Here is a 57,671-nt window from a genome sequence, read left to right as displayed (position 1 = left end):
CCCAGCGCCAGCCCCAGCCAGAAGGCGTGGGTATCCGGATAGAACAGCTCCAGCAGGCTGGCCCCCTGCTGACGTGAGGCACCGGCCACCACAAACAGCACCCAGGTGCGGGCCTGCAGCAGCAGGATCGCCCAGAAGCTCAGCGGCAGGCGCAGCTGGCCTTTATTATCGTAATCATCGGGGGAGTAATTCACGGCGGTACGGTTATTATCATCATCAAATATGTCAATTGCGGCAACAGTGCCATCTTGGGCACGTGTAAGGCTGCGATGGCCCTGTCATTTTTAGCAGGAGTTTTGCCACGCCGGCACCGTCATCATCAGCAACATTTATACGACATGGCCCCTCTCCATCGTGAGCATTGCTCCGGCGGCACCAGCAGGCGCTTCGGCACAGCCGGCGCGATCTTTCTCAGGGCTGAATCAGGGCATCCCGCGTAAGCGATCAATACTCGCGGTCTTCGATCAGCCGTTTGCCGAGCAGCATGCTGTCGACGGTTTCATACTCCAGCTTCTCGTAGAAGCCGACTACCGCATCGTTCTCTTCCCGCACCATCACGTGAATTTTCGGGCAACCGCGTGCGATCAGCTTCTTCTCCAGCCGGTTGATCAGCGCGTTGGCAAAGCCGCGCCCCTGATAGTCCGGATGCACGCCGAGATAGTAGGCAGACCCGCGATGGCCGTCGTAGCCACCCATCAGCGTGCCAACAATTTCGCCGCCGACCACCGCCACCAGAAACAGGTCGGGGTCGTGATTCAGCTTACGCTCAATATCCATTTCCGGATCGTTCCACGGCCGTAACAGATCGCAACGCTCCCAGAGCGTGATCACTTCTTCAATATCTTCCTGGCGGAAAGCGCGGATTTCCATGGAATTACCCTGACCTTAAGCACAATTTGCTGATTATCACGCATTATTTCACGCGTGCAACCCCTGTAACGCCGCCGGTGGCAAAAAAACCTTAATCCCTGAGGTATTACCTTGAAATAAAGCTTAAAAGTCTGAAACAGTTCCCGTCTCGCGGCGCACGGATTGTTACGCTATAACAGCTGCCATTAACGGATCCATTCGTACCTACTTACCGCCAACGCGCCATTCAGGATGCTGCTATGAAAATGATTTCCAGGCTGACGCCGCTGACCACCCGCCGCCAGCTGCTGCTTTCCGGGCTGGCGCTGGCGCTGTTCGGCCGCAACGCCAGCGCACGTGAGGAGGATGTCACCCTGCACGTCGGCCAGCCGCAGCGTAAAACGCCGGCCAGCCCGCCGCCGCGCCCGGCAGGCAGCAAAAAAATCGTGATGATCGACCCCGGCCACGGCGGTATTGACTCCGGGGCGGTCGGCCATGAAGGTTCGGAGGAAAAGCACGTGGTGCTGGAGATCGCCAACCACATCCGCCAGCGGCTGAGCAATCATCCGCGTATTGAGGTGCGGCTGACCCGTGAAACCGACCACTTTATCCCGCTGGGTGAACGGGTGGAGATCGCCCACCAGCACGGTGCCGACCTGTTTATGTCGGTCCACGCCGACGGCTTTACCAGCCCGACGGCCAACGGCGCGTCGGTGTTTGCCCTCTCCAACCGCGGCGCTAGCAGTACCATGGCGCGCTACCTGTCGCAGAAAGAGAACGCCGCCGATGAGATTGGCGGCGCGCAGGTGGCAGCTAAGGATCACTATCTGCAGCAGGTGCTGTTTGACCTGGTGCAGACCGACACCATTAAGAACAGCCTGATCCTCGGCAAACACGTGCTCGGCCAGATCCGTCCGGTACACCACCTGCACAGCCAGCACACCGAACAGGCGGCCTTCGCGGTGCTGAAGTCGCCGTCAATCCCCTCGGTGCTGGTGGAGACCTCGTTTATCACTAACCCGGCGGAGGAACGGCTGCTCGGCACCACCGCCTTCCGTCAGAAGATTGCCGCGGCGATCGCCGACGGTATCGTCAGCTTTTTTAATGAGTATGATGCCAGCCGCCGCACCGGCTGAGGTATAATCCGCGCGTCTCTCGCTATAAGGTCACTTCATGAACGCACCGGATATCGCCCAGGTTAAACAGTTTCTGCTCACGCTGCAGGATAATATTTGCCAGCAGCTGGCTCAGGCCGACGGCAGCGGCCGTTTTGAAGAGGACAGCTGGCAGCGTCCGGGCGGCGGCGGCGGGCGCAGCCGCGTGCTGCGTCAGGGAAGCCTGTTTGAGCAGGCCGGCGTCAACTTCTCGCACGTCTACGGCGAGTCGATGCCAGCGTCGGCGACCGCGCACCGTCCGGAGCTGGCGGGCCGCAGTTTTGAAGCGCTCGGCGTGTCGCTGGTGATCCACCCGGAAAACCCGTATGTACCGACCAGCCACGCCAACGTGCGCTTCTTTATCGCCGAAAAGCCGGGTGCCGATCCGGTGTGGTGGTTCGGCGGCGGCTTCGACCTGACGCCATTCTACGGCTTTGAACAGGATGCGGTGCACTGGCATCAGACCGCCTTCAATCTCTGTCAGCCGTTTGGCGACGACGTTTACCCTCGCTATAAAAAGTGGTGCGACGACTACTTTCTGCTCAGACACCGTAACGAGCAGCGCGGCATCGGCGGGCTGTTCTTCGATGACCTGAACACCCCGGATTTCGATACCAGCTTCGGCTTTATGCAGGCGGTGGGCAACGGCTTCCTCGACGCCTATCTGCCGATCGTCGAGCGGCGTAAAGCGCTGCCGTGGGGCGAGCGCGAGCGGCAGTTCCAGCTTTACCGCCGCGGCCGCTACGTTGAGTTCAACCTGGTGTGGGATCGCGGCACGCTGTTTGGCCTGCAGACCGGCGGGCGCACCGAGTCGATTCTGATGTCGATGCCGCCGCTGGTGCGCTGGGAGTATGACTATCAGCCGGAAGCGGGCAGCCCGGAAGCCGCCCTGTATAGCGACTTCCTGCCGGTAAAAAACTGGATTTAAGTCTGTTTCGCCATGAAAAACGATGAATTCCCCTCACCGCCGGTTGCGGCCGGCACGGTGAGGTAAATAAACGGCCGGGCGGGCCCCGGCCGTCGGCTTTACAGCGGGGAGGTTTGCGCTTCGACCACCGCCAGCGCCACCATATTGATGATGCGCCTGACCGAGGAGATCGGCGTCAGCACGTGGACCGGTTTGGCAATGCCCATCAGCACCGGGCCGACCGTCACGCCGTCCGAGCACGAGACGCGCAGCAGGTTGTAGCTGATGCGCGCCGCCTCGACGTTTGGCATGATCAGCAGGTTGGCCGAGCCTTTCAGCGGGCTGTCCGGCATCAGGTCGTGGCGGATGCTCTCCACCAGCGCCGCATCGCCGTGCATCTCACCGTCAATTTCCAGATCCGGCGCACGCGCCTTCACCAGCGCCAGCGTTTCACGCATCTTGCGCGCCGCCGGCGCGTTCGATGAACCAAAGCTGGAGTGCGACAGCAGCGCCACCTTCGGCTCAATCCCAAAGCGGCGCACGGTCTCCGCCGCCAGCAGCGTCAGCTCCGCCAGCTGTTCCGGCGTTGGGTCCTCATTGACGTAGGTATCGGCAATAAAGGTGTTGCCGCTCGGCAGCTCAAGCGCATTCATCGCCCCGGCCACCCCGGCCTGATTGCGGAAACCAAACAGCTTTTCAACGATCTCATAGTGCTGCCGGTAGTCGCCGACGGTGCCGCAGATCAGCGCATCCGCTTCGCCGCGATGGACCATAATCGCGCCGATCAGCGTCGGATTGCCGATCACCGCGCGCTGTGCCTCCTGCGGTGAGACGCCACGGCGTTTCATAATCTGGTAGTACTCATTCCAGTACTCTTTAAAACGCGGGTCGGATTCGTTGTTCACCACCTCCACGTCTTTCCCCAGCTCAAATTTCAGGCCAAGCTTCTGCATGCGCATCTCGATCACGCTCGGGCGGCCGATCAGGATCGGCTTCGCCAGCCCGAGGCTGACCAGCTCCTGGGTGGCATGCAGCACCCGCGCCTCTTCGCCCTCCGCCAGCACCACCCGCTTCGGATCCTTACGCGCCTGCGAGAACACCGGCTTCATAAACAGGTTGGTTTTGTAGACGAACTCGGTCAGCTTCTCGCGGTAGGCGTCAAAGTCCGCAATTGGCCGCCGCGCCACGCCGGAGTCCATCGCCGCCTTTGCCACCGCCGGGGCGATCTGTACGATCAGCCGTGGATCAAAGGGTTTCGGGATCAGGTACTCGGGGCCAAAGCTCAGCTCCTGATCGCCGTAAGCAGAGGCCACCACCTCGCTCTGTTCGGCCAGCGCCAGCTCGGCGATGGCGTGCACCGCCGCCAGCTTCATCTCTTCGTTAATCGCCGTGGCGCCCACGTCCAGCGCGCCGCGGAAGATAAACGGGAAACAGAGCACGTTGTTGACCTGATTCGGGAAGTCGGAACGGCCGGTACAGATAATCGCATCCGGGCGAACCGCCTTAGCCAGCGGCGGCAGGATCTCCGGTTCCGGGTTGGCCAGCGCAAGGATCAGCGGGTCGCGCGCCATTTTTTTCACCATCTCCGGGGTCATCACCCGCGGTCCGGAGCAGCCGAGGAAAATATCCGCCCCGTCGATCACCTCATCCAGCGTGCGCTTGCCGCTGTCCGCCACCGCGTAGGCCGCCTTGGTGCGCTCCATACTGGCCTCGCGCCCCTGGTAAATCACCCCTTTCGAATCGCAGACCACGATGTTGCGCGTCTGCATACCCAGCGCCACCAGCAGATTGAGGCAGGCTATCGCCGAGGCCCCGGCACCGGAGACCACCAGCCGCACATCGGCAATCTGTTTATTCACCACCCGCAGGCCGTTGAGCACCGCCGCGGTACAGATAATTGCCGTACCGTGCTGGTCGTCGTGAAATACCGGAATTTTCATTCGTTCGCGCAGCTTCTGCTCGATATAGAAGCATTCGGGCGCTTTGATATCTTCCAGATTGATGCCGCCAAAGGTTGGCTCCAGCGCCGCCACCACCTCAATCAGCCGGTCCGGGTCCAGCTCATCCACTTCAATATCAAACACGTCGATACCGGCAAACTTCTTAAACAGCACCCCTTTGCCTTCCATGACCGGTTTGCTGGCCAGCGCGCCGATATTACCGAGTCCGAGCACCGCGGTGCCGTTGGAGATCACCGCCACCAGATTGCCGCGCGCGGTGTACTTGTCCGCCGCCTGAGGATCGGCGGCGATCTCCAGGCAGGGTGCCGCCACGCCGGGGGAGTACGCAAGAGCCAGGTCTCGCTGGGTTGCCAGCGGCTTGGTGGGAGACACCTGGATTTTTCCCGGCACCGGATACTGGTGGAAATCAAGCGCGCTCTGTTTTAACTGGTCGTCCATTCGCAGTTCCTTTTCTTTGGCGAGGTTTGACCAGTCAGTATAGAGGGGCGATAACACGTAAAAACTTGAAGCAGTGCAAAAAAACGGCATTACCCCCTGTTACCGCACGTTACCATTAACCCCCAGGCATTCCACCTTCCCCGTCACGCGATTTTCCTCATCTGCTATGCTTTATGGTGGCTTCGTCGCCGATGTTGCTGAGATAACGCCGCGCCGCACGTGTTCTGGCCGGCACTGTTCAACAAAACAGGGTGACCGCCACGTGGCATGGTGGAGTGCTTTTGCCTCCCTGTAGCCGGTGCAAAGCACCATTGGGCTGACCCATTGCAACAATCAGAGAAAGCGTATTTCTATTGTGCTGCGCCTGTTGCACTGTGATCCCCCCACATTGTTTATCCCGAGACTGATGCGCTTTACAAGGAGCTTAAAACCGATGAACCAGTTAGACGCACTGAAACAATTCACCACCGTGGTGGCTGACAGTGGCGATATCGAATCGATTCGTAACTACCATCCTGAAGACGCGACCACTAACCCGTCGCTGATTCTCAAAGCTTCCGGTCTTGACTCCTACAAGCACCTGATTACCGATGCCATCGACTATGCCAAACGGCAGGGTGGCAGCAAAGAGACGCAGATCATCAACGCCAGCGATAAAGTCGCCATCAACCTCGGTATGGAGATCCTGAAAAGCGTACCCGGACGCGTCTCTACCGAGGTGGATGCGCGCCTCTCCTTTGACCGCGGCATGTGCGTGACCAAAGCCGAGAAGCTGGTGCGGATGTACGAAGAGAACGGCATTCCGCGCTCGCGCATTCTGATCAAGCTGGCCTCTACCTGGGAGGGGATCAAAGCGGCGGAGGAGCTGGAGAAGAACGGCATTCAGTGTAACCTGACGCTGCTGTTCTCAATGGCGCAGGCGCGCGCCTGCGCCGAAGCAGGCGTTTTCCTCATCTCGCCGTTTGTCGGCCGTATTTACGACTGGTACAACAGCCGCAAGCCGCTCGACCCGTATGTGGTGGATGAAGATCCGGGCGTGGTGTCGGTGCGTAACATTTACGAGTATTACAAACAGCACCGCTACAACACGGTGATCATGGGTGCCAGCTTCCGCAAGGTGGAGCAGATTCTGGCCCTGGCTGGCTGCGACCGCCTGACGATCTCCCCGGACCTGCTGAAAGAGCTGCAGGCCAGCAACGCGCCGGTTGAGCGTAAACTGACCCCGTCCACCAACGTGCTGAACCCGCCGAAAGCCCTGACGGAAGCCGAATTCCGCTGGCTGCACAATCAGGACCCGATGGCGGTGGAAAAACTTTCCGACGGCATCCGTAATTTCGCCAGCGACCAGCAGAAGCTGGAAGACGTGCTGGCCGCCCGGTTGTAACTCCCTCGATTTCACCTCCTCTTCGGGCGGGTCACCGACCTGCCCGACCCACACGTCATGGAGAACCTTATGTCTTCACGCAGAGAACTGGCCAACGCCATCCGCGCCTTAAGTATGGACGCGGTACAAAAAGCCAAATCCGGCCACCCGGGTGCCCCAATGGGCATGGCCGACATCGCCGAAGTGCTGTGGCGCGAATTCCTGCACCACAACCCGAACAACCCGGCATGGGCCGATCGTGACCGCTTTATCCTCTCTAACGGCCACGCCTCGATGCTGCTTTACAGCCTGCTGCACCTCAGCGGCTACGATCTGCCGATTAACGAGCTGAAAAACTTCCGCCAGCTGCACTCGAAAACGCCGGGCCACCCGGAGCTGGGCTATACGCCGGGCGTGGAAACCACCACCGGTCCGCTGGGCCAGGGGCTGGCTAACGCCGTCGGGCTGGCGATTGCCGAACGCACGCTGGCTGCGCAGTTTAACCGCCCGAATCATGAGATTGTCGATCACTTTACCTACGTGTTTATGGGTGACGGCTGCCTGATGGAGGGGATCTCCCACGAGGTCAGTTCGCTGGCCGGTACGCTGGGGCTGGGCAAGCTGATCGGCTTCTACGATCACAACGGCATCTCAATCGACGGTGAAACCGAGGGCTGGTTTACCGACGATACCGCGAAGCGCTTTGAAGCCTACCACTGGCACGTGGTGCACGAGATTGACGGCCACGATCCTGACGCCATCAGCCGCGCGATTAAAGAGGCGCAGAGCGTCACCGATAAACCGTCGCTGATTATCTGCCGTACGGTGATCGGCTTTGGTTCGCCGAACAAGGCCGGCAAAGAGGAGGCGCACGGCGCACCGCTGGGCGATGAGGAAGTGGCGCTGGCGCGTAAACAGCTGGGCTGGAACCACCCGCCGTTTGAGATCCCGAAAGAGATTTATCGTCAGTGGGATGCGAAAGAAGCCGGTGCCAAAGCCGAGCAGGCATGGCAGGAGAAGCTGAATGCCTATCGGGCCGCCCACCCCGAACTGGCCGCCGAGTACACCCGCCGCATGAACGGAGGCCTGCCGGAGAACTGGCAGCAGGAGACGCAAAAGTATATCGAACGGCTGCAGGCTAATCCGCAGAAAATCGCCAGTCGTAAGGCGTCGCAAAATGCGCTGGAAGCCTACGGCCCGCTGCTGCCGGAGCTGCTGGGCGGCTCCGCCGACCTGGCACCGAGCAACCTGACGCTCTGGTCGAAGTCGACCCCGATTAAAGAGGATCCGGCCGGTAACTATATTCACTACGGCGTACGTGAATTCGGCATGACCGCGATTGCCAACGGCCTCGCCCATCACGGCGGCTTTGTGCCCTACACCGCCACCTTCCTGATGTTTGTCGAATACGCCCGTAACGCGGTGCGCATGGCGGCGCTGATGAAGGCGCGGCAGATTATGGTCTATACCCACGACTCGATTGGTCTGGGGGAAGACGGGCCGACCCACCAGCCGGTGGAGCAGCTGGCCAGCCTGCGCGTTACGCCGAATATGAGCGTCTGGCGTCCGTGCGATCAGGTGGAAACGGCGGTAGCGTGGAAGCACGCGGTAGAGCGCCATCACGGACCAACCGCGCTGATCCTCTCCAGGCAGAACCTGGCGCAGCCGCCGCGCAGCGCGCAGCAGCTGGCCGATATCTCACGCGGCGCTTACGTGCTGCAGGAGAGCGACGGCACGCCGGAGGTGATCCTGATCGCCACCGGTTCCGAGGTGGAAATCACCCTTGGCGCGGCGGCGAAGCTGCAGGCCAGCGGCCATCGGGTGCGGGTGGTGTCGATGCCGTCCACCGACCTGTTTGACGCGCAGGATGCCGCCTATAAAGAGTCGGTGCTGCCGGCAGGCGTAAGCGCGCGGGTGGCGGTGGAGGCCGGTATTGCCGACTACTGGTATAAGTACGTCGGGCTGAACGGTGCGATCGTCGGCATGACCGGTTTTGGTGAATCAGCCCCGGCGGAAAAACTGTTCCCGGAATTTGGCTTTACGGTGGAGAATATCGTTAGCCACGCTGAAGCCCTGCTCAAACCGCACTAACCCTGTTAACCACCCGTTTCAGGCCCCCGTTCGCGGGGGCTTTTTTGTTACTGTCCCTGCGCCAGCATTTCAACCGTGCCCGCCGCCGCCGCCTCAGCGCGCTGCGTTACCCACAGCGTCGGCCAGCGTTCGCTACCGTTCCAGCCGTCACACAGGCTTTGTTGCGCGTACTCCGCCAGACGGAACTGATGGCCGTCGTACTGCCAGCGTGTGGCGACGCCGCAATCCCCCAGCCCACGGGTTTTACTGAAGGTCTGTAGCTCACCGCGGGCGGCATCAAATTCGGCGTTCACCAGCTCCAGCTGGCGGCCGGAAGCGCCGGAGGGCACAAAGGGCAGCGTCAGCGTCAGCAATCGGGCAATAAACGGCGGCTGACGGTTGACCTCAAAGGCGAGATAAATCAGGTTGTAAGCCCCCATTTCACAGCTGACCAACAGCAGGGCTTTATTATCACTGAGCGGGGCTACCTGGCTTTCGCGACGCAGCGGATCGAGCGAACAGAGGTCGTTATCCAGATGCCAGCTGGCGTAATCCAGCAGCTGGCGGCTTTCCCGGCCGCTCAGCGCGCGTGGCGGACGCGGCGCGGAGGAAATCTGTGGCACGTCGGGCGGCGGCGGAAGATCGCTGACGTCCCCCGCACCGGAAGCGACCCACGCGCTGCCACTCTTCACCCGCCCCTGCACTTCATCCATCAGCAGCAGCGCCGCCTTCAGTCCGTGCAGGGAGATCGCCGCCTGCGGGCGATACAGCAGCTGCAGGTTATCGGCATCCCGCACCTGCTGCAGAAACTCTTCAATGGCGATGGCATCAGCGGTGGACCAGTGGTGGGCGGTGACCTGCCAGTTTTTGAGATCGGGCTTCAGGCGCTTGCCGTCCAGCAGCAGATTGTCCTGCAACGTGCCGCCCGGCCGTTCACCGCTGTCGCGATTGCCATAATCAATGCTCAGCCGCGGCCGGTCATCCTCGCCGGCATCGCGCGTCAGCTGCATCACCAGGCCGTTACTGGCGGGGAAACTGCGCACTTCACAGGTGTTCAGGTTATTACAGGTGATTTGCCAGTCGGCGAAGATCTTCTGCAGCGGCTCCGCCTGCAGGCTGGCGATGCAGAACAGCGGTGCCAGGCCGAGCCAGACGCCACGCAAAGCCACGAGTTGTGCGATCCCTGAAGTGCTGAACATGGCGCGTATCACCTCCGGCGAGGGTAAACGCCCATCATCGCGGCAAGCGGCAGTGGCCTCAATCGGATTTATCGGACTGTGGGCCAGAGCGCAGAGCGCATCACACTCTTGCCCTCTCTTATCGATAACTGAACAATTACAGAGGCGGGTGCTGGCAGGCTGACAGGGTTACAGGCGTTAGCCCACCCGCCACCAGCGTAATTAAAAAGTTCAGAGGTGCAGCCAGCCTGCCAGCAGCGCATGCTGCAGCAGGGTGACGGTTTTGCCATCCTGAATACGGCCATCTTTAACCATCGCCCACGCCTGCGGAAAGGTCAGCTCCAGCACGTCGATATCCTCATCGTCGACGCCGCCGCCCGCGCTGGCGCGCTGCGCATCGCTGTATTCGGCGGCAAAGAAGTGGATAAGCTCGGTGACGCCGCCCGGCGACATATACAGCTCAAACAGTTTTTCCACCTCGCCCACCGCGTAGCCGGTCTCTTCAACTGCCTCTTTGCGGATACAGGTTTCGGGTGAGTCGTCGTCCAGCAGCCCGGCGCAGGCCTCAATCAGCATCCCGCTCGGATTACCGTTCACCCAGGTGGCAATGCGGAACTGGCGCGTCAGCACCACGCTGTTTTTTTCACGGTTGTAGAGCAGGATCGTCGCGCCGTTGCCGCGATCGTACACTTCGCGTTTATGACGCAGCGTGGCGCCATCTTTCGCCGTCAGATCGTAGGTGTAGTTACGCAGAACGAACCAGTTTTCAGAGAGGATTTTGTTTTTGATGAGGTCGATTCTGGCGGACATGAGGGGCTCCTGGCATTTTTCGGGAGCCTGTCATTTTAGACAGCTTGCTGCGGGAACGCTATCTGAAACAGACGGGGCAGTCGCCTGCCCCGTCTGACGCTGTAACGTCTTAGCGGTTCATCTCTTCGTCAGCCGCCGCGTGCTGCTCTTCGCTCAGCGAGTGGACACGCTTACGCACCGCGAACCAGCCAATCACCAGCATCACCGCCAGCAGCGGGATAGAGGCGATGGTGTAGGTGCCGTTCGGGTAGTCGAACGCCATCAGCACCAGTACGCTGACCAGGAACAGCAGGGTCAGCCACGAGGTAAACGGCGCGAAAGGCATTTTGAAGCTCACCTCTTCCGCTTTCCCCTCTTTAATTGCCTTACGCAGGCGCATCTGGCAGACCACGATAAACGCCCAGGAGGAGATAATCCCCAGCGCCGCCACGTTCAGCACAATCTCAAACACGCTGGAAGGCACGATATAGTTCAGGTAAACACCGATGATGTAAACGCCAACGGTGACCAGAATGCCGACATAGGGCACGTGCTGTTTGCTCATCTTCGACATGCTTTTTGGCGCAGAGCCGCCCATCGACATCGAACGCAGAATACGGCCGGTAACGTACAGGCCGGAGTTCAGGCTGGAGAGCGCGGCGCTGAGTACCACGATGTTCATGATGCTGCCCGCGTAAGGCACGCCCAGTTTAGTGAAGAAGGTAACAAACGGACTCTGACCGGCCTGGTAGGCATTCCACGGCAGCAGCAGCACCAGCAGCACCACAGAACCGACGTAGAACAGGCCGATACGCCAGATCACACTGTTGATCGCCTTCGGCAGCATGGTTTTCGGGTCTTTACACTCGCCGGCGGCGGTACCGACCATCTCGATTGAGGCGAACGCAAACACCACGCCCTGCACCAGCACCAGCGCCGGCAGCAGACCGTTCGGGAACATACCGCCGTTATCAGTGATCAGGTGGAAGCCGGTGGCGTTACCGTCCAGCGTTTTACCGCTGCCGAGGAACACCACGCCGACCACCAGGAAGATCACGATCGCCGCTACTTTGATTAGCGCGAACCAGAACTCCATTTCGGCGAACCACTTCACGCCGATCATGTTCATGGTGCCGACGATCGCCAGCGCGCCCAGCGCAAACACCCACTGCGGCACATCGCCAAACGCGCCCCAGTAGTGCATATAGAGCGCAACGGCGGTGATATCAACGATACCGGTCATCGCCCAGTTAACGAAGTACATCCAGCCGGCCACATAGGAGGCTTTTTCACCGAGGAATTCACGGGAGTAAGAGACAAAACTGCCGCTGGTTGGGCGGTGCAGCACCAGCTCACCCAGCGCGCGCAGAATAAAGAACGAGAAGATACCGCAGACTAAATAGACCAGCGCCAGCGCCGGACCGGCGGCCTGCAGACGGCCACCGGCACCAAGGAACAGGCCGGTACCGATGGCACCGCCGATCGCGATCATCTGCACGTGGCGATTGTCCATCGCCTTTTTATAGCCGGTATCGTGGGAGTTTAACCAACGTCTTTTCGCCGCACGGGTGTCCGCGCCGGCATTGTGATCTGCTTTCATATTTGACCCTATTGTCCTGTCCACAAGTGATGCGGTTACCTGTCCTGGGTAATCCTGTTTTTTTTATGTGCCATACAAACGTTTGCGTTGACTGCTGCAAGTCTGAACAATATGCCTGGTTTTATCGTCAGGACGATTTACAAATCCCAGGAAATTGCGGCGATGCATCCTAACCGTTCTGTGGAGGTGACGCAAAATATCCGCCGGGTAATTCGTGAGGTTTTGTGATTTTTGTCCGTTTACGCATAAAAAAACCGGCCACATATTGCGGCCGGACAGTGAAATCACTAAGGGACTACTACAGGGATAGGGGTACTGGACGGGATTAACACAAATTAACGATAGATTTCAGCGGTGCCGCTCCACAGGCTGGAATCACCGGGGGTGTCCGCGCTGACCACACGGTAGTGGCTGGCGCCGAGCGCATCGGCTTTCTTCGCCAGCTGATGGGTGGCGTCATCCAGAGTGCCTCTGACGCCAGAGACCTGCACGCTGCCGATGCTTTGCAGGCTAGTGGCCTGGCTGCCATTGACCTGGGTCGCTGCTAAAGTGGTAAACGAGGTGCCAGCCAGCAAAGTGGCCGCCAACAGTATCGGGAGTGTTTTTTTCATCTGGTGCTCCTCAGGGTGTTTGAACGTTACGGGATTGATTATTCACTTTTCAGTGAAAAGCAGCGTTCGGCGATGGTAAAAAGCGGTGCGAGTTTTGCCAGCAAACGTCAGCAATTGTGGTAAATCAGCATGGATGTAAGCAGATATTGCTCTGGTAACACCTGTCGGTGGCAGGTCAGCCGGTTCGGCGGCGTTACAGCACGTTCTGCCGCTCTGCGAGCGGCGTTAAGGTAAAAAACGCCCCCGTTTCAGCGAGGTGAATTTACACATTCTCCTCATTTTCTCCACGATTCGTGCTGCCGCTGCGTCTACAGTGTTATGCTGACGGAGTCTGTTGAATAAACTGATAAATTTGCTCCGCGATGAATGACCACCACGCCACATAAAAACGGCGGCTTTCTTTAGTAATTCTGACTATCAGCAGCGGAGCCTGATAATGGCCAACTTTTTTATCGATCGCCCGATATTTGCCTGGGTGCTGGCGATTCTGATGTGCCTGACCGGCGGGCTGGCAGTGATGTCTCTGCCGGTGGAACAGTACCCGGACCTCGCTCCGCCAAACGTACGAATTACCGCTAACTATCCCGGCGCCTCGGCGGAAACGCTGGAAAACACCGTGACTCAGGTCATTGAACAGAACATGACCGGCATCGACAACCTGATGTATATGTCGTCGCAGAGCAGTAATACCGGCCAGGCCACCATCACCCTGACCTTCACCGCCGGCACTAACCCCGACGAGGCGCGCCAGCAGGTGCAGAACCAGCTGCAGAGCGCGCTGCGCAAACTGCCGCAGGCCGTGCAGTCGCAGGGGGTGACGGTGAACAAGACCGGCGACAGCAATATCCTGATGGTGGCCTTTGTCTCCACCGACGGCAGCATGGATAAGCAGGATATTTCCGACTACGTCGCCAGTAATATTCAGGATCCGCTGAGCCGTATTGACGGCGTTGGCCAGGTGGACGCCTACGGTTCCCAGTACGCCATGCGCATCTGGCTCGATCCGAACAAGCTGATTAACTTCGCGCTGACCACCGCCGACGTGGTCAGCGCCATTGAGTCGCAGAACAGCCAGGTGGCGGTCGGCCAGCTCGGCGGCCTGCCCTCAGTCGACCGCCAGGCGCTGAACGCCACCGTCAACTCCCAGTCGCTGCTGCAGACCCCGCAGCAGTTCCGCGACATCACGCTTAAGGTCAATACCGATGGCTCGGTGGTAACCTTAGGCCAGGTGGCGCAGGTGGAGCTGGGGGCGGAGAAGTATGACTACCTCAGCCGCTACAACGGCCTGGCGGCCTCCGGCCTTGGCGTTAAGCTGGCCTCCGGCGCCAACGAGTTGCAGACCGATACGCTGGTGCGCGCACGCCTCGACGAGCTTTCCCGTTTCTTCCCGCACGGCCTGGAAGCCAAAATCGCCTTTGAGACCACGCCGTTTGTAAAAGCGTCGATCGAGGACGTGGTCAAAACCCTGTTTGAAGCGGTATTGCTGGTGTTCCTGGTGATGTACCTGTTCCTGCAGAACTTCCGCGCCACGCTGATCCCGACTATCGCCGTGCCGGTGGTGCTGCTCGGCACCTTCGGCGTGCTCTACACCTTTGGCTACAGCATCAACACCCTGACCATGTTCGCCATGGTGCTGGCGATCGGCCTGCTGGTGGATGACGCCATCGTGGTGGTGGAGAATGTCGAACGCATCATGAGCGAAGAGGGGCTGTCGCCGCGCGAAGCGACGCGCAAATCGATGGGGCAGATCCAGGGGGCGCTGGTCGGCATCGCGCTGGTGCTGTCGGCGGTGTTTGTGCCGATGGCCTTCTTTGGCGGCACCACCGGGGCGATCTACCGCCAGTTCTCCGTCACCATCGTCGCGGCGATGGTGCTGTCGGTGCTGGTGGCGATGATCCTCACCCCGGCGCTGTGCGCCACGCTGCTTAAACCGCTGGAAAAAGGGCAGCACCACGGCCGTCGCGGTTTCTTCGGCTGGTTTAACCGGGTGTTTAACCGCAACGCCGAACGCTACGAGCGCGGCATTGGCCGTATCATCGCCAGAGGCGGCCGCTGGCTGCTGCTCTATCTGGCGCTGATCGGCGTGATGGCCTTCCTGTTCCTGCGCCTGCCGACATCGTTCCTGCCGCTGGAAGATCGCGGTATTTTCACCACTCAGGTACAGCTGCCCCCGGGTTCCACGATGCAGCAGACGCTGAAGGTGGTGCAGGACGTGGAGCATTACTACCTGACCGAAGAGAAAAACAACGTGGTGTCGGTGTTCGCCACCGTCGGCTCCGGCCCCGGCGGCAACGGCCAGAACGTGGCGCGGCTGTTCGTGCGCCTGACCGACTGGAAAGCGCGCAGCAGCGAGCACGACTCCTCGTTCGCCATTATCGAACGCGCCACCACCGCCTTTAAAAAGATTAAAGAGGCGCGGGTGATCGCCAGCAGCCCTTCGGCGATTACCGGGCTGGGCAACTCAGCCGGGTTTGATATGGAGCTGCAGGATCACGGCGGGCTGGGCCACGACGCGCTGATGAGCGCGCGTGACACGCTGCTTGAAATGGCGCAGAACAATCCCTCGCTGACCCGCGTGCGCCACAACGGACTCGACGACAGCCCGCAGTTGCGCATCCATATCGACCAGCGCAAGGCGCAGACGCTGGGCGTGTCGCTGGACGACATCAACGACACGCTGCAAACCGGCTGGGGCTCGACCTATGTGAACGACTTCCTCGATCGCGGCCGGGTGAAGAAGGTCTATGTGCAGGCAGCGGCGAAGTACCGCATGCTGCCGGACGACATTAACCGCTGGTACGTGCGTAACGGCAGCGGCGAGATGGTGCCGTTCAGCGCCTTTGCCAGCTCGGGCTGGGAGACCGGCTCGCCGCGGCTGGAGCGTTACAACGGCTACTCATCGCTTGAGATCGTCGGCGAATCGGCGGCGGGGGTCAGCAACGGCGCGGCGATGGACGTTATGGAGGGGCTGGTCAGCAAGCTGCCCACCGGCATCGGCCTGCAGTGGACAGGCGCCTCGCTGCAGGAACGGATGACCGGCGCACAGGCCCCTGCCCTTTACGCGCTGTCGCTGCTGGTGGTATTCCTGTGCCTGGCGGCGCTCTATGAGAGCTGGTCTATTCCGTTCTCAGTGATGCTGGTGGTGCCGCTGGGGGTGATTGGCGCGCTGGTCGCCACCTGGCTGCGCGGGCTGGAGAACGACGTCTACTTCCAGGTGGGGCTGCTGACGGTAATCGGCCTGTCGGCCAAGAATGCCATTCTGATCGTCGAATTTGCCAACGAGCTGAACACCCGTGGTAACGACCTGGTGGAGTCGACGCTTGCTGCCTCACGCCAGCGCCTGCGGCCGATTCTGATGACCTCGCTGGCATTTATCTTCGGCGTGCTGCCGATGGCCACCAGCAGCGGTGCGGGTTCGGCCAGCCAGCACGCGGTGGGCACCGGGGTGATGGGCGGGATGATCTCCGCCACCGTGCTGGCGATTTTCTTTGTACCGCTGTTCTTTGTGCTGGTACGCAGGCGCTTCCCGCTGAAGACGAAACCTGGTACAAACACACCAGCCTGACCGGAAATGAAAAAGGCAGCCCGTTGGGGGCTGCCTTTCGTTGTACGGGTCACTGAAGATAAAGCAGGTGAATAACGTCGCCGCGCTTTTCTTAGCTGAAGCCAATTACTTGCGTAACATCGCTTCAATAAAGTCTTTCCAGTTCCCTAGTTCTAAATCAATCATAACGTCCTCACTTTTATTGTGGGGCCATGATAGTTGCTTTTTTGTGCAAAGAAAATACGGAAATTTCATTTGCTGCTATCGCTGAAACCATTTATGCCGGTTTATTGAACGATTTGTGGGGTGGCGCACATTCCGTTGCTGATGATTTCGCAGGGGATTATCCGGGTAAGCTTGCTGTCAATGGCTGGAGCGGATGCCATGGCCCATTGTCTGCCCCTGTTCAGCGAGCAGCCGAAGGATGCCAAACGCGGCGGGCGGTGGATTGGCTTCGTTGAGGGGATATCTGGCGACGTTTACCAGCCGGACTGTAGGATATCTGGTGGCGTTCAGCTGCCGCGTTGAGGATTACATGGAAGAGTTTACCGACCCCGCTACGGGGGCCGTAAAGGCATTACTTCAGGATGATCACTTTATCGTAGCCGCCGCTGTCGCTGTCGATGTGGGTTTTAGCATCCGGATGATCCTTGATCACCGCATCGACAACCAGTGCGAAATCATCGCAACGCGACAGTTTTTTACGGGTAATCACAATGCTGGACTGCGTCTCTTCAACCGTATGCGCGGCTGACTCTTTCAGATAGTTCATCGCTCCCTTCCTCCTGATACGGGTTCTCTACCCTGTGGATGTTGCGCTCGTTTTTGTGGTCATGCATTGAGCCAGATCCGAATATAGATGAATCCCACAAAAAACAGAAGGGTACGAAAGTCTGAGAATGGGCTTTGCCAGCATTAACGGCCACAGTTGCTTGTAGCCTGAGGGATGTGGTGCCATAGGAGAACATCTTACGGAGATGACATCAGGGAAATGGCATCGGTAAGCACCACTGTATATCAATGCCTGAGGGGCTTTGGGAGCAGGTTAACGCCTGCCCGACAGGGTGGTACTAAATGCGCGCAAGCTCATCATCGGAAAGGCCCGTAAGCTCCTGAACCGAAACCCGTGGCATCCCTGACAGAAGCAACCTCCCAGCAATTTCGAGTTTGCTTTCCAGGCGACCTTTCTGCTCACCAAGCAGGATCCCTTTCTCCAGACCTTTCTCCAGACCTTTCTCCAGACCTTTTTGTTCAAGTTGCTGTGCGATAGTCATCAGTTCTTCCTCATGCTGTGGCACTTTCTGCGCCAGTCCGCGTAAGAAGGCTTCGGCATCTTTTGCCTCACCTGCCTGAGTAATATAGTTTATCAACGTGACCAGCTGTTGTCCCGTAATATGACCCGCTATCAGGATCGTAGCCAGTCGGTCAAGCAGCTCAGCGAGATCGCGCTGATGGATATGCTTTTGAATCAAGGTCAGCGCAGCCATGCTGCGATGATTCATAATTTCATCATCAGGGATCACTGTCACATCAACAAGCGGAAAATCACCACTGTAGAGCCGACCAGCCAGCTGTGGGTCGTCGAATGCCTGCAGCCAGTTAGTTGAATGAGGATAGGGGCTGCGCTTACCGGTATAAAACAAAATCGGTATCACCAGTGGCAGCGCCCGATGGCCCGCTTCCAGATGACGCTGCATCGCCGCCACCGCGTAACGCATCATCCGAAATGCCATCATTTTGTCCGGCGTAGACTGATGCTCGATCAAAACGTGGATGTAGCCGTCGCCAGTGCGGGTCTTCAGGCTGTATAGCACGTCACTGTAGAAGGCGTGCAGGCTCCTCTCTACAAAACTGCCTGACTCAAGCTTAAGCGAACTGAGATCGCAAACAGCCCGGTATTCTGCCGGCAAATGCAGCTCGATAAACTCACGCGCCGTTTCCGGGTGGGTGAGAAAAGCTTTGAAGGTAGCATCATGAGGTATCGCCGTTGTTTTCTTCATCTTACCTCCCTGTTGTATCAGTACTTCCTGTTTCGCGAACTTATAAGCATCGGCTTATTTCAAATTAATTGAATCGTAATTTCTTGAATTTTAGCGACGAACTGAGACGTTAAAGGCCTCTTCAGGACGACAAGGTGCATGAACCTTTGCGTACAGTGGTGGCGTTCAGTGGTGACCCCCTGTTGTGCAAACAAGCGGAACGATTCCCGTCAGAGATGGATCAATCCCTGCGCATGGTGCATGATCTTCCTCATCCCGCAGCATGTTACGACTTTCTGCCCAGCGCGCTAAGACCGTAGCTGTTGCGCCATCATTCGACAGGGGACTCAATGAACAACAATAATGAAAACAATGTGCTGACCATGTACGGCATCAAAAACTGCGATACCATCAAAAAAGCGCGCAAGTACCTGGAGAGCCAGGGCGTTGACTACCGGTTTCATGATTACCGCGCCGACGGGCTGGATGCGGCGCTGTTAGCCCGCTTCGTTGAGGTGCTTGGCTGGGAGGCGCTGCTTAATACCCGCGGTACCACCTGGCGTAAACTGGATGAGGCGACGCGTAATGCGGTGAATAATGCAGCAGCCGCGCAGGAAGTGATGCTGGCGCAGCCGTCAATCATCAAACGCCCGTTGCTCTGCAACGCACAGGGCTCTATGCTGCTGGGCTTTAGTGAAGCCACTTACTCGTCGTTTATCCAGGAGAAGCCCTAATTATGTACTGTCCGGTCATTGAGCTGACGCAGCAGCTTATTCGTCGCCCTTCCCTCAGCCCCGATGATGCCGGTTGTCAGGCCATTCTGATTGCGCGCCTGCAGGCGCTGGGCTTCACCATTGAACCGATGACCTTTGGCGATACGCTGAACTTCTGGGCGTGGCGCGGCCAGGGGGAAACCCTCGCCTTTGCCGGCCATACCGACGTGGTACCCACCGGTGACGCCAGCCGCTGGATCAACCCGCCGTTTGAACCGACCATCCGCGACGGCATGCTGTTTGGCCGCGGTGCCGCCGATATGAAAGGCTCGCTGGCGGCGATGGTAGTGGCAGCCGAACGTTTTGTGGCATCAAACCCACAGCATAAAGGCCGTCTGGCGTTTCTGATCACCTCTGATGAAGAGGCCAGCGCGGTTAACGGCACGGTTAAGGTGGTGGAAGCGCTGATGGCGCGTAACGAGCGCCTGGACTACTGCCTGGTTGCTGAGCCATCCAGCACCGAGGTGGTCGGCGACGTGGTGAAAAACGGCCGTCGTGGCTCGATGACCGCCAGCCTGACGATCCATGGCGTGCAGGGGCATGTTGCCTACCCACACCTGGCCGATAATCCGGTCCACCGGGCGATGCCGGCACTGAATGAGCTGGTGGCTACCGTGTGGGACCAGGGTAACGAGTTCTTCCCACCGACCAGCATGCAGATTGCTAACGTGCAGGCCGGTACCGGCAGCAACAATGTGATCCCCGGTGACTTCTTTGTGCAGTTTAATTTCCGCTTCAGCACCCAACTGACCGACGCGCTGATCAAACAGCGTGTGCAGGAACTGCTGGATCGTCACCAGCTGCGCTACAGCATTGAGTGGAATGTCTCCGGCCAGCCGTTCCTGACGTCACGCGGCAAGCTGGTGGATGCGGTGGTTAACGCCGTTGAGCACTATAATGAGATCAAGCCCCAGTTGCAGACCACCGGCGGCACCTCCGACGGGCGCTTTATTGCCCGTATGGGTGCGCAGGTGGTGGAGCTGGGTCCGGTAAATGCCACCATTCATAAGATCAATGAGTGCGTGAAGGCCGCCGATCTGCAGCTGCTGAGCCGCATGTATCAGCGCATTATGGAGCAGTTGATCGCATAAAGGTGAAACGATGGAATTTTTAAAAGAGTACTGGTGGATCCTGGTGATCCTGCTGATGGTCGGCATTCTGATGAACGTCTATAAAGATCTGAAGCGCATCGATCATAAAAAGTATATGGATAACCGTCCCGAGCTGCCGCCACATCGTGATTTCAACCACAAGTGGGATGACGAAGACGACTGGCCGAAGAAGAAGTAATCCTCTCATAAGGGCCAGCGGCGCTGGCCCTTTGCGTATTACATCAGCGTAATCACATCATCTTCGCCCGGCTTACCGCCGCCGAGCGCTTCATCGAAGTAGCGGCGCGGCACGGTGGTCTGCAGGCGGTGGAGAGCAAACTGCATCGCACGGTCGTCGATGGCGTGCGGCAGATCGTCGACGATATCCAGGGTGACGTCGCCGCCCAGCGCGGTTACACGCTCATCCGCCTCAACCGCGTGAGTCAGCGGCATCACCCGGTCGTCATCACCGTGGATCAGATGGATGGTGGTACGGTTGTCCGCGCGCAGCGGCAGCGTGGCGTAGCCGCCGCTAAAGGCCACCACCCGCCCGGCCAGCTCTGGCTGCGCTTTAACCGCTTCCAGTACCATCGTGGCCCCTTGGGCGAAACCGACCAGCGCGGTGGCGTCAGCCCGTAAGCCACTCAGCTGCTGCCAGTGGCGGACGCCGGCGATAAAGGTCGACATCACCGCATCCACCCGCGGCTGAGGGTCGTCATCCTCAGCGCTGAGCGGTGTGAACCACTGATAGCCGCCGTCGGGCGCCTGCTGCGGCCCGCCAAGGCTGACCACCAGCGCACGCGGGAAGGCGCCGGCAAACCAGCGGCCGATCTGGCCCATCGCCACCGGGTTATCCCCCGCCGCATGGTAGAGCAGAAACAGCTGCGTGGCCGGCAGCGACGGCTGTTGCACCACCACGTGGTGGCGTTCGTGGTTATCGTTCATGGTGTTCTCCTTAAGTGCTGGCAGGATCATACGCCCGCTACGGACAAAGAAAACTGGGAATTTTTGACCGGGTTAGTGAATTTATTGCAACGAACCCACCCACTCACGCCAGGCGGATGCCCGCTGCGGGTCCTGCGTCTGCAGCCCCTGCTGCGCCTCCTGACGCCAGGCGGCCAGCAGCGCCTTACGGCCGCTCAGGCCATATTGCTGGCAGATCTGCGCCGGGCTGCGCTTTTCCAGCATCAGCGCCCGCAGCAGCGGTAACCCGCTATCAGGCTGGCTGACCAGCCGCCCCAGCGCCGCAAGGCTGGCCTCCCACGGCCGGTGCGCCCAGGCGAAGCCGGCCAGTTCGCGCCAGTCGTCTTCTTCCAGCTGATTATCGCCGCCAGCCGCCAGCGGCAGTGCCGGATCGTCCAGCCACTGGCGCAGCCAGTAGCCTTCGCGCTCCAGTCGCCGTTGCGCCAGCTGCGCCAGCTGGTGGCCCGCTTCGCTCAGGGGCAGGATCGCCATTGCGGTGTAGCAGCCGCTGCTGGCTTCGCGCTGGCTGCCGATGCGCACCAGCAGGAAGCCGCAGCGCTGCCAGAACTGCCACAGCCCGGCGGTAAAGCCGAAGCTGACCGAAAGGTAGTCCAGCCGCGCAGCCGCCTGCAGCGCGTGCGCCACCAGCTGCTGGCCGATCCCCTGACCGCGCAGCGGCGCGGCCACGGCGATACGGCTGATGCGCCGCGAGCGCAGCTGAGCCGCAACGCTGAAGCCCGCGTGCGCCGCCAGCGACTGCGCCAGCAGGTTTCCGCGCGGGCGGCGCAGCCCGGCCCACACCGCGTCGGCCAGCGCTGCAGGCAGTCCGCCCTCCTCCACCAGCCATAACGCCCCCTGCACCGTGTGTTCACGCTGCGCGGCGATAAAGTGCTGCCCCGGCGCATCCATCATCCGCCGTAAATCGAGCGGCGAGGTACGGTAATGGGCGCTGGTCAGCAGTTGATAGACTGCGGCCATAAGTTGCGGCTGCCGCGCCCAGTCCGCTTGTTCAAGCGGCAGATAGCGGGTGACGCACGCCGGGGCATCCGCCACCCGATCGTCCAGCAGCAGCGCCTCAGAGATAAACGCTTCCAGCGGGTCGTCGGCCGCCCAGCGCAGCGCAGGATCCAGCCGCCAGTAGTGGCATTCCGGCAGCGCCGCGCAGAACTTCAGCAGGAAGCCGCGTCCGGTGCCCTCATAGCCCTGCACGGTGGTGGTCAGCAGCACGCGCGGGAAGCGGGTGACCAGCTGCTGGAGAATCGGAGCGGGGATCGCCGCCGCCTCATCAATCAGCAGCCAGTCGGCAGAAAAATGAGAGAACCGGGTTGCTGCGGGTGGCTGCGGGGCTGGCCCGGTCATAACGCCCTTTTTCATCGGCGGGCAGCCATCAGAGGGTAATGGCATGGGCTGAAGCGCATTCGGCCCCGTTGCAGCCGCTGAATCAGCAGCGCTGTTCATCTCAGCTAAGAGCCGATCCGGCGCGATAAAGTGAAACGCCTCACCGGCAAACTGCGCCAGTACGTCGGTAGCCACCCTGGCCGGCGCGGTGACCAGGCAGCGCCCCGGCCAGCGGGCGGCAAGCAGGCCGGCCAGCGCCGATTTTCCACGCCCGCGCGGGGCAGTCAGCACCTGGATGCCGGGCGGGCTACGCAACAGCTGTGCAAGGATCTGCTGCTGCTGGCTGTTGTCGGGCAGCCAGGCGGGCGCGGTGGGCAGTGGGGAAAGCGCCAGCGGCGCATGCTGCCGCCAGACCGCCACGCGCGGGTCCTCAAGCATCAGCCGCTGCAGCCGCCGAACAAAGCGTGGGCTGGACTGCGGCTCTGCGCCTTCACTCCAGCGCAGCGAGTCTTCATCCGCCTGCTGCGGCCAGCCGTGCCACTCCGGTACCAGCAGCAGCAGCCAGCTGCCGGCGCGCAGCGTGCCGGCCAGCGCGGCCAGCGCCTCAGCGTGAAATCCGCGTCGGGCATCAAACACCGCGTGCTGAAACTCGCGGCCAAGTAGGGTGCGTACCGCAGAAGGTAAGCAGTGCGCAGGTTGTCGCGGAAGACTCTCTGTAACGTCCTCACTGCAGCGATCGTCTGACGTGGCCGCACCGGGGGCAACAACATATCGCCGGGAATATGATGCCGCAACGGACGGCGCAGCGCCGGGCGGCATATCCCCCACATAAAGCCAGTCGCCCGGCAGCTGCGCCATCACCGCCTGCGCACGCTGGGCCACCCAGGTGTCGTCACCGCTGATTACCAGCAGCCGCCGCCAGCCCTGCAGCAGCAGCTGCGCGGTGGCGTCCTGCAAATCCATCGCCGCTTACCCGCTAAAGGTGTTGCACTGCGCGGGGTTGCCGCTGTCAAAGCCCTGTTTAAACCAGGTCTGGCGCTGCTGTGAGGTACCGTGGGTGAAGCTGTCCGGCACCACCTGCCCCTGCCCACGCTGCTGCAGTCTGTCATCGCCGATCGCCTCAGCCGCATTCAGCGCTGACGCCAGATCCCCTTCCTCCAGGATATTCTCTTTCATCATGTAGTGCCCCCAGACGCCGGCAAAACAGTCCGCCTGCAGCTCCATCTTCACCGACAGCTGATTAATCTGCGTCTGGCTGGCGCCCTGCTGCATCTGCCGCACGCGTTGCTCAATGCCCAGCAGGTGCTGCACGTGGTGCCCAACCTCGTGCGCAATCACGTAGGCCTGCGCAAATTCGCCGCCCGCGCCGAGTTTGGTTTTCATTTCGTCGTAAAAAGAGAGGTCGATATACACTTTGCTGTCCGCCGGGCAGTAGAATGGCCCCATCGCCGACTGGCCGGTGCCGCAGGCGGTGGCGGTCTGGTTGCGGTACATCACCAGCACCGGCGGCTGCCAGGGTTTGTCCATCTGCTTAAACAGCTGCTGCCAGGTATCTTCGGTAAAGGCGAAGATGGTACGGCTGAAGCGCGCCGCTTCGTCATCCTGCGGCGTGCTGCGCTGCTGTTGCTGGCCGCTCTGCGACAGCGAGCTGCCGTCGCCGGTTAGCAGCGGCGTAAGGTCGTAGCCGTAGTAGCCGGCCACCATCACCAGCAGCAGCAAAACAATACCGCCCTTGCCGCGCGGAATGCGCATACGCCCACCGCCGACGCTACCCGACTGGTTACGTCGGTCTTCCACATTGTCGCTTTCGCGACGTCCCTGCCAGCGCATAGCGGCCTCTTTGATGTTCAGTGCGTTTGATAGGGCAATTCTAGTCGTGCCTGGGGGGGAAAACCAGCGGCAAAGGCGTTAACGATGGGAGGAGCACAGGGCAGACACCAGACCCACCCTGCCAGATAGCGAAAACAGACGCCCTTTCCACGCCGGTCAGGCGGGGAAAGGGCTGCTTACCCGGAGGAAAGATGGCGCGGCGTTAGTCGAGCTTCACGCCGAGACGATTAGCCACTTCTTCGTAGGCTTCAATCAGGCCACCGAGGCTCTGACGGTAACGGTCTTTGTCCAGCTTCTCAAGGGTCTCTTTGTCCCACAGGCGGGCACCGTCCGGCGAGAACTCATCGCCGAGCACCACTTCACCGTTAAACAGGCCAAACTCCAGCTTGAAGTCAACGAGGATCAGGCCAGCGTCGGCGAACAGCTTGCTCAGCACGTCGTTGGCCTTATAGGTCAGTTCGCGCATCCGCGCCAGGTTCTCTTTGTTCACCCAGCCGAAGGTCTCGCAGTAAGACTCATTGACCATCGGATCGTGTTTGGCATCGTCTTTCAGGAACAGGTCAAACAGTGGCGGGTTAAGGATCAGGCCCTCTTCCACACCCAGACGCTTCACCAGCGAGCCGGCAGCACGGTTACGCACTACGCACTCTACCGGCACCATATCCAGCTTTTTCACCAGCGCTTCGTTATCTGAAAGCAGGGCTTCCATCTGCGTTGGGATACCGGCTTCCTGCAGTCTGGTCATGATGAAGTGATTGAACTTATTGTTAATCATTCCCTTACGATCAAACTGCTCGATACGCTCACCGTCCAGCGCTGACGTATCATTACGGAATTCGAGTACCAACAGATCCGGGTTTTCGGTGCTGTAAACGGTTTTCGCTTTGCCGCGATACAACTCAGCTTTTTTTTGCATCTTGTTTAACTCCAACGTGAGTACCCTGAACATCGACCGGGTAGTGAATACTGTCGGGTCGGCATCGCCAACCGCTACAAATTTTCTGCGGGGGAATTATATGTGCCCCGGCTTAAAAACCGAAGCAATCGTTTACGTAAACTGAAAAGAAATAAAAAAAGGCCGGGATTTCTCCCGGCCTTCTGGCTTACCTGAATGCCGCCTGGAACACGGCCACCAGCGCATCGTTCTGCGACTGGGTGAGCGGATGCCCCTTCGGATCGAGGAACTGCAGGCTGCTGCGGTTGTCGAGGTCACCGACCTGCAGCTTGTACTTGCCGTTAGTCAACTGCGGGTCTTTCGCGCCCAGGGTATCCCAGGTGCTGTCGGACGGTGCCTTGTAGGTAACCTCCAGGCTGCCCTGTGAACGGTTGCTGTCAGTCACTTCCATGCCGACACGGTTCAGCGTGGCCGGCAGACGCTGCCAGACCGCGTTAAACGGTGCGCGGACGATCAGGTTTGGCAGGCCGGTATCATCGGCACCACTCTGCACGTCGATCTGGCTGACGCTGCGATTAGCGGCGGCATCTTCACGGCGTGTTTCGTCTTTATCCAGGCCGGTGCTGATTTCGTTCAGCATCTGCGCGGTGTAACGCTGCAGCTGCACCGGCGAATTAACGGCTTTACCTTCCTGCTCCAGCTCCAGCAGCTTGACGGTCAGCGCCTGCTGATAACCCTGCTGCTGCACGCTTATCTGGTAACGGCCACGGTACTGATGGTCTTCATCGGCACGGTTCCACTGCACCCAGTCAGTGGTCAGCGACTGGCTGGCATCCTGACGGCTGGCAACCGGGAACTTCGCCGCTTCCACCGCACTTACCACCTGCGGCCACAGTGAACCGCTGCGGCTGTCCACCAGCAGAATTCCGCTGTTGCCGGCAAACTGGGTGCGGGTGCCGTTCATTAGCGCCAGCGTCTGGGACGGCGGACGAATATCCAGTTGCTTACCGACCTGGCCCTGACTGCTTGCGGATGGGATCTCATAATCGCCATTTTCCACCGGCAGGATCATGCCCGCAGGTGCGTGCAGATCGCGGAGCTCCGGCGATTTCAGGTAGGATTCATCACCGCTAACCTGACGCTTATAACGCTGGTCGCTTGAACATGCTGCCAGCAGCATCACTAACGACAGCCCCACCGCTTTCGCTACCGTGGACTTTTGTACTGAGTAAGCCATTACTTCTCCCTAAATTTACAGCAGGCCGGCTTTGATCAGCGCCTGCTCTACAACCGGACCACCGGCATCGGTCAGCGGCGTCATTGGCAGACGCAGCGTGTCGGTTGCAATTAATCCTAAACGCTTCGCAGCCCACTTGACCGGAATAGGATTGGGTTCAACAAACAGCTTCTGATGCAGGTGCATCAGGCGCTGGTTCAGGCGGCGCGCGTCGGCAAACCTGCCCTCTTTTGCCAGAGCGCAAAGTTCAACCATTTCACGCGCGGCGATGTTCGCCGTCACCGAAATCACCCCGTGGCCGCCCAGTTGCATAAAGTCCAGCGCCGTTGCGTCATCGCCGCTAACCAGCACAAAGTCTTCATCAACCAGCTCTTGGATCTGACTAACCCGCGATAAGTTCCCGGTGGCTTCTTTGATTCCGATAATATTTTTAATTTTAGCCAGGCGACCCACGGTTTCCGGCAGCAGATCGCAGCCGGTACGGGAAGGAACGTTATACAGCATCTGCGGCAGGTCGGTGCTTTCAGCAATCGTTTTAAAGTGCTGGTACAACCCTTCCTGCGTCGGACGGTTATAGTAAGGCGTCACTGACAGGCAGCCAATAACCCCTGAATTATTAAAACGTTTAGTGAGAGAAACGCCCTCGGCAGTGGCATTGGCCCCGGTGCCGGCAATGATCGGAATGCGACCGTCAGCGAGTTCCAGCGTCAGCATTACCACGTCGCCGTGCTCTTCATGGCTCAGGGTGGCAGATTCGCCGGTGGTTCCTACAGAAACAATTGCCGCGGTTCCGCTGGCAACATGGTAATCAATCAGTTTTTTCAGGCTCGCACGGCAAACGTTGCCTTTGTCATCCATTGGCGTGATGATCGCTACAAGACTTCCCGTAAACATTGGTCATTCCCTCCACAAACAAGTGCTTCATGGTACGGGGGAGCACGTCATAAAAGCAAGGGGACAAGGCGGCTCAGGCGCTTGTCAGCAGTTTTTTTTATGTTTACCTTAGGGTTATTAGTTTTTAGACAGGAAGCCCGATTTTGCCACACTCTTCACAACAGCATCTGGTTATCACCGCGCTGGGGGTTGACCGCCCCGGCATCGTTAATGCCATTACCCGCCACGTCAGCAGCTGCGGATGTAATATCGAGGATAGCCGGCTGGCTATGCTTGGCGATGAGTTCACCTTTATCATGCTGCTTTCCGGCAGCTGGAACGCCATCACCCTGATTGAGTCGACCCTGCCGTTAAAAGGGGCCGAGCTGGAGCTGTTGATCGTGATGAAGCGCACGCATGCTACCCCACGTCCGCCGATGCCGGCCACCGTGTGGGTGCAGGTTGAAGTGGCCGACTCGCCGCACATCATCGAGCGGTTTACCGACCTGTTTGACAGCCATCAGATGACGATTGCAGAACTGGTTTCCCGCACGCAGCCGGCGGATGAAAACCAACCCCCGTTACTCTATATTCAGATCACGGCACACAGCCCCGTCAGCCCGGATGCCTCATTTATCGAGCAAGCGTTCAACCGCCTATGTACAGAACTTCAGGCTCAGGGCACTATTAGGACCGTCTCTCATCATGGTGCCTGATCGGCTACCATCCTGATGAGAAACCGTTCGGATCTTACCCACAGCATGACGAATAAATACGGAGAGTAGTAATGAATCCACTGAAAGCCGGTGATGTTGCACCGAAATTTAGTTTGCCCGATCAGGATGGCGAACAAGTTAATTTAGCCGACTTCCAGGGACAGCGCGTTCTGGTCTATTTCTACCCGAAGGCGATGACGCCGGGCTGCACCGTACAGGCGTGTGGTCTGCGCGACAGCATGGATGAGCTGAAACAAGCAGGCGTTGATGTGCTGGGGATCAGCACCGATAAACCGGAAAAACTGTCGCGTTTTGTTGAGAAAGAACTGCTGAATTTCACCCTGCTGTCCGATGAAGATCACCAGGTTTGTGAACAGTTTGGTATCTGGGGCGAGAAGACCTTTATGGGTAAAACCTATGACGGGATCCACCGTATCAGCTTCCTCGTGGGCACTGACGGTAAGGTTGAGAAAGTCTTCGATGATTTCAAAACCAGTAACCACCACGATATTGTGATGGATTACCTGAGAAGCGCCTGACGGTAAGCGGGCCGCAGGGTCACCTGCGGCCCGCTTCAGACCTCAGTGGGTCAGAGTGTGGCTATCAGCAGGTAGTTCAGAGCACCCGCCCGCCAGCGTCACGCGGTTGCGCCCGGCATTTTTCGCCTGATAGAGCGCGTCATCTGCCTGCTTAAACGCCTGCTCCATGGTGCCGCCGCCGGCAGACCACGACGCAACACCAATCGAAATAGTAACGTGGCCGACCGGCTCCAGTGAGCGCTCACTAATCCGCATCCGTACCCGCTCCGCAATTGCCAGCGACGTCGCACGATCGGCGGCGGGCAGGATCATCAGGAACTCCTCACCGCCGTTACGGCATACTACATCACTCTGCCGCGCCCCCTGCTGCAGCTGAGCCGCAATCGCTTTGATCACCTCATCACCGACGTCGTGGCCCCAGGTATCATTTACCCGTTTGAAGAAATCAATATCCAGCGCCAGTACGGCAAACGGCTGCGCGGTAGCGAGGAAGTAATCCAGTACCGCATTCAGACCGCGGCGGTTGAGCAGCCCGGTCATCGGATCGGTTTGCACCTCACTTTTCAGCCGGCCAATTTTATCCTGCATCACGCTGATTCCGGCCAGCATTGCCCGTTTGATTTGCGAGGCCTCATAGTACCAGGAGCGGATGCTGTTGATCTCGCCCGAAACGCCCGAGGTGTCCATTTTGCTGGCCTTACGCGCCAGCTGCCACAGCGGCATGGCAATCAGCCGCGCCAGCAGCAGGGCGATGATCAGCGTCAGCAGCGCAAACGGCACCGAGTGTTTCAGCACCTGTAACAGCAGGCTGTTCAGCGGCGTGAGGGTGGCGGCGACCGGTTTCAACGCCACAATCGTCCAGCCGGCGGCCGGCACGCTGGCATAGCCGGCCAGCATCGGCTCGCCGTTACTGCCTGCTACCCGCTGATAACCGTTGACCTCGCGGGCACGTTGTTCATCGCTGACCGGTGGCAGCATTTTTTGCCCGATCATCTGCGGGTCCTGGTGATACAGCACCCGATTGCCGGCATCAATCACAAACAGCGACGAGCCGTCACGATAAAACTGTTCGCCCAACAGCTCGTTAAGAATACTTTTCTTTTTCAGGTAGATGGAGCCGCCAACATACCCCAGGTAGCTGCCGGTTTTCGACCAGATGGGCCAGGAAACAAACACCATCAGGTTACTGGCGGCAGAGATGGTCGGCTCGCTGATCAACGGCTTACGCTGTGACAACGCCTGGCGCGCGGCACCCGAATTCAGGTGCATGCCTTTCAGCATCAGCGACTCAGGGGAGATCGCTTTGACCCAGCCGTTAGCGTCAACGATCACCACCGAGTTAAAGCTGTTGGTTTGCTCACGCAGCCGGTCTACTTCCGCCTGCAGTGTCGCATCGTTGTCGATGCCCTCACTCAGCGTTCTGGCACTGTAGGCCAGCTGTGACTGGGCCAGCTGGAAGAACAGTTCAGTGGTGGAGGCCAGCTTGGTGGCGTAAACGCGGTTTGCTTCCAGCGTATTACCGATCAGCACGTCGCGCTGTACCCGCCAGCTGGCGTACAGGGAATTGGCGAGCGTAATCACAATGCTGGCGACCGCCAGCAGCGTGATCAGGGTGCGCAAGTCGGTTTTGAGGCGCAGAATCCTCATCACCGGCTCACCGTTGTGATAAATGTCATGATAGCGCCTTAATATTTTTTTATGCGCGTTGTAATAAGCGTGTGTGTAATGCCCTGGTGAATTGCCCGTCAATTGTACACGGCTGTACGGGTTTGGAAACAATTTACGTGAGCGCGGTAACAGAATGGACGCGTTTTTCGGTGCTCCCGTCGAGGGGGCATCGCAACGGGTCATTAGCCATTTCCATCACCGCGCCTGATGGTTAAGATGGCAGGAATACGTGCTCTGCGTTGCGGCACGGGAAAGAACATTTCGGCGTTTTGCCGTTAAAATCTGGATGTCCTTATTAGGGTTTACCTATGCTTATGCGATTGAAAAAAAGCCTGTTGGCCGCAACAATCCTGACTGCCACGGCCCTGCCCGCGCTGCCGGTGGCCGCTGATATTAGCGACAATCTGCCGGATATTGGCACCACCGCGGGCGCCACGCTGTCGATCGGCCAGGAACTGCAGATGGGCGACTTTTACGTGCGCCAGCTGCGCGGCAGCGCGCCGATCATTAATGACCCGCTGCTTAGCCAGTACATCAACCAGCTGGGGCAACGGCTGGTTTCCCACGCCTGGTCGGTGAAGACACCGTTCCACTTTTATCTGATCCGCAACGATGAAATTAACGCCTTTGCCTTCTTCGGCGGCAACGTGGTGCTGCACTCTGCCCTGTTCCGCTACAGCGATAATGAAAGCCAGCTGGCCTCGGTGATGGCGCATGAGATCTCGCACGTCACCCAGCGCCATCTGGCGCGCGCAATGGAAGATCAGCAGCGCAGCGCTCCGCTGACCTGGGTCGGCGCGCTGGGGTCGATTCTGCTGGCGATGGCCAGCCCTCAGGCGGGCATGGCGGGGCTGGCTGGCACCCTGGCCGGCACCCAGCAGGGGGTAATCAGCTTTACCCAGCAGAACGAACAGGAGGCTGACCGCATTGGCATTCAGGTGCTGCAGCGGGCGGGGTTTGACCCGGAAGCGATGCCGGCCTTCCTGCAGAAGCTGGCCGATGCCTCGCGGTTTACGTCTAAACCGCCGGAAATTCTGCTGACCCACCCGCTGCCGGACAGCCGCCTGGCCGATGCGCGTAACCGCGCCAACCAGATGAAGCCGGTAGTGGTGCAGTCGTCACAGGATTACTACATGGCCAAAGTCCGCGCGCTGGGGATGTTCGCCACCGGCAAAAATCAGCTGGGCGAAGACCTGCTTGCCACCCTGGCGAAGGGCAATACCCGCGAGCAGGCAGCGGCGCGCTATGGTAAAGCGGTACTGCTGCTGGGCGAAAGCAAATTCGCTGAGGCCGGCAAACAGATCGCCCCGCTGCTGGCCAGCCAGCCCGGTAATCCGTGGTATCTGGATATCATGACCGATATTGATATTGGCCTGCATCAGCCACAGCAGGCCATTAACCGGCTGTTGGCTGCTAAGGGCATTAACAGCAACCCGGTACTGATGCTGAACCTAGCGAATGCCTATGTTGAAGCGAAACAGCCGGCTAACGCCAGTAAGGTGCTGTATCGCTATACGTTCACCAATAAGGATGATCCCAACGGCTGGGATCTGCTGGCGAAGGCCAGCGCCGATCAGGGGCTGTCGGACGAAGAGCAGGCGGCGCGTGCGGAAGGGCTGGCGCTGGACGGCCAGCTGGATCAGGCGATCCGCAGTCTGAGCAGCGCCAGCGCGCAGTCTCCGCTCGGCAGCCTGAAACAGGCGCGCTACGATGCGCGTATAGATCAGCTGCGGCAGCTGCAACAGCGCTTCCGCCAGTATCAGAAATCGTAGTTTGTATTAAGGAGGAAGGGAACCATGTCACAGGTTCAGATTTATCATAATCCACGCTGCTCAAAGAGCCGTGAGACGCTGGCGCTGCTGAATGAACGTGGCGTTGAGCCGGACATCGTGCTCTATCTGCAAAATCCGCCGGATGCAGAGACGCTGAAAATCCTGTTGAAACAGCTTGGATTCAGCAGCGTGCGTCAGCTGCTGCGCGGTAAAGAACCGCTCTGCAAAGAGCTGGGATTGCATGATGAAACGCTGAGCGAAGCGCGGTTGTTGCAGGAGTTAATCGCGCACCCGCAGCTTATTGAGCGTCCGATTGTGGTGGCCAACGGTAAAGCACGGCTGGGCAGGCCGCCGGAACAGGTGCTGGAAATACTGTAAAAGAAGGGCGAGGCGGTTTACGGTGAGTGCGGGTTGTTAATAAACCAACCCGTTACAGCGCCAGCGCTTCCTTAACAAACGGAATGGTCAGTTTGCGCTGGGCGCTGATCGAGGCACGGTCCAGCTGATCGAGGGTGACAAACAGCGTGCGCATTTCGCGATCCAGCCGTTTAAGCAGGAAACGACCGACGTCTTCAGGCAGCTCAAACCCGCGCAGTCGTGCACGCAGCTGCAGAGCCTGCAGCTTATCGTCATCCGAGAGCGGCTGTAGTTTATAGATTTGCCCCCAGTCGAGGCGAGAGGCCAGATCCGGCAGCTGCAGATTCAGCTGCCGCGGTGGGCGATCGCCGGTGATCAGCAGGCGGGTTTTACCGGTTTCCAGAATGCGGTTGTAGAGATCGAAGATCGCCATTTCCCACGGCTGATCCCCGGCGATGCACTCAATATTGTCAATACAGACCAGCGCCAGCTGCTCCATACCGTCCAGCACTTCCGGCACAAACCAGGTACGTTTATCCAGCGGTACATAGCCAACCGCTTCGCCCTTAGCCGACAGCTCGGCGCAGGCGGCGTGCAGCAGATGGCTGCGTCCCCCGCCCTGACGCGACCAGAAGTACAGATAGCTGCCGTGTTCCTGGTGTAAAGCGCCCTGGAGCGCCGCTAACAGCGAAGGGTTCTCCCCCGGCCAGAAGCTGGCAAAGGTTTCGTCGTCGGGCAGATAAAGTGGCAGTGAAAGCTGTGCCGGCGTGTTCAGAATCACCTCAGGGTTTACGCTTGCAGAAAACCGCAAAAGTTTACCACAACTCCCCTGCGATCATGAAACCTTAACCCGAAATGCGATCTCCGGGTTTATGGCTCGATCGGCAATTGCCGATAGCGTCTGTAATCCTTAGAGTGACAATGATTTCGTTTCGTCACTATCTCCACGCGTTAACAGGGAGCGTTTATGTCTTATTTATCCTCGCTGCGCAGCGGGCTGCTGATTTTCAGCCTGCTCGCCGCTCTCAACAGCTATGCAACTGATCTGCAGCACTGGCCGGAAAAACAGGCAACACAGCTGAATGCTCTGATTAAACAGCACGCGAACCAGGGTGAATTTGCGGTATTCGATCTCGATAATACCATCGATCAGAATGATATTGAGGAAGCACTGATCCCCTGGCTGGAACAGCGCCAGCTGCTGACGCGCAAAACCATGCCGGTTTCACTGCAGCTGATGCCGTTCGACGATCGTCCCGGTGCGCCGGAGAGTCTTTTTAGTTACTACCACCGCCTGTGCGAACAGGATGAAATGATCTGCTATCCGTGGGCAGCGCAGATTTTTGCCGGTTTTTCCATCGCCGAGCTGAAAGGATTTGTCACGGCAATGATGAAAGAGCAAAAAGCGATCGCGGTAGTGAAAATGCATAATGGCCAGCCACATCCCGGCCTGGTCTGGCCGCCAAAGCCGCTGCCGGGTATGCAGGAGCTGTTCAGTAAGCTGCGTGAGAATGGCATTCGCATCTATATCATCAGCGCCGCGCATGAAGAGCTGGCGAGGATCATCGCCAGCGATCCGCAGTACGGTTATAACGTGCCGCCGGAAAACGTGCTGGGGATCAACACGCTGCTTCGCGATCCCGTCACCGGCGCACTGACCACCGCGCGTAAGCAGATCCGTACGGGAGTTTATACGCCCGGAGGCAACGACAGGCTGGTACTGACCCCTTATCTGATCGGCCCGATGACCTGGTACGAAGGCAAAGCGGGCACCATTCTGGCCTATATCGATCAGTGGCGTAAGCCAATTCTGGTGGGCGGCGATACCCTTGGATCAGATACGTTTATGCTGCTGAACGGGGCCAACGTGGCACAGGGTGGGCTGCGGCTGTGGGTCAACCGCAGCGAGGAGACACGCAGCCGGCTGAAGCTGTTTTTAAGGAAGGTGGTTTCCCGGCAGAAGGCAGCGGGCGCCACGCCGGACGGGGAGCAAAACTGGGTGATAGTGCAGCAGAGTGAACTGCAATAGGTGCCGGCATGAATAGCGTTAAGGCACACAATGACAGTGAAAATTTACAGCTGTAGCGTTTATTTGTACCAGAAGTTAAACCACTACATTCTTCTACAAGGAGCCATGTATGAGTAATGATAAAGGTTCTATGACGGTGACCGGAAATGTCGGCCCAGGCAGGCCACCGGGTGGCAACGGTAACAATGGCGGCCATAGCGGCAACAAAGGAGACGGTAATGCTGGCAACAATAAAACTGGCAGCATGGTAGCTAAATCTGTTGGCGATCAACTAGCCAGAGGGGCAGGACTGGATCCCTCTATTTTTAAAAATTATTTTATTGGTGACGAGGGAGACGTTATAGGGGTGAGATTTGTCGATGGCTCCCCTACGGTCCCTGCAGGCGCCACTGTAATTGGTACATACGGTGTACGACTTGGCCCTCCTCCTTCAGGGATAATTAATGGAACAGGTAACCCGGGGGCTACACCTAAACCTGTAATTAATGATAATATCAAATTTATGCTGACATCTCCCAGAATTAATTTTAAGGGTGACATCTCAGACGCCAGATTAAAAACACTTAACAATACCATTGCTTTTAATAAACTTGATGCTGAAAGTGGACAGGCAGGGCAGCGCGTTAGAAACGCAAAAAAAGCAACCAGTCAGGCCAAGGCTGAAATAAGCCTGATCAATGAAATTCGCGATAAAAATAAAAATGACGAGGGGGATTTTCTGTTAAAATCAAGTTATATCTTATCCGGAACAGGTAATGAACTCGGTAAGTTGCTTGGTGATAAATACAGCACTATCGCAAATGAAATTGCAGAAGACATCAAAAATTTCCAGGGCAAGAAAATAAGAAGTTATGATGATGTTCTGAAATCAATCAATAAAATAACTAAAAACCCTGCAATGGTTATAAATGATGCCGACAAGGTCGCCATCACCAACGCAATTAAGTCACTGGAAGCTGATGACATAGCAAAAAATATTAAGGGGATAAGTAAGTCGTTTGCATATGCAAACCTGGCCGTTAAGATAGAAAACGTTCGCCAGAAAACTATCATCGGTTTTGAAAACGGTGACTGGGGCCCCCTGATGCTTGAAGTGGAATCATGGGTTGTCGGTGGCCTTGTCGCGGGTGGCGCTTTGGCTATACTCTCAAACTTTGTTGCACCTTACCTTGCTCTCCTTTTAGGAATTCCTCTCACTGCGGTGACAATTGCCGGGGTTATTATCATTGGAATATTAGCCTCTTTCATAGATGATAAGCTTGTAGATCGTATTAACAATGAGCTAATCAAGCCTGCGCATTGACAGGCTGATATCAGGGGGAAAAGTGCCCCCTTTTTTTATCCTTATAAAACAAACATGTCACATAAGGAAATAAAAAAAGAAAATAGGTCAACATTGACACAGAAAAATGTATACATGCAAAATAAATCAACAGAAAATACTCATTTCTCGATATGTATTTCACAAACCTGCCAGACTCCGTAATATCATGGTTGCAAAATATCATAAATAAAACCACAGCAACATAAAAAAAAGGAAAAAGCAGACAGGAATGCAGCAGTTTTTTAAAATCACCTTTCCCTTTCATTACTACTTTCCCAATCGAAAAAATGAACCATAACAATCCAAAAAAAGGTGCCGTCTTGACATAAGCACTCAAAAAAACGCTTAGTGCATAATGATGATATGATATTATTGCCGGCCAGTCACTCACGTATCGAATCACCCATCGCACAAAGTCTGACTCGGGGGAGATGACATAAAAAGAAAAAACACAAACCGAGGAAAATACTGAAAAAAACACATTTAAATAAAATAAGTTACTTATTCTATAACCGTCATGGCCATCCCTTTTTCTCGCATTCATAAAACCTCCTGTAAAAACCACCAGCCATTAATTGTAAAAAAATCAACTTATCATAGGTTACTGCACCGAAAAACGTTTCCAACCTGAACATTAAAATTTCAATATTCATGTTTTCACAATGCCATACAATTTAGGTGAGGGAAAGTGATAATAATAGAGGAATGGCAACCTGATAAAAAACCCAGGTTTATTAACAGCCTGGGTCATTATTTTCCGGAGGATAATACGCCGTTCTACGTTACTTCGCGTCGCCGCGCTCGTCCGCCACGTCGATCACCTCTTCTTCTTTTCTGAACAGGCTGATGACTTTGAAGGTCAGGCTCAGCCCCACGCCAACGATGGTGGCCAGCGCCATCCCTTTCAGTTCGGCCGCGCCGATATGTACCTTGGCACCGCTGACGCCGATAATCAGGATCACCGAGGTCAGGATCAGGTTCTGCGCTTTGTTGTAATCCACTTTCGATTCAATCAGCACGCGGATACCGGAAGCCCCGATCACCCCGTACAGCAGCAGCGAGACGCCGCCCATCACCGGCACCGGTACCGCCTGAATCGCCGCCGCCAGTTTGCCGACGCAGGAGAGCAGGATCGCCAGGATCGCCGCGCCGCCGATCACCCAGGTACTGTAGACGCGGGTAATCGCCATCACGCCGATGTTTTCACCGTAGGTGGTATTCGGCGTTGAGCCGAAGAAGCCGGAGAATACCGTGGAGATACCGTTAGCAAACATCGAGCGGTGCAGGCCCGGATCCTTCATCAGGTCTTTTTTGACGATGTTCGCGGTCACCACCAGGTGGCCTACGTGCTCGGCAATCACCACCAGCGCCGCCGGCAGAATGGTGAAAATGGCATACCACTCAAAGCGCGGGGTATAGAAGGTCGGCAGCGCGAACCATGGCGCATTCTGCACCGGGGTCCAGTCGACGATGCCCATGCCGTAGGAGAGCGCGTAGCCGACCAGCACGCCGATCAGAATCGGGATAATCGCCAGGAAACCGCGGAACAGAACCGACCCAAATACGGTAACGCCCAGGGTCACCAGCGAAATAATAATGGTTTTGCTGTCCACCGCCGCGCCGTCAGCCGGCAGCAGGCCGGCCATACCGGCCGCGATGCCCGCCAGCTCGAGGCCGATCACCGCCACAATCGCGCCCATCGCCGCCGGCGGGAACATCACGTCCAGCCAGCCGGTACCGGCCTTTTTGACGATCAGCGCCACCAGGCAGAACAGCACGCCACACATGATAAAGCCGCCCAGCGCCACTTCATAACCCAGCGGCAGCAGCAGCAGCACCGGGGAGATAAAGGCAAAGCTGGAACCGAGGTACGCCGGAATTTTACCTTTACAGATAAACAGATACAGCAGCGTACCGATGCCGTTGAACAGCAGCACGGTGGCCGGGTTGATGTGGAACAGGATCGGCACCAGTACCGTCGCGCCAAACATGGCGAACAGGTGCTGGAAGCTGAGTGGAATGGTCTGCAGCAGCGGTGGCCGCTCGTGTACGCCAATTGCGCGACGCGTCATGTTTTCATACCCCTATGAGTGTTTGCCATAAAAAAGCCGACTCTGCGGTCGGCTTATTCAAAAAAAAGAGTGTTTCAGGTCAGGCGTTATCGTCGCAGCCAGTCTGGACACGGCCAGCGCGCAGGGACCGGAGCGTACAATCAGTACGTGACGGTCACGAGCGCTGCCCGGGTGCAAAATGGCAAGTAAGATAGCCTGAAGCATAGTTACTTAGTACCGAAGATCTTATCGCCGGCGTCGCCGAGGCCGGGGATGATATACCCCTTCTCGTTCAGGCCCTGATCCACCGACGCGGTATACACCTCAACGTCCGGGTGCGCTTTTTCCAGCGCGGCCAGGCCTTCCGGCGCCGCAACCAGCACCAGCACCTTAATGCTGTTACAGCCGGCTTTTTTCAGCAGGTCGATGGTGGCAATCATCGAACCACCGGTGGCCAGCATCGGGTCAACCACCAGCGCCATGCGCTCTTCGATGTTCGACACCAGCTTCTGGAAATAAGGTACCGGCTCCAGCGTCTCTTCGTCGCGGTAGACGCCGACCACGCTGATGCGCGCGCTTGGCACGTGCTCCAGCACGCCTTCCATCATGCCGAGACCGGCACGCAGGATCGGCACCACGGTGATCTTCTTACCTTTGATCTGCTCAATCTGTACCGGTCCGTTCCAGCCTTCGATGGTGACGGTCTCGGTTTCCAGATCGGCGGTTGCTTCATAAGTCAGCAGACTTCCCACTTCTGACGCCAGTTCACGAAAACGTTTGGTGCTTACGTCATGTTCACGCATCAGACCCAGTTTATGTTTGACCAGCGGGTGTTTGACTTCCACGATCTTCATTGTTGTACTCCCGGAGTGTTAAGCTGCAAAAAAAAATCGCGAGATTATAGCGCCATTTATCCGAAGCGCCATATGTCTTAGCGCAATAGTTTGCACTTCTTCGGCCACACCCTAAGGATTAACGAAAATCTGACTATCCGCAACGCACGCGCAGATGGCGCTCGCAAACGTTTGCCTGCGCTGGTAGAATTGCCGCGCTTTATTTTCAAACCACCAACCGCAAACCGCGTGGGGATTTCGCAGTGACCGACAAAACCTCTCTCAGCTATAAAGACGCCGGCGTAGATATCGATGCAGGCAACGCTTTAGTCGACCGTATCAAAGGCGTAGTGAAAAAGACCCGCCGCCCGGAAGTGATGGGTGGGCTGGGCGGTTTCGGTGCCCTTTGTGCACTGCCGCAGAAATACCGTGAACCCGTGCTGGTTTCCGGCACCGACGGCGTCGGCACCAAGCTGCGTCTGGCGATGGATCTGAAACGCCACGACACCATCGGTATCGATCTGGTCGCCATGTGCGTCAACGATCTGGTGGTTCAGGGCGCGGAGCCGCTGTTCTTCCTCGACTATTACGCGACCGGTAAACTGGACGTGGATACCGCGGCCAGCGTGATCACCGGCATCGCCGAAGGCTGTTTACAGTCTGGCTGCGCGCTGGTCGGTGGCGAAACCGCTGAAATGCCGGGCATGTACCACGGTGAAGATTATGACGTGGCCGGTTTCTGCGTCGGCGTGGTGGAAAAATCAGAAATCATCGACGGCAGCAAAGTGGCTGACGGCGACGTGCTGATCGCCCTTGGCTCCAGCGGCCCGCACTCTAACGGCTACTCGCTGGTACGTAAAATTCTGGAAATCAGCAACACCGACCCGGAAACCACCCAGCTGGAAGGCAAGACGCTGACCGACCATCTGCTGGCCCCAACCCGCATCTACGTGAAAAACATCCTCAGCCTGATCGAGCAGTTTGACGTGCACGCCATCGCCCACCTGACCGGCGGCGGCTTCTGGGAAAACATCCCGCGCGTACTGCCGGATAACACCCAGGCGGTGCTCGAAGAGTCAAGCTGGCAGTGGCCGGCGGTATTTGGCTGGATGCAGCAAGCGGGTAACGTCAGCCGTCACGAGATGTACCGCACCTTTAACTGTGGCGTAGGCATGGTGATTGCGCTCTCCCCGGCAGATGCGGATAAAGCCGTAGAGCTGATGACCGCTGCCGGTGAAAAAGCCTGGAAGATCGGCGTGATCAAAGCGTCTGACTCTGAAGAGCGTGTGGTTATTAACGCATGAAACGCATAGTCGTGCTGGTTTCCGGCAATGGAAGCAACTTACAGGCAATCCTGGACGCCTGCCAGCAGGGACGCATCGCGGGCAGCGTGGCCGCCGTGTTCAGCAATAAAGCGGCCGCCTTCGGCCTGGAGCGCGCCCGCGACGCGGGCGTCCCGGGCCACGCGCTGGCTGCCAGCCAGTTTGCCGACCGTGAAGCGTTCGACCGCCAGCTGATGCTGGAGATCGACGCCTATGCGCCGGATCTGGTGGTGCTGGCCGGCTATATGCGTATCCTCAGCCCGGCGTTTGTTCAGCACTACGCCGGGCGGATGCTGAATATCCATCCGTCGCTGCTGCCGAAATACCCGGGGCTGCATACGCACCGCCAGGCGATTGAAAACGGCGATAACGAGCACGGCACCTCGGTGCACTTCGTTACCGAAGAGCTGGACGGTGGCCCGGTGATCCTGCAGGCCAAAGTGCCGGTGTTTGCGGAAGACAACGAGGAAGACGTCGCCGCACGCGTTCAGCATCAGGAGCACGCGATTTATCCGCTGGCGATCGGCTGGTTCCTCAATGGCCGCCTGACCATGCGCGATGATGCCGCGTGGCTGGACGACCAGCCCCTGCCTGCCGAAGGGCATGCGTTCGAGTAATTCCCCTACGGGCAGACGATGGTTTGCCCGTCATTTTATCTGCTGAACTTTTCTTGCCTCCCCTGCCGGATACTATCCCTTACTGACCAGGTTCATGTTAAGTGAGACGGCCTTTGCGCACGCTTTGTTCAGCTGCGATAGGGATAGCCCGTTTCATCCCCGGCTGGCCGGAATCGGACATTAAGACCCGATCAGCCAAACCGCCCGGTAATATAGTCTTCCGTTTTGCGCTGGCGCGGCGCGGTAAACAGGTCGTCGGTTTCGCCAAACTCCACCACGCTGCCCTGATGCATAAACGCGGTGTAGTCGGAGACGCGCGCCGCCTGCTGCATATTGTGGGTCACCAGCACCAGGGTGAAGTGCTGCTTCAGCGTGCTCATCAGCTCCTCGATCACCAGCGTGGAGATCGGATCCAGCGCCGAGGTCGGCTCATCCAGCAGCAGCACCTCCGGTTCGATGGCGATCGCCCGGGCGATCACCAGCCGCTGCTGCTGGCCGCTGGAAAGCGTCAGCGCGTTCTGCCACAGGTTATCCTTCACTTCCGGCCACAGCGCGGCGGCGCGCAGCGCGCGCTCCACCGTTTCATCCAGCACGCGGCGGTCGCGGATGCCCTGCAGGCGCAGGCCGTAGACCACGTTGTCATAGATGCTTTTCGGGAACGGATTAGGGCGCTGGAACACCATGCCCACCCGGCGGCGCAGCGCAGAGAGATCCTGACCGCTGCCAAGAATCGACCGCTGCTGCAGGCGGATATCGCCTTCAATCCGGCAGCCGTCGATGGTGTCGTTCATACGGTTAAAGCAGCGCAGCAGCGTCGACTTACCGCAGCCGGACGGGCCGATCAGCGCGGTAATACGGTTCTTCGGCAGCCGCAGGCTGATGGCGTTGAGCGCCGTTTTGCTGCCGTACCATAAACTGAGTTTGTCTATCTCAAGCGCGGTATCCGCGTCATCAAACGTTACCACCATCACTTTATCCTGTATTAGTGCATCAGCGCACGATAGCGCTCACGCAGGCGGTGGCGCAACAGCATCGCCACCAGGTTCAGCCCCAGAATCAACAGTACCAGCAGCAGCGCGGTGGCAAACACCAGCGGCTTGTCGGCTTCGGCGTTGGGGCTCTGGAATGCCAGATCGTAGATCTGGAAGCCCAGGTGCATAAATTTCCTGTCGAGGTGCAGCCACGGGAACACCGCGTCCACCGGCAGTTCCGGCACCATTTTCACCACCCCCACCAGCATCAGCGGCGCGGTTTCTCCCGCCGCGCGGGCCACCGCCAGGATCAGGCCGGTGAGCATCGCCGGCACCGCCAGCGGCAGGGTCACGTGCCACAGGGTTTCCGCCTGGGTGGCGCCCAGCGCCAGCGAGCCCTGGCGCAGCGAAGGCGGAATGCGCGACAGCCCCTCTTCGGTGGCCACGATCACCACCGGCAGCGTCAGCAGGGCCAGCGTCAGCGACGCCCACAGCAGGCCGGGGGTGCCAAAGGTCGGATTGGGCAGCGAGCCGGCGTAAAACAGCCGGTCGACGCTGCCGCCGACCAGCCAGACAAAGAAGCCCAGCCCGAAGACGCCATAGACGATCGACGGCACCCCGGCGAGGTTGACCACCGCAATGCGCACCAGCCGCGTCAGCAGGTTGTTGCCGGCATACTCGTGCAGCCAGATGGCGGCAATCACCCCTAACGGCATCACCACCACCGACATCAGCAACACCATCAGCACCGTGCCGAAAATCGCCGGAAAAACGCCACCGTCGCGTTGGTTCTGCGCGCCTGAGTCACTGACAAAATGCCACAGCTGCTGGCCAAAGTGCCGCCACTTCTGCCAGACGCTCATCGTATTCGGCTGCCAGGCCGCAATAATCTGCACCAGCGGTATGCTGTGCTGTACGCCTGCCGCATCGCGCAGCAGCAGCGTGGTTTCGGCGCTCTCTCTGTTCAGCGCCGCCAGCCGCGCGGCATAGCGGTCGAACTGCCGCTGCAGCTCGGCGCGATCGGCCTCATAGACCGACTGCGCCTGCGGGGTGAAGCGCTGCCCGGCGCGCTGCTGCTGCTGGCGTCTGTCCAGCTGGGTCAGCTGCACGTTCAGCCGCGCCATCTGCACCCGGCGCAGGCTGTCCGCTTCGGCGCTGCGCTCACTCGTCTGCTGCAGCAGCTGCTGCAGAGTGAGGGCCAGATTTTCCGCCATCAGCGGCTGTTGTCCTTCCCGTAGCCCCTCAAACCAGCCGTAGGCGTTACCGCCTGAGCGGCGCTGCAGCACCATCGCCTGCGGCGGATAGCTGATGCGGGTCACCTGGCTTGCGAGCACCGGCCTGAAATCCGGTGCGGCGAAATCACGGTTGCCGGTTTTCAACAGATAGCGGGTCACCGGATCGGGCAGCTTATCGGTGAACGGCAGGCCGCTGGCCTGCAGCTGCTGGCGGGAAACCTGATGAGTCTGGGCAATCTCACCCAGCAGGAAACTCTGTCCGTCAGGGGTACTGACCGCCATCAGCGCCACCGGCTGCGGCCAGAAGTAGCGAAGCCCCTGCCAGCCGAGCAGGCCGATCAGCAGCACAAACGCCAGCAGGCTGAACGCCACCGCGCCGCCGGTCAGCCAGCGCCAGCGGTGGTTATTGTTAGCCGCGTTGATCATCCCTGCACCTCCTGCTGGCCGTAGCGCTGCCGCAGCCGCTGCCGCACCATCTCCGCCAGGGTATTCACCACCAGCGTGAAGATCAGCAGCACCAGCGCCGACAGGAACAGAATACGATAATGACCGCTGCCCGCCGCCGCTTCCGGCATCTCCACCGCCACGTTAGCGGCCAGCGAGCGCAGCCCGTCAAACAGGCCACCGTCGGTGATCGGCGTGTTACCGGTGGCCATCAGCACGATCATCGTCTCGCCCAGCGCGCGGCCAAAACCTATCATCAGCGCGGCAAAAATGCCGGACGACGCACCGGGCAGTACCACCCGCGTCAGGGTTTGCCACTGGGTAGCCCCCAGCGCCAGCGACCCCTGCCCCAGCGAGACCGGCACGCTGAAGATAGCATCCTCGGCCAGGGTGAAGATCAGCGGCACCAGCGCAAAGCCCATCGCCACGCCGGCGATCAGCAGGTTACGCTGCTGATAGCCGCCGCTCAGACGATCGGCCAGCCCCTGCCCCCACAGCGCCTGCTCGGCCAGCGGCACCGCCCACAGACAGAACAGCGCGGCCAGCAGCAGCAGCGGCAGCAGGATAATCACCTCCCGCCCTTCGCCGAGCAGCCCGCGCCGCCAGCGGGCGGGCAGCCGCTGCACGGTCCAGCCACACAGCAGCAACACCAGCGCCAGCATCAGCGGCAGCAGCAGTACGCCAGAGAGGCGGCTGGCCACCTCAGGCGCCAGCCACAGCCCGGCGATCAGGCCAATCACCACGCTGGGCAGCGCGCCCATCATCTCAATGGTCGGTTTTACCCAGCGCCGCAGCGCCGGTGACATAAACCAGGCGGTATACATCGCCGCCGCCAGCGCCAGCGGCGTGGCAAACAGCATCGCCAGCCCGGCGGCTTTCAGCGTGCCGGCCACCATCGGTACCAGGCTGAATTTACCCTGGTAATAGTCGTTGGCGGAGGTGGACTGCCAGACGTAGTCCGGTGCCGGGTAGTTTTCATACCAGACTTTCTGCCACAGGCTGTTCCAGCTCAGGTCCGGCCAGGGATTATCCAGCCGGTAGTGCAGCCAGCTGCCCTCGCGCTCCAGCAGCAGACCGTCGCCTTCCGGACTGAACTGCGCAAAGGTGGCACCCGCGGGCAGCATATGGGTGAGCACCGCACCCGGCTGTTTGCTGGCGTACAGCTCCAGCTCGCCTTGCGGGCTGAGGGTGGCAAACACGCGACGGTGTGGTTCAGCGATCAGCAGCGGCTGCCAGCGCGCGCCGTCGAAGCTGCGGATCTGGCGTAAATGCGGTCCGGCGGGGCCGGCCACGTCAAACCACTGCGTCACCGCACTCTCGTCGGCGATCAGCAGCGAGCTGCCGCCGCTGAGGATCGCCATACTGTTCGCCGGGCGGGCTAAGGTCAGCGCATCACGCAGCTGCGGTGCACCCTGCCCGAGCCGCCAGACGCGCAGCTGAACCCCCGACAGTGCAAACAGCAGATTGCCGTCGGGTGACAGCAGCATCTGGCTGACGTTACGCAGGTTGATGCGCGTGCTCTGCGCCGGCTGCCCCTGCTGCAGCTGCACCAGGGTAATGTGGTCGTCACCGGCCAGCGCCACCCGCCAGCTGTCGGCAGCCGACTGGGCTACACTGAGCTGATGCACGCGCGTTTCCCCTACCGACAGCGGGACGTCGCCCAACGGAAAATGCCAGGCGGGGGGGCGATCGCGGGCAAACAGCGGCTGCACCAGCTGCAGGCTGCCGTTCTCCGCCAGCAGCAGCACGCTCTGATTATCGCTGCTGCGGCTGGCGACCACCGGCCCGGCCAGCAGCGCGGCCGGGGCCTGTTCTGGTTTACCGGTCAGCGAAATAAAGCGCCCGCGGCCCTGGTTATCAATGCGCCAGCCCCACTGCTGTGCTTTATCGCTGCCCATGGCAACGACGGGCTGGCTCTGGCCGAGGGCAATCACCGTACCCTGCTGCATGGACGGCGCAATAAACAGCGGCACCACCACCCAGATCAGCCAGAAAAACAGCAGCATCATCACCAGCAGAATGGCGACCCCGCTCGCGGTCACCACGCGCCGCGTCAGCCAGTCGGTCAACTGGCGGCGGCGGGCGTTGTCGGGAACGGCAATGGGGTGTTCAGTCATACCGGATCGGGTTTCCATTAGGGAGTCTGGGCGCTATGGTGCCCGTATGTCGTTAATAAGACAATCAACAATCGTCGCACGATAGACAACGCTGCCATACTCTCGCCATAATGTTTCAGAATAATGGATACCTTAATCCTGAAGCAGCCAAACGGAGTAAAAATGGGTCAGGAAAAGCTGTATATAGAGAAAGAGTTAAGCTGGCTTTGCTTTAACGAGCGGGTGTTACAGGAAGCAGCGGACAAAACCAACCCGCTGATCGAGCGTATGCGCTTTTTAGGGATCTACTCCAATAACCTCGAAGAGTTCTACAAGGTTCGCTTTGCCGACCTGAAACGCCGCATTCTGATCGGCGAAGAGCAGGGTTCACCAAGCACGCCGCGTCACCTGTTGAAAAAAATTCAGGCGCGGGTGCTGAAGGCCGATCAGGAGTTTGACGGCCTCTATAACGACCTGCTGCTGGAAATGGCGCGTAATCAGATCTTCCTGATTAACGAACGCCAGCTCTCACCGAATCAGCAAAGCTGGCTGCGCCACTACTTTAAACATCATCTGCGCCAGCACATCACGCCTATCCTGATAAACCACGACACCGACCTGATCGAATTCCTTAAGGATGATTACACCTACCTGGCGGTAGAGATTATCCGCGGTGAGGATACGCGTTACGCGCTGCTGGAAATTCCGTCTGACAAAGTGCCCCGCTTCGTTAACCTGCCGCCGGAAACGCCGCGCCGTCGCAAGCCGATGATCCTGCTGGATAACATTCTGCGCTACTGCCTGGGCGATATCTTCCGCGGCTTCTTCGATTACGATGCGCTGAACGCCTATTCGATGAAGATGACCCGCGACGCCGAATACGATCTGGTCAGCGAAATGGAGTCCAGCCTGCTGGAGCTGATGTCCTCCAGCCTGAAACAGCGCCTCAACGCTGAACCGGTGCGTTTTGTTTATCAGCGCGATATGCCCAACGCGATGGTCGAGCTGCTGCGCCAGAAGCTGAATATCTCCAGTCAGGATTCGGTGGTGCCGGGCGGCCGCTACCACAACTTTAAAGACTTTATCGGCTTCCCGAACGTCGGCAAAGCCAACCTGGTTAACAAACCCCTGCCGCAGCTCCGCCACGTCTGGTTCGATCGCTTCCGCAACGGCTTCGATGCCATCCGCAATCGCGACGTGCTGCTCTACTATCCGTACCACACCTTTGAGCACGTGCTGGAGCTGCTGCGTCAGGCGTCGTTCGACCCGGCGGTGCTGGCGATCAAGATCAACATCTACCGCGTGGCCAAGCACTCGCGCATCATGGATGCGATGATCCACGCCGCCTATAACGGCAAAAAGGTCACGGTAGTGGTTGAGCTGCAGGCGCGCTTCGATGAAGAGGCCAATATCCACTGGGCCAAACGCCTGACCGAAGCCGGTGTTCACGTGATCTTCTCCGCCCCGGGGCTGAAAATTCACGCCAAGCTGTTCCTGATCTCCCGTAAGGAAGGCGACAACGTGGTGCGCTATGCACATATCGGTACCGGCAACTTTAACGAGAAAACCGCCCGCATCTACACCGACTACTCGCTGCTGACCGCTGACGCGCGCATCACCAACGAAGTACGCCGGGTGTTTAACTTTATTGAAAACCCGTACCGCCCGGTGACCTTCGAGTACCTGATGGTGTCACCGCAGAACTCCCGGCAGATGCTTTACCAGCTGGTTGATAACGAGATCGCCAACGCGCAGAAAGGGATACCTGCCGGCATCACGCTCAAAATCAATAACCTGGTGGACAAAGGGCTGGTCGATCGCCTGTACGCCGCCTCCAGCTGCGGGGTAAAAGTCGATTTGCTGGTCCGCGGCATGTGCTCGCTGATCCCCAATCTGGAAGGCATCAGCGAAAATATTCGTGTCATCAGCATCGTTGACCGTTATCTTGAACACGATCGCGTCTATATTTTCGATAACGGCGGTGACAAAAAAGTCTTCCTTTCATCCGCAGACTGGATGACCCGTAATATCGATCACCGTATTGAGGTGGCCGTTGCCCTGCTTGACCCGGTGTTGAAACAGCGCGTGCTGGATATCATCGCACTGCTGCTGAGCGACACCATGAAGGCACGCTACGTTGATAAAGAGCTGAGCAACCGCTACGTGCCGCGCGGCAACCGCCGTAAGGTGCGCGCACAGCTGGCTATTTACGACTACATCAAATCCCTTGAGCAACCAGACTAATTAACTATGCCAATATCCCATAAAAGTACGCCCAGGCCACAGGAGTTCGCCGCTATCGACCTGGGTTCGAACAGTTTTCACATGGTGATTGCCCGCGTAGTGGACGGTGCCATGCAGGTGCTCGGCCGCCTTAAGCAGCGGGTGCACCTGGCAGACGGGCTGGACAGCAATAACGTGCTGAGTGAAGAGGCGATCCAGCGCGGGCTGAGCTGCCTGGCGCTGTTTGCCGAACGTCTGCAGGGCTTCAGCCCGGCCAACGTGACTATCGCCGGTACCCACACCCTGCGCCAGGCGGTGAACGCCGAGGATTTCCTGCAGCGTGCCGCAGACGTGATCCCCTATCCGATCGAAGTGATCTCCGGGCACGAGGAAGCGCGCCTGATCTTTATGGGCGTGGAACATACCCAGCCGGAGAAAGGCCGTAAACTGGTGATCGACATCGGCGGTGGTTCGACCGAGCTGGTGATCGGCGAGGACTTTGAGCCAAAGCTGGTGGAAAGCCGCCGCATGGGCTGCGTCAGCTTTGCCAATCTCTACTTTCCGGAGGGAGCAATCAGCAAAGAGAACTTCCGCCGCGCCCGGCTGGCCGCCGTGCAGAAGCTGGAGACCCTCGCCTGGCAGTACCGCCTGATGGGCTGGCAGTACGCGCTGGGCGCGTCAGGCACCATTAAAGCCGCCTGTGAAGTGCTGGTGGCGATGGGTGAGAAAGACAAACTGGTCACGCCGGAACGGCTGGAAAGGCTGTGCGATGAAGTGCTTAAGCACAAATCTTTTGACGCGCTGAGCCTGCCGGGGCTGTCTGAAGATCGCAAAAGCGTTTTTGTGCCGGGCCTCGCCATTCTGTGCGGCGTGTTCGATGCGCTGGCGATCCGTGAACTGCGTCTTTCCGACGGCGCGCTGCGTGAAGGCGTGCTGTACGAGATGGAAGGCCGTTTCCGCCACCAGGATATCCGCAGCCGCACCGCGCAGAGCCTGGCAAACCACTACGCCATCGACAGCGATCAGGCGCGGCGGGTGCTGGAAACCACGGTTGAGCTGTACGACCAGTGGCACGCGCAGAACACCCGTCAGGCCAATCCGCAGCTGGCCGCGCTGCTGAAGTGGGCGGCGATGCTGCACGAGGTCGGGCTGACCATCAACCACAGCGGCATGCAGCGCCACTCGGCCTACATTCTGCAGTACACCAACCTGCCAGGATTTACTCAGGATCAACAACTGCTGCTGGCAACGCTGGTACGCTACCACCGTAAGGCGGTGAAAGTGGACGATTTGCCGCGCCTGACGCTGTTCAAGCGCAAGCAGTTCCTGCCGATGGTGTTCCTGCTGCGCCTTGGCACGCTGCTGAACAACCAGCGCCAGGCCACCACACGCCCTGAAAAGTTAACGCTCACCACCGACGAAGGCCACTGGACCCTGACCTTCCCGCGTGACTACTTCAGCCAGAACAACCTGGTGCAGCTGGATCTGGAACGCGAGCAGATTTACTGGAATGAAGTGGTGGGCTGGCAGCTCACTATTCAGGAAGAGTCCTGATCCTCAGGCGAGCCCCGCAGGTTCGGGCTCGCCTGAACCTGTTCAACTTATCGTGACCCTAACACCATGACCGCAAGATCCGACACCTTCTTTAGTGAAAAATATCAGCTTACCGCCCCGCATTCGGAAGTGGTGGCCGCCCTGCCACAGCTTACCCCTGGTCACGCCCTTGACGTAGGCTGCGGCAGCGGACGCAACGCCCTGTTCCTGAACAGCCACGGCTTTACGGTGACGGCCTGGGATAAAAACCCGGCCAGCCTGGCGACGCTTAACCATATTATCGACGCGGAACAGCTGACCGGCATCAGCACCGCACAGCAGGACCTCAACGACCTGCGCTTTAACGGCAGCTACGAGCTGGTGCTGTCAACGGTAGTGATGATGTTTTTACAGCCCGAAACCATACCGCAGCTGATTGCGGATATGCAGGCCAGCACCGTCAGGGACGGCTACAACCTGATCGTGGCGGCAATGGACACCAGCGACTATCCCTGCACGCAGGGCTTCCCCTTCACCTTTAAATCCGGCGAGCTGAGCAACTATTACCGCAAATGGCATATCGTTAAATACAACGAAAACGTCGGCCAGCTGCACAGAACCGACGCGCAGGGGCAACGGATCTCGCTGCGTTTTGCCACCCTTCTGGCGCAGAAAGGCAGCGTGAAAGCCTGATTCAGCGACGGGTCTCCGCCTGGCCGGAGACCAGCTCAGCCAGGGGTACCGGCGCACCGAACAGATAGCCCTGCAGATAGTCCACCCCCAGCTTGCGCAGCGCGCTGGCCGTCTCTTCCGTGTCGACAAACTCGGCGACAATCTGCATTCTTTTCAGCCGGGAGATCACGCAGATCGACTCGATGATCTGATAATCGAGGCTGCTGTGCAGCATATTGCGCACGAAGCTGCCGTCAATTTTCAGCATGTCGACCTGCACCTGTTTCAGGTGTGAATAACTGGCGTGGCCGGTACCAAAATCGTCTATCGCTACACGGCAGCCCAGCTGCCGCAGCTGGGCAATGGTGCGGTTGCCCCAGCTGTAACCGTTGAATATCGGCGACTCCTGCACCTCAACGATCAGCTGCCACGGCTCAATCTGGCTGGCCTCCAGACGGGCGGCGATCTCCTGCGCCAGCTTTGGACGGCATAACGAGGCAGCAAACAGGTTAACCGCAAAGCGAATACCCGGCAGTTGCTCGCGATGGCGGGCAATAAAGGTCAGGGTCCGATCCAGCACCAGCCGATCCACTTCCCAGGTCAGGCCAAACTCCTGCACCACCGGCAGGAAATCCGCCGGTTTAATATGCTCTCCCTCGATATTGACCATCCGCAGCAGAATTTCGTAGTAGTCATCACCCCGTACGCCCTGAATTTTCTGCGTCATCAGATGGAAACCGTCATTTTTCAGCGCCAGCTGGATATCCTGCACCATCGCCAGCTTTTCGCTCAGTTGCCGTTGTGCCGGCACGTTGAGCTTCTGCTGCAGATTCTCCGCGTGTCCGCTGTGCAATGACACCTCCGCCATCGCGCTTAACTCCCCCAGCAGCTCGTACAACCAGGTCACCGGCGGATACACGCTACAGTAACTGATGCCGACGTCAGGATGGATCGGCAACCCGTCCCAACTCAGCTGATACTCCTTCAGCCGAACTTCCAGCCCCTCAATCCGCGCCGCATAGCACGGCAGCTTCAGGCGCAGCACCAGGTCAAAGCCCGGCAGCTGATAAATCCCCTCCCCCGGCTGCAGCCAGGGCGCAAGGTGGCGGGCGAGGTTGCGTTTGTACTCAATGCGCAACTGCAGGCCGTAGGTACGGCTCAGGCGGTCCAGATCGGGAATACGGATATAGCAAAGCACCGACCCACTCTGTTCGGTAAGGTGCTGGCCGAGCGCGCGCACGTTAAGCAGGCCGATCACCGGATCGGTTAAGGCCATCTGCCGCGCCTTTCTCAGCAACCGCCGCTGACGGGTGCTGATCGCCGACATCAACAGGATGGTCAGCGTAAACACCAGCAGATTGGCAGAGATCACCGCCAGATGATGCGGCTCCGTCGCCGGCGTCAGGAAGCGGTCACGCAGCTGGTAAAGTACCACCAGCAGCGTGCCCCAGCTCAGCGAGGTAAACAGATAGCCGAACCGGGTCGCCGCCCACAGCATCAGCGGCAGCAGCAGCGGAATGCCGTAGTCGGTCGCCAGCAGATTTTCTTTGCTGGAACTGAACTGCGTGAGCATCACCAGCAGGAACCCGACCAGCAGTAACCACAGCAGCCACTCTTTCAGCGTCACCCCGGCGGCAAACTGATCGTGGCAACGGCGCTTCAGGGTGCGAATAAAGCGCGGGTTACGCACGATGCGAATCAAAAAATAGAACGGATGGGTCAGCGACAGCGACGCCAGCAGTACCGACTGATAGTTAAGCAAGGTGTGCAGCGAAAACAGATCGGCCGGAAAAACGGAGCGGCTTAGCGGCAGAATATTCAGCGGCATCACCGCCTGCATCAGCACAATAAACAGCGTCGGCATGGCGAAAGCCAGCCAGAACAGGCGCAGCGCCGCCACATGCACGTCGGCCAGGCTGTCCCGCCAGGGGCGGCCCGCCTGCCAGGTATAGCCCGCCCAGCACACCACCAGGGTTACCAGAAAAATAGCGACAATCACCGCCGCCTGCGGCCCGGTATAACGCTGGAAATAGTACAGGCTCAGCGCCGCGGCAATGCCGGGCAGCGCCGCCCAGTTGAACACCATCAGCAGTGCGATGGCCAGCGCCAGCGGCAGATAGATCAGATAGACATAGCCCATCGGCAGCCATAATCTGACCGAAAGCAGCGATGCGGCAGGCAACAGCAGCAGCGCCAGTAGCAGGGGTAATCCCCAGAAACGGGCGATGAAGGATTTGAGGAAAACAGATTTTTTCATTGTTGTTATCGTGATGTTCGAAAGACTGCGCAGGTTTTTGCCACTGTTACAGGTAAATTATACTGGATGATTACGGGAATTCACTAACTTACTGCGGCGTAATAGTAGGTGGCAAAGTGAAGAATTGATTGATGCAGATCAACTTTAACATGACTGGCGGACTGAACACCGCACTAATCCGTTAAACTGCTGCCATCGCACGACAATATTTTCATCTCAATTTTCTTGTAAGGCAAAAAGTGCGCATTGACCTCTCCGCCGGGCTGTGTCTAAATTAACCACCGCCTGCGGGCATTAAAAGGAAACCCTGCGTGAGTAACGCTATGACATTCAGAAAACGCTCCAGAACAGGTCGTATGACCCGCGTGGTGCTGCTGGTCAGCTTTATCATTCTGGCCGGACGGCTGATTTTTGTGATCCCCGGTGCCATTGAACATCATCAGCAACGGCAAAACGCCCCGGTGCCCACCCTCAGCACTGAACGTTAGCGCGATCGCGACGTAAGTACACCCCCGGCAGATTGCAGTTCACTGACCCCCGTATGGCTAAAATCAGCTACGCTTAAGCTCTGTTTTCGCTTCCCAGACTCAAGGACGTTGTATGTCTGTTGTGCCCTCTCACGTTCAGCAACTGGCCGAAATTCGTAGCCGCCTTCTCAACCTGCTTCTCACCGATGACGACCTGGTCGATGCCCTGCTGCAACGTCAGGAGACGGACGCCCACCAGCAGCAACAGATAGACGAAATCGGGCAAATCCTGCCGCTGCTGCACCCCGCCGATATCGCCGACCTGCTGGAAGCACTGCCGGAGGAGCAGCGCCTGGCGCTGTGGAAACTGGTAGGCAACGACCGGCGCGGCCTGGTGCTGGTGGAAGCCTCCGAGAGCGTGTGGGAAAGCCTGATCGAGGAGATGAGCGACCGCGACCTGCTGCGCGCCATCGCGCCGCTGGATATCGACGACCAGGCATGGCTGGCGAAATACCTGTCACGCGACCTCACCGGCCGGCTGCTGACCTCGCTGCCCGCTTCGATGCGCTCACGCGTGCTCGACGTCATCAATTTTGACCGCGACCGCGTTGGCCGCATCATGGACTTCAAGCTGCTGACGGTAAGGGCGGACGTCAGCCTGGCCACCGTGCAGCGTTTTCTGCGGCGGCGTAAAGCGATCCCCGGCGGCACCGATAAACTGTTTATCACCGACAAAAACAATACCCTGCTCGGCGAACTGCCATTAACCGATATTTTGCTGAACACCCCGGAGAGGAGGGTGTTTGAAGTGATGAACCCCCATCCCACCACCTTTTTGATTGATGACAAAGCCGAAGAGGCCGCAGGCTCGTTCGAGCGCTATAACCTGATCTCTGCCGCCGTAGTCGATGCCAAGGGCAAACTGATCGGCCGCGTTACCGTGGAGGACGTGCTCGATCTGGTGCGCGAGGAGAATGACAGCAGCATCCGTAAAATGGGCGGCGTCAACCCCGATGAGGACGTGTTTGCCCCGGTGCGTAAAGCGGTACGTAACCGCTGGACATGGCTGGCGGTCAACCTCTGCACCGCGTTTGTGGCCTCACGGGTAATCGGACTGTTTGAAGCGACCATTGCGCAGCTGGTGGCGCTGGCAACGCTGATGCCGATCGTCGCCGGCATTGGCGGTAACACCGGTAATCAGACCATCACCATGATCGTCCGTGCGCTGGCGCTGCACCAGGTCGAGCCCGGCAACTTCTCCTTCCTGATTGGCCGCGAACTCGGCGTGGCGCTGATTAACGGCCTGTTCTGGGGCGGCATCATGGGCGGTGTGACCTGGGCGATGTACGGCAATCCGGCGCTGGGCGGCGTGATGATGCTGGCGATGGTGCTCAACCTGCTGCTGGCCGCGCTGATGGGCGTGCTGATCCCGTTGCTGATGACCAAAATGAACCGCGACCCGGCGGTGGGTTCCAGCGTACTGATCACCGCGCTAACCGACACGGGCGGCTTCTTTATCTTCCTCGGCCTGGCGACCCTGTTCCTGCTGCACTAATCTGTCCGCTGGCAAGTTAGCCAGTTTCGAAGCTCTTTACCGCCTGTACGACAAGGCGATAAAGAGCTAAATCCGGCCATAGTGCCCGCAGAATCCGCTGCTTTGTGAGCACATGCGCAGTTCCCCTTCCTTCCCGCTCCTATCCTGACCCACGTTATCCCGCAAACTTGCACACCCGCTCCGGCAAAGCCGGTTTTGCCTATCGCCCGTCAGCAGCCAGTGATGGTAACAGGACCAGGGAGGCCCGATGAATCACCCCGTTTCACCTTCAACCCCGCCACGCACCGTCCCCGACGTGCAGGAACGGCGACTCTGGCGACGCGTTGCCTGGCGCATTGTGCCACTGCTCACCCTGAGCTACATCTTCGCCTATCTGGACCGCATCAACGTCGGTATTGCCAGGCTGCAGATGTCCAGCGACCTGCAGTTTTCAGAAACAGTGTACGGGCTCGGCGCGGGGATCTTCTTTATCGGTTTCTTCTTTTTTCAGATCCCCAGCAATCTGCTGCTACAGCGCGTCGGTGCCCGGCGTCTGCTGGCGCTGCTGCTGATCCTGTGGGCGCTGATTGCACCGCTGACCGCGCTGGTTACCACGCCGATGCAGTTTTACAGCGTGCGGTTTCTGCTCGGGCTGGCCGAATCCGGTTTCTATCCCGGCGTCATCGTCTATATCTCCCGGTGGTTTCCTTCCTGGCGGCGCGGGCAGATGTTCGCGCTGTTTGCCGTCGCCGTGCCGCTCTCCGGCCTGATCGGAAGCCCGCTTTCCGGCTGGATTATGGACGTTTTTAACCCGTCACAGGGGCTGGCGGGCTGGCAGTGGCTTTTTATCCTGCAGGGCACGCCGTCGCTGCTGGTTGGCATTTTGTTGCTGCTGCTGTTGCCGGAACGAATCGAGCGGACCCGTTGGCTGAGCGCAGAAGAGCAGGCCTTGCTGCGCCGTAGAATTGAGGAGGATGCGGTGAACGCCCCCGCGGCAGAAAAAGTGCCCCTGACCGTCGTCCTGACCCACGGCAGGCTGTGGCTGCTGAGCCTGATCTACTTCTGCCTGATCGCCGGTTTCTACACCGTCAGCTTCTGGCTGCCCACGCTGGTCCACAACACAGGGGTCAGCGATCTCTTTATCGTCGGACTGTTAACCGCCATCCCCTATGCGGCGGCGGTGATCACCATGCTGCTGGCCTGTCACAGTGCCGACAAACATCGGGAACGACGCTGGCACCTCGCCGTTATCGCCACCCTCGGCGCAGTGGGGATGACGATCTCCGCGCTGTTCAGCGACAACCCGCTGGTGGTGATGATCGGCCTGACGCTGGGCGCGGCCGGATGCCTGAGCACGCTACCGCTGTTCTGGAGCCTGCCGACAGCGTTCCTCGGCGGCACGCTGGCGGTGGTCGGCATTGCGCTAATCAACTCGGTGGGTAACCTGGCCGGATTTGTCGCTCCTTATCTGATGGGCCTGCTCAGCGATCTGACCCACTCCACGCTGGCCGGTATGCTGATTATCTCCGCAATGATGCTGGCCGGCACGGCCGCCATCTTCCTGATCCCCGCACGGATCGTTAACCGTTAATCAGGTAAAAAAATTATGCATATTGTGGTCACCGGCGCGGCCGGTTTTCTCGGTAAAAAACTGATTCAGGCACTGCTGGAAAAAGGTACGCTGCGTAACCGCGAGGGGCAAGAGGAGCCACTCACGCAGATCGTCGCGTTCGACGTTGTTCCGCTCAGCGGCGTGTGCGATCCGCGGCTGATGGTGCGCTCCGGCGATATCTGCAACCCGGCCACGCTGCAGACGCTAATCGATGCGCAAACCGACAGCGTGTTCCACCTGGCGGCGATCCTCTCCGGCCAGGCGGAGCAGGATTTCGATACCGGCATGACGATTAACTGTGATGCCACCCGACAGCTTATGCAGCGACTGCGCGCGCTGCCCCGGCGCGTCCGGCTGGTCATCACCAGTTCGGTGGCTGTATTTGGCGGCAGCCTGCCGGCCAGAGTTACGGACCAGCAGGTCTGGCAACCACAAAGTTCTTACGGCACGCAGAAGGCGATCAATGACCTGCTGCTGGCAGACTACAGCCGCAGAGGCTTTCTGGACGGGCGCAGCCTGCGGCTGCCGACCATTGCCGTTCGCGCCGGCAGGCCTAACGCTGCCGCCTCCAGCTTTGCCAGCGGTATTATTCGTGAGCCGCTAAACGGTGAAACGGCGGTATGCCCGGTCAACCCGGCCAGCCGCCTGTGGCTGATGTCACCGAACCGAGCCGTTCAGGCGCTAATTCATGGCCATCAGCTGGATGAAGCACGGCTAACCCAGGGGCGGGCGATCAATCTGTGTGGCCTCTCCGTCACCGTAGAACAGATGGTGGCCGCGCTACGACGGATTGGCGGCCCTGATGCCTCCGGCCTGATTCGCTACCAGCCGGATCGGGAGATTATCAATATCGTCAACTCCTGGCCCGGTGATTTCACCGCCGACTATGCCCGACAGCTGGGTTTTCAGGCCAACGACGCGGTTGACGAGCTGATTAACGAATATCTGGCAGAGCAGCGGCCCCCGGCGGACGGTTGAAGCAGCCACTGCATGGCATTCACTCCTGTTGATAACGGGCGATCTGCTGGCTGAGGTTAATGTTTAACGCGACCTGCGCGGTCTCCTGTACGGCGGGCGGCCAGCGGTAGCCGCCGCGATGCTCCAGCCAGCCCAGTACGTCGGCAAGGTGCCAGAGGCTGGCGTTGCCTTCCGACAGCGGTAACGGGAAGCTCTGGTAGTGGGTCAGCATCAGCTTACGCATATTTTGCCGTGACACGCCGATCAGATCGGCTACGTCGGTCAGGCCGACATAATCCGGTGCCACTTCAATTAAACGTGCCGACGGCATCACGCTCTTAACCTGGCGCAGGGCGCTCTCTATCGCCTGTTCAGCCGACAATGCTTCACGCATAAATTCAAGCGCCATGCGCCCGGCAATGCCCAGCCCGATCAGCGCGTCATCACAGCCGGCCACCGCCAGTCGTTCCACCAGCAGATCGTGATCTTCCGCGTCTTCGGCCAGCTGGTATTTCAGTGTAAACGTGTATTCCATTGTTGTTTTCTCCCCTGTTCACCGCTGAACTGTTGCCACAGGCTACAGTGCTCCACCACCCGCCGCAGTTGCTGCGCATGGTTGTGTGCGTTCTTTGGCGTCGACCAGACACAGCTGATGCAAAACTCTCCGCACCGGCACTGCGCGTCATTCCAGGGGCAGTACATTTTCCCCCAGGCGTGACTTCCGCCACTGACCACTCGCCAGCCCTGATGTTCGGCGAACTTCAGAACGGCTTCGATTTCCTTATTAGCATGAGTATGACGCGCCACGATGTTCTCCATTATGCTGGTCATTATTTTGGTTGTCAACTGACAACCTGTGAGTTTCATGGTTCACTGTGCCCGCGAAACCGGCGACGTGCCACAGGGAATAAGGGGAATGTCGAGAGAGGTCGAGGAGAAACTCAGCGTCTTGCAGACTCAACAGGGTTAATTGCGAGACGTTTCGCACAGAAAAATGCA

Annotated in this window: 51 protein-coding genes (1 of these 51 cut by a window edge); 24 read left to right on the top strand and 27 right to left on the bottom strand. The window is 58.8% G+C overall.

Features of this window, described 5'->3' with window-relative positions; all coding sequences use genetic code 11:
• Positions 1 to 194, bottom strand: partial view of a DUF2919 domain-containing protein gene (locus tag NV64_RS01800; protein ID WP_101505196.1) — the 5' end (the start) only. The gene continues 253 nt to the left of window position 1, outside the view; the window shows 194 of its 447 coding nt (coding positions 1-194); its start codon is at positions 192 to 194; its stop codon lies off the left edge, out of view.
• Between the two features lie 250 nt (positions 195 to 444).
• Complete coding sequence (locus NV64_RS01795; protein WP_056239082.1) at positions 445 to 870, bottom strand: GNAT family acetyltransferase; 426 nt, start codon at positions 868 to 870, stop codon at positions 445 to 447.
• 239 nt (positions 871 to 1,109) lie between these two features.
• Between NV64_RS01795 and amiA the strand changes: the two genes are divergently transcribed.
• Positions 1,110 to 1,985: an N-acetylmuramoyl-L-alanine amidase AmiA gene (gene amiA / locus NV64_RS01790; protein WP_101505195.1), complete on the top strand. Its 876-nt coding sequence runs from the start codon at positions 1,110 to 1,112 to the stop codon at positions 1,983 to 1,985.
• 37 nt (positions 1,986 to 2,022) lie between these two features.
• Positions 2,023 to 2,931 carry an oxygen-dependent coproporphyrinogen oxidase gene (hemF, locus tag NV64_RS01785; RefSeq protein ID WP_101505194.1) on the top strand — a complete coding sequence of 303 codons (909 nt, stop codon included), beginning with the start codon at positions 2,023 to 2,025 and terminating at the stop codon, positions 2,929 to 2,931.
• A 98-nt stretch (positions 2,932 to 3,029) separates the two neighbouring features.
• Here hemF and maeB read toward each other — a convergent pair whose 3' ends face one another.
• Positions 3,030 to 5,309, bottom strand: coding sequence for an NADP-dependent oxaloacetate-decarboxylating malate dehydrogenase (gene maeB / locus NV64_RS01780; protein WP_056239073.1), 2,280 nt, complete (start codon positions 5,307 to 5,309; stop codon positions 3,030 to 3,032).
• A gap of 433 nt (positions 5,310 to 5,742) precedes the next feature.
• Here maeB and tal point away from each other — a divergent pair, with 433 nt between their 5' ends.
• Positions 5,743 to 6,693 (top strand): transaldolase, encoded by a 951-nt coding sequence (gene tal / locus NV64_RS01775; protein WP_101505193.1) that lies wholly within the window; start codon positions 5,743 to 5,745, stop codon positions 6,691 to 6,693.
• Positions 6,694 to 6,762: 69 nt separating this feature from the next.
• Positions 6,763 to 8,763: a transketolase gene (gene tkt / locus NV64_RS01770; RefSeq protein ID WP_101505192.1), complete on the top strand. Its 2,001-nt coding sequence runs from the start codon at positions 6,763 to 6,765 to the stop codon at positions 8,761 to 8,763.
• Positions 8,764 to 8,810: 47 nt separating this feature from the next.
• On the opposite strand, the gene NV64_RS01765 is transcribed toward tkt, so the two are convergent.
• The 4 genes from NV64_RS01765 to NV64_RS01750 all read right to left on the bottom strand — a co-directional run bounded on the left by NV64_RS01765 (position 8,811) and on the right by NV64_RS01750 (position 12,920).
• Positions 8,811 to 9,941, bottom strand: a complete 1,131-nt coding sequence (locus tag NV64_RS01765; protein WP_101505191.1) for a DUF1176 domain-containing protein — start codon at positions 9,939 to 9,941, stop codon at positions 8,811 to 8,813.
• A 210-nt stretch (positions 9,942 to 10,151) separates the two neighbouring features.
• The gene (gene nudK, locus NV64_RS01760) at positions 10,152 to 10,730 is read right to left on the bottom strand and encodes a GDP-mannose pyrophosphatase NudK (protein WP_101505190.1); all 579 of its coding nucleotides are present in this window, start codon (positions 10,728 to 10,730) and stop codon (positions 10,152 to 10,154) included.
• Positions 10,731 to 10,839: 109 nt separating this feature from the next.
• Positions 10,840 to 12,309 carry an L-asparagine permease gene (gene ansP, locus NV64_RS01755; RefSeq protein ID WP_056239057.1) on the bottom strand — a complete coding sequence of 490 codons (1,470 nt, stop codon included), beginning with the start codon at positions 12,307 to 12,309 and terminating at the stop codon, positions 10,840 to 10,842.
• Positions 12,310 to 12,644: 335 nt separating this feature from the next.
• Entirely contained in the window at positions 12,645 to 12,920 is a 276-nt protein-coding gene (locus NV64_RS01750; protein WP_056239054.1) for a DUF1471 domain-containing protein, read from the bottom strand.
• A 436-nt stretch (positions 12,921 to 13,356) separates the two neighbouring features.
• On the opposite strand from NV64_RS01750, the gene acrD reads away from it, so the two are divergent.
• Positions 13,357 to 16,485 (top strand): multidrug efflux RND transporter permease AcrD, encoded by a 3,129-nt coding sequence (gene acrD / locus NV64_RS01745; RefSeq protein ID WP_101505189.1) that lies wholly within the window; start codon positions 13,357 to 13,359, stop codon positions 16,483 to 16,485.
• 105 nt (positions 16,486 to 16,590) lie between these two features.
• Here acrD and ypfM read toward each other — a convergent pair whose 3' ends face one another.
• On the bottom strand, positions 16,591 to 16,650 hold the full coding sequence (gene ypfM, locus NV64_RS01740) for a protein YpfM (RefSeq protein WP_101505280.1): 60 nt from the start codon (positions 16,648 to 16,650) through the stop codon (positions 16,591 to 16,593).
• 26 nt (positions 16,651 to 16,676) lie between these two features.
• Between ypfM and NV64_RS23615 the strand changes: the two genes are divergently transcribed.
• The gene (locus tag NV64_RS23615; protein WP_162237202.1) at positions 16,677 to 16,925 is read left to right on the top strand and encodes a hypothetical protein; all 249 of its coding nucleotides are present in this window, start codon (positions 16,677 to 16,679) and stop codon (positions 16,923 to 16,925) included.
• Between the two features lie 116 nt (positions 16,926 to 17,041).
• Here NV64_RS23615 and NV64_RS01730 read toward each other — a convergent pair whose 3' ends face one another.
• Both NV64_RS01730 and NV64_RS01725 read right to left on the bottom strand, forming a co-directional pair.
• Positions 17,042 to 17,236, bottom strand: coding sequence for a hypothetical protein (locus tag NV64_RS01730; RefSeq protein ID WP_056239045.1), 195 nt, complete (start codon positions 17,234 to 17,236; stop codon positions 17,042 to 17,044).
• A gap of 298 nt (positions 17,237 to 17,534) precedes the next feature.
• Positions 17,535 to 18,464: an Rpn family recombination-promoting nuclease/putative transposase gene (locus NV64_RS01725; protein ID WP_101505187.1), complete on the bottom strand. Its 930-nt coding sequence runs from the start codon at positions 18,462 to 18,464 to the stop codon at positions 17,535 to 17,537.
• Between the two features lie 329 nt (positions 18,465 to 18,793).
• On the opposite strand from NV64_RS01725, the gene NV64_RS01720 reads away from it, so the two are divergent.
• The 3 genes from NV64_RS01720 to NV64_RS01710 are packed head-to-tail and all read left to right on the top strand — an operon-like array spanning position 18,794 to position 20,506.
• On the top strand, positions 18,794 to 19,177 hold the full coding sequence (locus NV64_RS01720; protein WP_056239038.1) for an ArsC family reductase: 384 nt from the start codon (positions 18,794 to 18,796) through the stop codon (positions 19,175 to 19,177).
• Positions 19,178 to 19,179: 2 nt separating this feature from the next.
• Entirely contained in the window at positions 19,180 to 20,307 is a 1,128-nt protein-coding gene (gene dapE, locus NV64_RS01715; protein WP_056239035.1) for a succinyl-diaminopimelate desuccinylase, read from the top strand.
• A 10-nt stretch (positions 20,308 to 20,317) separates the two neighbouring features.
• Positions 20,318 to 20,506 (top strand): YpfN family protein, encoded by a 189-nt coding sequence (locus NV64_RS01710; protein WP_056239032.1) that lies wholly within the window; start codon positions 20,318 to 20,320, stop codon positions 20,504 to 20,506.
• A gap of 38 nt (positions 20,507 to 20,544) precedes the next feature.
• Here the strand turns inward: NV64_RS01710 and ypfH are convergent, their stop codons facing one another.
• From ypfH to dapA, 6 genes are all read right to left on the bottom strand, one after another.
• Complete coding sequence (gene ypfH, locus NV64_RS01705) at positions 20,545 to 21,252, bottom strand: esterase (RefSeq protein ID WP_101505186.1); 708 nt, start codon at positions 21,250 to 21,252, stop codon at positions 20,545 to 20,547.
• Positions 21,253 to 21,333: 81 nt separating this feature from the next.
• Positions 21,334 to 23,571: a tRNA(Met) cytidine acetyltransferase TmcA gene (locus NV64_RS01700; RefSeq protein ID WP_233208902.1), complete on the bottom strand. Its 2,238-nt coding sequence runs from the start codon at positions 23,569 to 23,571 to the stop codon at positions 21,334 to 21,336.
• A 6-nt stretch (positions 23,572 to 23,577) separates the two neighbouring features.
• On the bottom strand, positions 23,578 to 24,438 hold the full coding sequence (locus NV64_RS01695; protein ID WP_056239026.1) for a neutral zinc metallopeptidase: 861 nt from the start codon (positions 24,436 to 24,438) through the stop codon (positions 23,578 to 23,580).
• A gap of 202 nt (positions 24,439 to 24,640) precedes the next feature.
• A complete protein-coding gene (gene purC / locus NV64_RS01690) occupies positions 24,641 to 25,354 on the bottom strand; it encodes a phosphoribosylaminoimidazolesuccinocarboxamide synthase (RefSeq protein ID WP_056239714.1) in 714 nt (237 codons plus the stop codon).
• Between the two features lie 187 nt (positions 25,355 to 25,541).
• Entirely contained in the window at positions 25,542 to 26,570 is a 1,029-nt protein-coding gene (bamC, locus tag NV64_RS01685) for an outer membrane protein assembly factor BamC (protein ID WP_056239022.1), read from the bottom strand.
• A 15-nt stretch (positions 26,571 to 26,585) separates the two neighbouring features.
• Positions 26,586 to 27,464: a 4-hydroxy-tetrahydrodipicolinate synthase gene (dapA, locus tag NV64_RS01680; RefSeq protein ID WP_056239020.1), complete on the bottom strand. Its 879-nt coding sequence runs from the start codon at positions 27,462 to 27,464 to the stop codon at positions 26,586 to 26,588.
• A 143-nt stretch (positions 27,465 to 27,607) separates the two neighbouring features.
• On the opposite strand from dapA, the gene NV64_RS01675 reads away from it, so the two are divergent.
• Together NV64_RS01675 and bcp are read left to right on the top strand one after the other, a co-directional pair.
• Entirely contained in the window at positions 27,608 to 28,159 is a 552-nt protein-coding gene (locus NV64_RS01675) for a glycine cleavage system transcriptional repressor (RefSeq protein WP_056239017.1), read from the top strand.
• 71 nt (positions 28,160 to 28,230) lie between these two features.
• Complete coding sequence (bcp, locus tag NV64_RS01670) at positions 28,231 to 28,698, top strand: thioredoxin-dependent thiol peroxidase (RefSeq protein ID WP_056239015.1); 468 nt, start codon at positions 28,231 to 28,233, stop codon at positions 28,696 to 28,698.
• 42 nt (positions 28,699 to 28,740) lie between these two features.
• Here bcp and NV64_RS01665 read toward each other — a convergent pair whose 3' ends face one another.
• On the bottom strand, positions 28,741 to 30,345 hold the full coding sequence (locus tag NV64_RS01665) for a sensor domain-containing diguanylate cyclase (RefSeq protein WP_101505185.1): 1,605 nt from the start codon (positions 30,343 to 30,345) through the stop codon (positions 28,741 to 28,743).
• A gap of 329 nt (positions 30,346 to 30,674) precedes the next feature.
• On the opposite strand from NV64_RS01665, the gene NV64_RS01660 reads away from it, so the two are divergent.
• Complete coding sequence (locus NV64_RS01660; protein WP_056239011.1) at positions 30,675 to 32,138, top strand: M48 family metallopeptidase; 1,464 nt, start codon at positions 30,675 to 30,677, stop codon at positions 32,136 to 32,138.
• A gap of 24 nt (positions 32,139 to 32,162) precedes the next feature.
• Positions 32,163 to 32,516, top strand: a complete 354-nt coding sequence (arsC, locus tag NV64_RS01655; protein WP_056239010.1) for an arsenate reductase (glutaredoxin) — start codon at positions 32,163 to 32,165, stop codon at positions 32,514 to 32,516.
• A gap of 52 nt (positions 32,517 to 32,568) precedes the next feature.
• On the opposite strand, the gene hda is transcribed toward arsC, so the two are convergent.
• Positions 32,569 to 33,270, bottom strand: a complete 702-nt coding sequence (gene hda, locus NV64_RS01650; protein WP_212411653.1) for a DnaA inactivator Hda — start codon at positions 33,268 to 33,270, stop codon at positions 32,569 to 32,571.
• Positions 33,271 to 33,462: 192 nt separating this feature from the next.
• On the opposite strand from hda, the gene NV64_RS01645 reads away from it, so the two are divergent.
• Positions 33,463 to 34,524, top strand: coding sequence for a haloacid dehalogenase-like hydrolase (locus NV64_RS01645; protein WP_101505184.1), 1,062 nt, complete (start codon positions 33,463 to 33,465; stop codon positions 34,522 to 34,524).
• A gap of 109 nt (positions 34,525 to 34,633) precedes the next feature.
• Complete coding sequence (locus tag NV64_RS01640; RefSeq protein WP_101505183.1) at positions 34,634 to 35,827, top strand: colicin-like pore-forming protein; 1,194 nt, start codon at positions 34,634 to 34,636, stop codon at positions 35,825 to 35,827.
• A gap of 10 nt (positions 35,828 to 35,837) precedes the next feature.
• Here NV64_RS01640 and cui read toward each other — a convergent pair whose 3' ends face one another.
• The 3 genes from cui to upp form a co-directional block, all read right to left on the bottom strand.
• Positions 35,838 to 36,392, bottom strand: a complete 555-nt coding sequence (gene cui / locus NV64_RS24435) for a colicin immunity protein Cui (RefSeq protein WP_072166419.1) — start codon at positions 36,390 to 36,392, stop codon at positions 35,838 to 35,840.
• 238 nt (positions 36,393 to 36,630) lie between these two features.
• A complete protein-coding gene (gene uraA / locus NV64_RS01630) occupies positions 36,631 to 37,920 on the bottom strand; it encodes a uracil permease (protein WP_056239005.1) in 1,290 nt (429 codons plus the stop codon).
• A 206-nt stretch (positions 37,921 to 38,126) separates the two neighbouring features.
• On the bottom strand, positions 38,127 to 38,753 hold the full coding sequence (gene upp / locus NV64_RS01620; protein WP_056239002.1) for a uracil phosphoribosyltransferase: 627 nt from the start codon (positions 38,751 to 38,753) through the stop codon (positions 38,127 to 38,129).
• A gap of 242 nt (positions 38,754 to 38,995) precedes the next feature.
• Here upp and purM point away from each other — a divergent pair, with 242 nt between their 5' ends.
• Positions 38,996 to 40,036 (top strand): phosphoribosylformylglycinamidine cyclo-ligase, encoded by a 1,041-nt coding sequence (purM, locus tag NV64_RS01615; RefSeq protein WP_101505182.1) that lies wholly within the window; start codon positions 38,996 to 38,998, stop codon positions 40,034 to 40,036.
• The gene (purN, locus tag NV64_RS01610; RefSeq protein WP_056238998.1) at positions 40,033 to 40,671 is read left to right on the top strand and encodes a phosphoribosylglycinamide formyltransferase; all 639 of its coding nucleotides are present in this window, start codon (positions 40,033 to 40,035) and stop codon (positions 40,669 to 40,671) included. The genes purM and purN overlap by 4 nt, the downstream gene beginning before the upstream one ends.
• Positions 40,672 to 40,862: 191 nt before the next feature.
• Here the strand turns inward: purN and pstB are convergent, their stop codons facing one another.
• The 3 genes from pstB to NV64_RS01595 are packed head-to-tail and all read right to left on the bottom strand — an operon-like array spanning position 40,863 to position 45,456.
• The gene (gene pstB, locus NV64_RS01605; protein ID WP_056238995.1) at positions 40,863 to 41,639 is read right to left on the bottom strand and encodes a phosphate ABC transporter ATP-binding protein PstB; all 777 of its coding nucleotides are present in this window, start codon (positions 41,637 to 41,639) and stop codon (positions 40,863 to 40,865) included.
• Positions 41,640 to 41,653: 14 nt separating this feature from the next.
• Complete coding sequence (pstA, locus tag NV64_RS01600; RefSeq protein WP_101505181.1) at positions 41,654 to 43,303, bottom strand: phosphate ABC transporter permease PstA; 1,650 nt, start codon at positions 43,301 to 43,303, stop codon at positions 41,654 to 41,656.
• Positions 43,300 to 45,456, bottom strand: coding sequence for an ABC transporter permease subunit (locus tag NV64_RS01595; RefSeq protein ID WP_056238990.1), 2,157 nt, complete (start codon positions 45,454 to 45,456; stop codon positions 43,300 to 43,302). The genes pstA and NV64_RS01595 overlap by 4 nt, the downstream gene beginning before the upstream one ends.
• Before the next feature lie 144 nt (positions 45,457 to 45,600).
• Here NV64_RS01595 and ppk1 point away from each other — a divergent pair, with 144 nt between their 5' ends.
• The 3 genes from ppk1 to tehB all read left to right on the top strand — a co-directional run bounded on the left by ppk1 (position 45,601) and on the right by tehB (position 49,866).
• Positions 45,601 to 47,661, top strand: coding sequence for a polyphosphate kinase 1 (ppk1, locus tag NV64_RS01590; protein ID WP_056238987.1), 2,061 nt, complete (start codon positions 45,601 to 45,603; stop codon positions 47,659 to 47,661).
• A 6-nt stretch (positions 47,662 to 47,667) separates the two neighbouring features.
• On the top strand, positions 47,668 to 49,194 hold the full coding sequence (ppx, locus tag NV64_RS01585; protein ID WP_056238984.1) for an exopolyphosphatase: 1,527 nt from the start codon (positions 47,668 to 47,670) through the stop codon (positions 49,192 to 49,194).
• Between the two features lie 66 nt (positions 49,195 to 49,260).
• Positions 49,261 to 49,866 (top strand): tellurite resistance methyltransferase TehB, encoded by a 606-nt coding sequence (tehB, locus tag NV64_RS01580; RefSeq protein ID WP_056238982.1) that lies wholly within the window; start codon positions 49,261 to 49,263, stop codon positions 49,864 to 49,866.
• 1 nt (position 49,867) lies between these two features.
• Here tehB and NV64_RS01575 read toward each other — a convergent pair whose 3' ends face one another.
• Entirely contained in the window at positions 49,868 to 52,102 is a 2,235-nt protein-coding gene (locus NV64_RS01575; RefSeq protein WP_146005431.1) for an EAL domain-containing protein, read from the bottom strand.
• A 323-nt stretch (positions 52,103 to 52,425) separates the two neighbouring features.
• Here NV64_RS01575 and NV64_RS01570 point away from each other — a divergent pair, with 323 nt between their 5' ends.
• From NV64_RS01570 to denD, 4 genes are all read left to right on the top strand, one after another.
• Positions 52,426 to 52,590 carry a YfgG family protein gene (locus NV64_RS01570; protein ID WP_369814391.1) on the top strand — a complete coding sequence of 55 codons (165 nt, stop codon included), beginning with the start codon at positions 52,426 to 52,428 and terminating at the stop codon, positions 52,588 to 52,590.
• A 112-nt stretch (positions 52,591 to 52,702) separates the two neighbouring features.
• Complete coding sequence (mgtE, locus tag NV64_RS01565; RefSeq protein ID WP_101505180.1) at positions 52,703 to 54,124, top strand: magnesium transporter; 1,422 nt, start codon at positions 52,703 to 52,705, stop codon at positions 54,122 to 54,124.
• Positions 54,125 to 54,371: 247 nt separating this feature from the next.
• Complete coding sequence (locus NV64_RS01560) at positions 54,372 to 55,694, top strand: MFS transporter (protein WP_101505179.1); 1,323 nt, start codon at positions 54,372 to 54,374, stop codon at positions 55,692 to 55,694.
• A 15-nt stretch (positions 55,695 to 55,709) separates the two neighbouring features.
• Positions 55,710 to 56,693, top strand: a complete 984-nt coding sequence (gene denD, locus NV64_RS01555) for a D-erythronate dehydrogenase (RefSeq protein ID WP_101505178.1) — start codon at positions 55,710 to 55,712, stop codon at positions 56,691 to 56,693.
• A 19-nt stretch (positions 56,694 to 56,712) separates the two neighbouring features.
• On the opposite strand, the gene NV64_RS01550 is transcribed toward denD, so the two are convergent.
• A complete protein-coding gene (locus tag NV64_RS01550) occupies positions 56,713 to 57,207 on the bottom strand; it encodes an AlpA family transcriptional regulator (RefSeq protein ID WP_101505177.1) in 495 nt (164 codons plus the stop codon).
• Positions 57,186 to 57,479, bottom strand: a complete 294-nt coding sequence (locus NV64_RS01545; RefSeq protein ID WP_101505277.1) for a hypothetical protein — start codon at positions 57,477 to 57,479, stop codon at positions 57,186 to 57,188. The genes NV64_RS01550 and NV64_RS01545 overlap by 22 nt, the downstream gene beginning before the upstream one ends.
• Positions 57,480 to 57,671: the final 192 nt, after the last annotated feature.

It is taken from the genome of Erwinia sp. B116 (genome assembly GCF_002865965.1).
Taxonomy (GTDB): Bacteria; Pseudomonadota; Gammaproteobacteria; order Enterobacterales; family Enterobacteriaceae; genus Erwinia.
The sequence above is the reverse complement of the archived record's forward strand: the minus strand, read 5'-3'. Positions and strand labels throughout refer to the sequence as shown.

Coding starts and splice junctions, on each gene's coding strand:
- pstA (WP_101505181.1), bottom strand. CDS start 43,303: ATGATCAACGCGGCTAACAATAACCACCGCTGGCGCTGGCTGACCGGC.
- NV64_RS01640 (WP_101505183.1), top strand. CDS start 34,634: ATGAGTAATGATAAAGGTTCTATGACGGTGACCGGAAATGTCGGCCCA.
- NV64_RS01665 (WP_101505185.1), bottom strand. CDS start 30,345: ATGAGGATTCTGCGCCTCAAAACCGACTTGCGCACCCTGATCACGCTG.
- ansP (WP_056239057.1), bottom strand. CDS start 12,309: ATGAAAGCAGATCACAATGCCGGCGCGGACACCCGTGCGGCGAAAAGA.
- dapA (WP_056239020.1), bottom strand. CDS start 27,464: ATGTTTACGGGAAGTCTTGTAGCGATCATCACGCCAATGGATGACAAA.
- arsC (WP_056239010.1), top strand. CDS start 32,163: ATGTCACAGGTTCAGATTTATCATAATCCACGCTGCTCAAAGAGCCGT.
- nudK (WP_101505190.1), bottom strand. CDS start 10,730: ATGTCCGCCAGAATCGACCTCATCAAAAACAAAATCCTCTCTGAAAAC.
- NV64_RS01710 (WP_056239032.1), top strand. CDS start 20,318: ATGGAATTTTTAAAAGAGTACTGGTGGATCCTGGTGATCCTGCTGATG.
- upp (WP_056239002.1), bottom strand. CDS start 38,753: ATGAAGATCGTGGAAGTCAAACACCCGCTGGTCAAACATAAACTGGGT.
- mgtE (WP_101505180.1), top strand. CDS start 52,703: ATGTCTGTTGTGCCCTCTCACGTTCAGCAACTGGCCGAAATTCGTAGC.
- NV64_RS01795 (WP_056239082.1), bottom strand. CDS start 870: ATGGAAATCCGCGCTTTCCGCCAGGAAGATATTGAAGAAGTGATCACG.
- hemF (WP_101505194.1), top strand. CDS start 2,023: ATGAACGCACCGGATATCGCCCAGGTTAAACAGTTTCTGCTCACGCTG.
- bamC (WP_056239022.1), bottom strand. CDS start 26,570: ATGGCTTACTCAGTACAAAAGTCCACGGTAGCGAAAGCGGTGGGGCTG.
- NV64_RS01700 (WP_233208902.1), bottom strand. CDS start 23,571: ATGGATTTGCAGGACGCCACCGCGCAGCTGCTGCTGCAGGGCTGGCGG.
- ppx (WP_056238984.1), top strand. CDS start 47,668: ATGCCAATATCCCATAAAAGTACGCCCAGGCCACAGGAGTTCGCCGCT.
- maeB (WP_056239073.1), bottom strand. CDS start 5,309: ATGGACGACCAGTTAAAACAGAGCGCGCTTGATTTCCACCAGTATCCG.
- tkt (WP_101505192.1), top strand. CDS start 6,763: ATGTCTTCACGCAGAGAACTGGCCAACGCCATCCGCGCCTTAAGTATG.
- bcp (WP_056239015.1), top strand. CDS start 28,231: ATGAATCCACTGAAAGCCGGTGATGTTGCACCGAAATTTAGTTTGCCC.
- cui (WP_072166419.1), bottom strand. CDS start 36,392: ATGAATGCGAGAAAAAGGGATGGCCATGACGGTTATAGAATAAGTAAC.
- uraA (WP_056239005.1), bottom strand. CDS start 37,920: ATGACGCGTCGCGCAATTGGCGTACACGAGCGGCCACCGCTGCTGCAG.
- tal (WP_101505193.1), top strand. CDS start 5,743: ATGAACCAGTTAGACGCACTGAAACAATTCACCACCGTGGTGGCTGAC.
- purN (WP_056238998.1), top strand. CDS start 40,033: ATGAAACGCATAGTCGTGCTGGTTTCCGGCAATGGAAGCAACTTACAG.
- amiA (WP_101505195.1), top strand. CDS start 1,110: ATGAAAATGATTTCCAGGCTGACGCCGCTGACCACCCGCCGCCAGCTG.
- acrD (WP_101505189.1), top strand. CDS start 13,357: ATGGCCAACTTTTTTATCGATCGCCCGATATTTGCCTGGGTGCTGGCG.
- ypfH (WP_101505186.1), bottom strand. CDS start 21,252: ATGAACGATAACCACGAACGCCACCACGTGGTGGTGCAACAGCCGTCG.
- NV64_RS01765 (WP_101505191.1), bottom strand. CDS start 9,941: ATGTTCAGCACTTCAGGGATCGCACAACTCGTGGCTTTGCGTGGCGTC.
- NV64_RS01750 (WP_056239054.1), bottom strand. CDS start 12,920: ATGAAAAAAACACTCCCGATACTGTTGGCGGCCACTTTGCTGGCTGGC.
- NV64_RS01575 (WP_146005431.1), bottom strand. CDS start 52,102: ATGAAAAAATCTGTTTTCCTCAAATCCTTCATCGCCCGTTTCTGGGGA.
- denD (WP_101505178.1), top strand. CDS start 55,710: ATGCATATTGTGGTCACCGGCGCGGCCGGTTTTCTCGGTAAAAAACTG.
- NV64_RS01645 (WP_101505184.1), top strand. CDS start 33,463: ATGTCTTATTTATCCTCGCTGCGCAGCGGGCTGCTGATTTTCAGCCTG.
- dapE (WP_056239035.1), top strand. CDS start 19,180: ATGTACTGTCCGGTCATTGAGCTGACGCAGCAGCTTATTCGTCGCCCT.
- pstB (WP_056238995.1), bottom strand. CDS start 41,639: ATGGTGGTAACGTTTGATGACGCGGATACCGCGCTTGAGATAGACAAA.
- NV64_RS01720 (WP_056239038.1), top strand. CDS start 18,794: ATGAACAACAATAATGAAAACAATGTGCTGACCATGTACGGCATCAAA.
- tehB (WP_056238982.1), top strand. CDS start 49,261: ATGACCGCAAGATCCGACACCTTCTTTAGTGAAAAATATCAGCTTACC.
- NV64_RS23615 (WP_162237202.1), top strand. CDS start 16,677: ATGATAGTTGCTTTTTTGTGCAAAGAAAATACGGAAATTTCATTTGCT.
- NV64_RS01725 (WP_101505187.1), bottom strand. CDS start 18,464: ATGAAGAAAACAACGGCGATACCTCATGATGCTACCTTCAAAGCTTTT.
- purC (WP_056239714.1), bottom strand. CDS start 25,354: ATGCAAAAAAAAGCTGAGTTGTATCGCGGCAAAGCGAAAACCGTTTAC.
- NV64_RS01660 (WP_056239011.1), top strand. CDS start 30,675: ATGCTTATGCGATTGAAAAAAAGCCTGTTGGCCGCAACAATCCTGACT.
- NV64_RS01595 (WP_056238990.1), bottom strand. CDS start 45,456: ATGGAAACCCGATCCGGTATGACTGAACACCCCATTGCCGTTCCCGAC.
- ppk1 (WP_056238987.1), top strand. CDS start 45,601: ATGGGTCAGGAAAAGCTGTATATAGAGAAAGAGTTAAGCTGGCTTTGC.
- NV64_RS01560 (WP_101505179.1), top strand. CDS start 54,372: ATGAATCACCCCGTTTCACCTTCAACCCCGCCACGCACCGTCCCCGAC.
- NV64_RS01695 (WP_056239026.1), bottom strand. CDS start 24,438: ATGCGCTGGCAGGGACGTCGCGAAAGCGACAATGTGGAAGACCGACGT.
- NV64_RS01730 (WP_056239045.1), bottom strand. CDS start 17,236: ATGAACTATCTGAAAGAGTCAGCCGCGCATACGGTTGAAGAGACGCAG.
- NV64_RS01550 (WP_101505177.1), bottom strand. CDS start 57,207: ATGGAATACACGTTTACACTGAAATACCAGCTGGCCGAAGACGCGGAA.
- NV64_RS01570 (WP_369814391.1), top strand. CDS start 52,426: ATGACATTCAGAAAACGCTCCAGAACAGGTCGTATGACCCGCGTGGTG.